Genomic DNA, 49,077 nt, shown 5'->3' on the forward strand with positions numbered 1-49,077 from the left:
ACCGCTGCCAGCCCTTCACATGGACCAAAACCGCCGACGACATCCTCGAACACGCCACCCCCAAACGTCCAAGGACTTCATTCACACGACACTAGGGCGATCCCTGCACATGCTTGCGGCAGCCGTACGGATTCTAGAATTCCGCAAAGATAATGGTGGATACGTAGATCCGTCGCCCGAAAAGCCAGCGCTTATCATCGGAATAGAAGAGGCTCATCGACTTCTTCGCGAGAGCCCCGAAGCCGCGTCGCTGTGCTTGCAAATTTTACGTCACGGCGCGAATGGGGGTGTAAGTCTATACCTCACGCTGCCAGACGTAGATCTAGGGAGCCTTGGAGGGGATGCGGAGTTGCAAGCAGAACTCGTAGCGAACGATGATCACTGCAAATTCTTTATGGGAGAATCGGGCCTACAGATGTACCGCGATGCGGTGAAAATCAGGAAGGGCCAGCCGAAACTCGACCCCTTCGAGCAGTGAAAATGTAGGATCGAATAGGCTTACGTTCTGCGTGCAGTCTTCTCGGTGACTCTGTCGTCGCCCCGGCCGGTCAGCACGGTCATGTAGAATCACACCCCAGTGACTCCCGAACTCAGAGCGCGAATTAACTCCGATCTTTGACCACCAGGAAAATCGCCTAGGTCGAGGGTGCGGGCTTTTTCACCTATCGCTTTCGTCATTCTCATTACGAACAATAGGTTGAATGGTGTAGCGGAAAATGTCTATGTCTGCTTGGCCGAGTCGTAGCAAATCAAGGGAGAAGTCAAACAATTTGACCTTATCCCGATTGAGCCTCGTCGGATAATGTGCAGCCATATAGTCAAATAAGGCAAACCATGCTTCCGCCTGAGTGTCGAATAGCCCGGCGATCGGCGCAGGAACTTCATTAGGAACTCTGAGTCTGCCTGGCGCCGTCACCGCGATGTCGTACTTGATCATAGCTACCCTTTCGTCCGATTGCTGTCGGTCAGCGTAGCGCCGGTTCAGGGTGCCAACGTCCCGGAACAGGGGTTGGGGTCCTGGCAACGCGAGGCACGGTCGCAGAGCACCGAGCTAGCTCGTCGTTCGAGGGCCAGGTCGGACAGGGGTAGCTTCCACTCTCCCGGCATCGAGCCATCGCCACGGACCTGCACACCAGCGGTGCCTCGACCTGACCAACCTTCGCGGCCCTTGGCGACCGGTCCCAACATGAACCCCTGGCGTGACCTTCCGGGGTAGACCCAGAAAGCGATGGCGCGCCGTACGGCTCTCCGACGCCGCACGAGATATGCGCCAGAAGGGTCGGTGCACCGCGGTCAACGGCGGAGACTCCGTCCGCCTCGATGAGGGTCCGAAGAGCGCGTTCCTGCAGCTCAGGCCCGACTCAGATGGTCAAGTACCGTTGATTCCCAAGCTCAGGCCTAGTGCCTAGCTCATAGCAAGGGCGTAAAGCCGGCTGACAGGTCCAGGCGGAACGGTCGGCCTGGGGTGGTGGGGGACCAACCGTCGCGAAGTGCGCGTTCAATGGCTTGAGCCACTTGCTTCGGCAGCACAGGTTGGGACTCCCATCCGAACCAGTTGCTGGGGTGCGGCTGGTTGGTACTGACGACGAGTACCGCCCCAGGGGTGTTCGCGTGCTCAACGGCGAACGTGCAGGGCTTCCAGCCCAGACCCTGTGAGTAAGTGGGCCTGCTCCGTATCCGCCAGCGGTAACGCGTACCGCCCACGGCGATAGAGCGCGATCCCTTGCGAGCCAGTGCCACGGTCCCCTCCCCCGTCATTGAGGATGCTAGCCAGGCAGCCCGAAGCTCACCGCTTCAATTGCCGTCTGGCTCAGTGCTGGGCACCTGTGTGAGGTGATCCCTCACCCTTTGTCGTACACCGGTGCATGCCACCAATGCAGTGTGGTCTTCGGAAAGGAACAGGATAAAGACCCAGGATCCATCGGCGGCCCTCATCTGCCCCATGCCTATCGGTCGATCCTGATGCGCCAAGAGTGTGACGGCGCGCTCCAGTCCTACGGTGTCGATGCCCTTCCGGCGAGTGTGCTGTAGTCGTTGTTCGTAGATGTGGGCGACCGGCTCAGCAGAGGCAGCCCCATCCCAGATGACGTAGGAGGCGCCACTGCGGAGAGCGGCAAGAGCTGCCGCCGATGCCGCGTCACTTCCGGACAGCAGCTTTTCGAGTTGCTCACGCTCCATGCCCCCGCCTCCCGAGGCATCGTGCGGTACAGCAGCGGAGTACCGCAACCTCAGCCGGACCACAAAGTCCCTTTGCCACCCTGCGGCGACCCGTATCACCGCTCGCGCACTGTCTCTCAAGCGCTACGGGTCAGAAGCCGGAGAGCCGTCGGCGTGGGGCTTGTCTTCATTCGAGCCAGACGATGACGGCCTGCCCATCGCGGGCGGCGGCGCCAAAGAAACGTATGAGCCCCGAGTACCAGTCGCGGGCCCAATCCAGGGACTCAGCGCTGTCCCATCCTTGGGGGTACACATCGGCGGTGATGAGCTCCTGGTGGTTGACGTGCGCGATGAGTTGGTCATATGGCATGCGGCCGAGGGCTTCGGCGCCCAGGCGTACGCGCTCCACCGGCAGGTAGCGCGGCGGTCCGTACCCCCAGTCGTCGGCTTGGCCAAGTGGCTCCTCGCCATGGACGACATCGACGGGACAGCCTGAGCGCCGCAGCAGGAAGCCCAGCAGGTCCCACGTCTTGTACGTGCTGAAGTGTCGTGCTTCCGCTGGCGACGGCTCCGACTCCTCCTCTGCGTCCCGCGTCTCATCAATGAAGTCGAGGGCCCAGTCAGGGTCTTCCAGGGCACGTTCCAGGTCAGCCGTCGTCAACCGGAAGTACTCGCCGATCATGCTCATGGCTGGATGCTAGGAGCAGCCACTGACACGGCGACTTCAGCGGCCCCCTGTCGGCGATGCAGAGCCGCGGGTGGCGAAGCGCTGGGCAGGGCGAGCGAGTAGCGTGCAAGCAGGTCAGATCGAGCACCGGAGGCATGCCGTGGAGGCTCTCGTCACGCCACAGCGACTGTGGTCGGCAGGCGAGGTGTTGGTGCGGCCCAGTCCGGTCCCCGCGGCTGCTGGTGTGTACGGGTGGCACTTCAAGGAGGCGCCATTCTTTGAGTTGGCCGCTGAACGCCTGCTCTACGTGGGCATCGCACCGCGCTACATGGCCAATCGGACCAGCACACAGAACCTGCGCAGGCGGATCTGGAATCACTTCCGGGGCAACGCGGCCAACTCGACGCTGCGCCTGACGCTGGGCTGCCTACTCGGATTGGAACTCCACCGGGTCGGCAGCGGCAAACGCATGACCTTCGGCAAGTCCGGGGAAGCCGCACTCAGCGCGTGGATGGCCGATTGCGCACACGTCTGCTGGATCGAGCACCCGCAGCCGTGGGTCCTGGAGTCGCAACTGATCGCTCAGCTCGACCTCCCGCTGAACCTCGACCAGAACGCCCACAACCCCTTCCACTCCCGCCTCAAAGAGATCCGTGCCGCAGCCCGGGACCAGGCCCGGCAACTGCCCGTCAGCACGTAGCGACAACGGAAGGGCCGAGAACAGCACTCAACACCAGGCACGTGCCCGACGCGTGCCCGACCGAGTGGTAGACCCCGGTCACATGCGGTCCAACGGTGAGTCCGGCCAGGCCGTACCAGAAGCACCGTTCCCGCTGGTCAGGGCTGCTTCCTACGCTCCGAGGCGCGGTGATTCCCAAGCTCTGAGTGCGGTCAGTGCTTGCCCGCGTACCCCGAGCTGTCAGAGAAGGTCCCGCCAGAACGAGACCGTTGCTTGCGGGTTCCAGCTCTCATCGACCTCACCCCGCTCATTGTCGAACTCCTGGTGCACATAGTCGACCAGGTCCAGGCCGTAATAGATGATGTCGGTCTGCCACATCGAGAGCACGGGATGCCCGAAGCTCCCCCGGCCAGCGGGCAGGCAGCGATGGGCGTACACAGGAACCAGGACCGGTGCTTGCGCCAGGTAACGCCGCGCAGCATCCAACGCCGTTGTGCCGTCGGGTGGACGCTCACCCCAGCCCTCGTACCAGAACCCGTTGTGCTCAACGTCGAGCAGTACGCCTTCGACCGGCCAGTCGAGTTGTCGACGCAAGCTGTCCATGTCGCCACCGCGCCACTCTGGCCAGGGCCTGGACCAGGTCTGCCCGTCCTCGGGAGGTACGTTGACCGGGAGGCCAGCCGCCAGGAACGCTCGGTGATCGTCCGCGAACTCGAAGCCGTACGTCTGCTCGATGCGTGCGAACTCGGCTTCCGTCAGACCCGGCTCGCACTCGTACAGACCCGTCTCTGCCAGACGACGTGCGGCCTCTGCGCCCAGGCGTACTCCCTCATCGTTGATCACCGCCGCACGCTAGCGGTAATCGAAACCCGGAGTCACCCGAGTTGTCTGTCACCCGCCTCAGTTCCGTCTCATTCAGCGCCATTCGCAGCGGTTCAGAGGGAACGAAGCGCCCGTAGCCGTTCCGAGGACCGGCTGGCCATGAGCGAAAGCGACCCAGCCCTGCACGAGGGCCCACAAGGCACAAGCACAGTTGGAGAGCGTCTTGACTGCGGGGCGCCACGGTCAGGGCGGCATCAGTCGCACGCTCCGTCGACGGCATGCAAAGTCCTTCATAGCTCGGGAAGGCGCCGAGACGAGGCTCAGCTCATCGCATCCGTGCGGAAGAATACGGGCGTGTTCCTTGATGCCATCGACGCCGTCGACTGGTCGGCGATACCCAACCCGACGGGGCATCGACACGACGATCCGGAGCGCGTCGGCCAAGCCCTGCGGTTGTTGGCGGTGTCCACCACAGCCAACGAGACGGGCGACGCGGCAGCCACTCTGGCCGGAAGCGGATTTGTCCGGGGTCACGCCGCAATGGTCTTCCCTGCGGCGTACGCAGCCGCACCGATCCTGCTGGACCTCGTCGAGGACGGCCACCGACTGGGCATCAAAGGCGCTGCCATCGGCTTGCTGTCACAGGCACTGAGTTGCTACCCGGCCGCCGGCCACTGCCGGGTGGACACCCCGTCCGGCGCCTCCGTCCCTATCTGCTGCGCGATTGCGGGGCGCATACGAGCCGGCAGCAGCGCGCTTCTTGCCTTCGGGGTCCACGGCAAACAGCTCCTGGCAGAGGCCGATCTTCACTGGCGGCTGACCATCAACGAGATCGAGCAGCGGCCTGGGAGCAATCTGATCGCCGTCGCAACCCTCGAAGGCGCCCCCGTACAAACACCGGTCGAGGCCGAAGCGCACACCCCACCGTTCGGGCAGCCGGGTCCGAACCTCTGGATCAACACATTGGTGGCCGAAGCGTCGGGCTCCGCGTACATCGAACTCAGGAACCCCAGCCCTCAACTCACGCCCGGCTCCACTCTCTACCCCGCCGACTGCGCCCGGCGCGAGCACTAACCTCGTTGCCGCCGCCCGACGCACCAGATGTGCACCAGTAGGGGCGGTGTACGCCGGTCAACCACGGGCGCTCCACCACCTCCCGAAAGTAGCCGAAAGCACTGTTCTCGCAGCTCAGCGGCCACAGCACAGCTCCGGCACCGTTGATTCCCAAGCTCAGAGCGCGGGTTCGATTCCCGTCATCCGCTCCAAAATTGCGAAGCCCCGGGTGGTCCGCCTGGGGCTTTTTGTTGTCCTCACCGCCGCATTACGCGTCCAATTCCGTGTAGTAGGCCCGGAGTGCTGCTTCGGCGCCCGAGCCGGTTGCGGCCGTGATCCGCTGGTAGCGGGAAGCGCGGAGGTCGCCGGCGGTCAGGATGCGGGGGTGCTGCTGGTCGGGTGGGCAGTAGCCGTCGGGGCCCTGCGCGAGGGCGCCCGGGGGCGGGGTGGGGGCGCTGCCCAGGTTCAGGAAGGCTGCGTCCGTGGTGGCTGCTCCGACGTGTCCTTGCCGGTCGGTCCACTCGGCGGCGAACCGTGGGCCGTCACCGCGGCGGAGGGTTAGGGCGGTCACCGGCAGCAGGGTGACGCGCGGGTCGTTGCGTACTTCGTCGACCTTGTAGTCGTCCTCCGGCGGATAGGCCACCACGACGGTCGCGTCCAGGGCGGGGTGGGCGCGGAGGAAGGTGCCCAGGGGGCGGTCGGCGCCGAGGACCAGGAGCACGCCGCGCGAGGCGTCTGAGATCTTCGCGCCCCACAGGGTGGGCGGCATCGCCTCGGTGGCGACCGTCAGCCAGGGCGCCTCGCCAACCGGCAGCGGGCCGACCCCCGTTGCCACCACCACGTACGGCGCCTCCAGGCGTTGACCGGTGTCCGTCGTGACCGTCACCCGGTCGTCCTGGGCACGGATCTCCGAGGCACAGACGCCGAGTTCAACAGTGCACAGTTCCGTACGCGCAACGTCTCCCGCGATCGCTGCTCCCAACTCCGGCCCGCTGGCGTGGCCGCCGACGACGTTGTTGACCGCCGCAATGTGCCGCAGCTTCCCGCACAGGGCGTCCGCCTCGATGAGGATCGACCCCATGCCGAGGCTCGCGGCCATGACGGCGGCAGCGCATCCGGCCGGCCCGCCGCCGACGATGAGCAGGTCCGTGCTGTACCGGGACGAGGTCTCTGCCATGCCGCCTATTCCAGCACCGGAGCCAGGCATTTGATGAGGAGTTGGGGTCTGCCGATGAGTCATCGCGCGGGAGGCCTATTGGCCCCGATCTCTCGCCCCACGGCAGCTCCCGCCCCAAGGCGCTCTACCGGGGCGCCGGTGGCCGCGTTGTGGTAGCCGACCGTCCAGTTGACGGTGTCGCCGTGCTGGACGGGGAGTTGGCCGGGGTGGGTCACGTTCTGCGCGGTCTTCAGCAGCGTGGAGGCCGCGTCGGCCGAGGGAGTCGCGCCTGCGGCACGCCGTCGGCCAGCGCGGGCTGTACGGACCCGGCGGCTATCGCGAACAGCGCCGCGGACACGGCGACGGTCGTTCTTCCGATGAGCGGCCGCGGTGGTCCGGCGGCGGAGGGGGAGGTGAGAGCGGCGCGGAAGAGGATCGGGGCGCACGACCGGTGCTCGCCGGATTCCGGTGTCCGCTTCCCTCGGGTGGCTGGCGCCGCCGGGCGAGCATATGCGTGCGGTGCGGGTCGATGATGTCGGCGGGGGGCCGGTCCGCGTGTGCAGCGGGCGGAACGCGGTGACCGTTTTACGGTGGTCTGATGCGATCTGTGCCACGGTGGGCCCTCTTGTCGTCCGGGTGCGCTCCTGTCGTGTTGTTCGGCGGGCCGACCATCGCCGCGGTCATCCACGGGCCCGGTTACAGTCCCGTGCGCCAGACCATCAGCGTGCTGGCGTCCGACGGGCCTTCGGGGTACTGGGCGCTGACCACGACGCTCATCGTCCTGGGCTCGTGCCATCTGGTGACGGCGTGGGGGCTGCGCCCCGCGGAGCTGGCGGGGCGGCTGGCGCTGGGCGCCGGTGGGGTCTCCGCGATGGTCCTGGCGCTGTTCCCCGCGCCGAACAGTGGCGGCTCCCTGTCGCACGGCTCGGTGGTCGCGGTCGGATTCTCCCTGCTGGCGGTCTGGCCGGTGCTGGCGGCCAACCGCAGTGGCGGTGCTCCGTGGGGGCTGCGGCCCGTGCCGTCCGTGACGGTGAGCGCGCTGATGCTCGCCGGAGGCGCGTGGTTCCTGTTCGAGCTGCAGACGAAAGGTGCCGCCGGCGTCGCCGAGCGCGTCCTGACGGCCGCGCAGTCCCTCTGGCCCGTCGTGGTGGTCGTGTCCTGCCTCCGCCACTCCTCCCCCGACGGTGACCAGCCGATTTCATGACCGGCCCCCGTGGCAGAGTGAGGGGCATGGCTACGTACGAGACGATGGCGTTTCACCTGGAGACCGAGCGGCTGGTGCTGCGGCCGTGGGCCACGTCGGACGCCGACGACTTCAGCGCCCTGCTCGCCGAGCGGGGGAAGGGGACGCCGACGGTCGAGTACGCGCGGACGGGGATCGAGGAGTTGCTCGCCGCCACGCAGGAGACGGGGATCGCGCTGCTGCCGATTCAGCGGCGTGAGGAGGGCGACTTCATCGGCTACTGCGGGTTGATCATCGGCCGCTCCAGCCTGGAGGAGCCGGAGATCGCGTACGAGCTGTTCCAGCGGGTGCACGGGCAGGGCTACGCCACGGAAGCGGCCGCGGCGGCGGGCGCGACGGGGCGGAGGCGGCTCTGGTCGACCGTGGGTACGTGGAACACACCGTCGCTTCGGGTGCTGGAGAAGCTCGGCTTCGCGCGGGACCACGTCTCCACGGAGGACAACGGCGAAGTGGTGTGGCTGACGCGCCCGTTGCCCTGACGGTGAGGGGACGTCGCGGGGTCACCCGTTCGGCCGCCGCCGGGTCGCCCGCCGCCGTATGCGGGACGAGGCTGGTGCGGAGCGCAGAGGCACTCTGCCGGAGGGAGCGTCACCGGATGCCGAAGTACCTCATCCAGGCCAGTTACACCGCCGAGGGCACCAAGGGACTGCTGCGGGAGGGCGGCACGGGCCGCCGCCGCGCGGTGGACGAGGCCGTCGCCAGCCTCGGGGGCACCGTCGAGGCGATGTACTTCGCCTTCGGCGAGGACGACACCGTGATCATCGTCGACTTCCCCGACGCGATCTCGATGGCCGCGGTCAGCATGATGGTCACCGCGAGCGGCAGCCTGCGCACCAGGGCCACTCCCCTGCTGACCGTCGAGGAGATCGACGAGGCCACCAGCAGGCAGGCCACGTTCCGGCCGCCGTCGGCGTAATCATGCGGGCCCCCTAGGGCGTGTCCTACCGCCCCTCCGTCTCCGGGCCGCCGAGGAGGCGGGGGAGGCCCGCGTGGTCGGTGCCGACTTTGAGGTAGACGTCGGAGAGCAGGCGGGTGACGGCGGTGTCGGAGGTGTTGAGGGCCTCGGACATCTCGGTCACGGAGCGGCCGGCGGCGGCCCATTCGGCGACGGTGCGCTCCTGGACGGTGAGGGAGTCGGCCTCGGCGGTGCGGGGTTGGAGGGGCCAGGGGCCGGTGGCGTCCAGCTCTTCGCGGGCGCGGGCGGCGAGGGTGTCGGCGCCGCACTGCGCGGCGCCTTCGAGGCCGCGGTGGAGCTGTTCGGCGGCGTGCTGCGGCAGGCCGGTGCGGCGCAGGGCGACGCCGTGGTCGACGAGGGCGTGGGCGAGGTCGTAGCCGGAGGGTGAGCGTTCGAGGTGCTCGACGGCCTCGGCGAGGAGGGCGGCGCGCCGGGGCATCGGGGTGACCGCGGCCAGGGCGTGCAGTGCCTGGCCTATCGCGGTCTGCGTACCGAATCTGCGGGCCCTGGCGACGCCTTCCTCGGCGATCTCGGCGGCACGGTCCGGGTCGGTGACCTCCCTGGCCAGGGCGAGTCGCAGCGGCCAGGGGCACCAGGCCGGGTTGCGCATGCCGCGCGCGTCGAGCCGCTCGCCGACGCGGATCAGCTGCTCCTCGGCCTCGCGGTGGCGGCCGAGCGCGAGCAGCAGCTCGCTGTGGACCGTCTGCGCGTCCGGGTAGACCACGGCGCTGGGCGTGATGTCGCCGTAGCCGTAGGTCATCGCGAGTTCCTGCGCCTCGTCGGTACGGCCGCGGGCGAGCAGGATCTCGATGAGGATGCCGAGCGCGAAGTACTGCGCGGGCACCTGGTGCCCGACCCGGTCGGCGATCCGCAGGCCGTCGCGGACCATGGCCTCGGCGGAGGCGAGGCGCCCGCGGCGGAAGCGGATGTAGCCCAGCAGCGTGTAGCCGAAGGAGAGATGGGCGCCGCGCCAGCCCTTGTCCTGGCACTCCGCGATGCCCTGGTGGAAGAGCTGTTCCGCCCGCCCGGGCTGGTCGCAGTACATGAAGGTGAGGGCCACCAGGACCGGCACCTCGAAGCCCCACAGATCGTCGGTCCACGACAGGCCGTCGCCGAGCGCCTGCTCCGCCCAGTGCAGCGCGGTGGCGGCGGGCTCGCCCCGTACCATCGCGTCCCAGGCACGCAGGCCCAGGATGTAGCGCTCGGCGGTGCCGCGGGCGGTGAGGTGGTCCGCGAGCCGGGCGAGCTTGTGGGAGCGGGCGCTGGAGTCCTGCTCGTCGGCCCGGAAGGCGTTCCACATGAACTGCTCGGCCTGCAGGTGCAGCCGGGTCTTGGCGTCGGTGGCCGCGCGGGCCGCCTCCGCGACGGTCTCGGCGGCCTCCGCCATCCGGTCGGAGTGGCCGAGTGCCTGCGCCAGCCGGTAGACGATCGCCTCGCGCAGGTCGGGCGTGAGGACAGGCTCCTCCAGCGCGGCCCGCAGGTGGTTGACGGTGATCGCGGGTTCCGTCAGCAGGGCGGAGCAGCCCAGTTCGAAGAGCACCTGGGCGCGGTCCTCCATGGCCGGAGGTTCGCGCAGCGCGCGTGCCAGACAGCGGCGGGCGGCGTCCGGGGCGCCTGCCCGCAGGTACTCGCGGGCGGCAGCGCACAGTTGCTGCACCACCCACGGGTCGCTCTCGGGGTGCGTCTCCAGCAGGTGGCGGGCGACCGCGGTGGTGCCGAGGCCCGCCTGGGAGACGACCGCGGCGGCCTGGCCGTGCATGGCGACCCGGAAGGCCGCGGGGATCGCCCGGTAGACAGTGGTGGCGACCAGCGGGTGGAAGAACTCCAGCCGTCCGTCGCCCTCTTCGTGCGCGTCGCGGGGCTGGTCGGCGAGGATACGGGCCTCCCGCAGCCGGGCGACGGCGTCCGCCGACTCGGCCTCGCCCAGTCCGCCGACGCTCGCGGCCGTGCCGCGGGTCGCCATCGCGCCCAGCACCGCGGCGCTCCAGGCGAAGCGGACCGCGGAGGTGCCGAGCCGCTCCAGCCGCTCGACCAGGCCGCCGCCCTTCACCGCGGAGGCCAGCTCACGCAGTTCGGGCAGGTGGACGACCTGGGGCTTGAGTCCGCGGTCGGCGACCCTGGCGGCGAGTTCGACGGCCTCGAAGGGGTTGCCCCCGGTGACCGCCCAGGTCTCCCGGCAGAACGCCTCGTCGGCGTCCTCGCCCAGGGTGTCGCGCACGATACGGCTGACGGCGCCCGGGGTGAGCGGCGCGAGATCCAGCGGGCGCGACCCGTGGCCCACCGCCAGCCTGCCGAACGTCATGGCGTCGCGCGGCAGTTCGTCGGGCCGGTACGTGACGACCAGCAGCATCGGCAGCTCGGTGACCCGCGGCGCGAAGCCGGTCAGCCAGGCGAGGGACTCGGCGTCGGCCCAGTGCGCGTCGTCGAGCATCACCACCAGCGGGGCGCGCTGTACGGCGAACCGGGTGACGATCCAGTCCAGGCCGTCCCGTACGCCTTGCGGGTCGGGGGAGCCGTTCGGCGCCGCCACCAGCCCGAGGGCGGGCGCGACGATGTCGTACCAGTTGCCGAGCGTCTCGCGGTGCTCCTGCTCGGTGCCGGTGGCGAGCAGCGGCTGTAAGAGGTGGCGCACCACCTGGAAGGCGACGCCCTGCTCCTGCTCCCCGCCACGCGCGGACAGCACGGTGAAGCCGCGGGCCAGGGTCCTTCTGCGCACCTCCTGGAGGAGGGAGGTCTTGCCGAGCCCCGCGGACCCGGCGAAGACGAGGAGTCCGCCGGTGCCGGTCGCGGTCGGCCCGGGAGAGCCCTGGGCGGCCGGACCCTGCGACGTCGGCCTCTTGGCCCGCCCGCCCAGATCCGCCAACAGGGACTCCAGCGCGGCCATTTCCTTCTCGCGCTCCAGCAACAGCCCGGTGTGCCAAGGCGGTTGGTCTCCGGTGAAAGCCATGTAGTTTCCTCGAAACCGTGGTGTCCGCGCTCGTCTGTAGCCGTAGATAGCGACAGCGTACGCACGCGGGCACGTCACGAGGCCCCCTTCGTGACATCCTCCGTCGGCCCGCGTCGACTTGGTCCGTGACAGGAACGGGACCGGTATGCTCCCCGCCGCCCGGTGCCGGGCGGGGCCGTGGGGGCCGCGGGGGCGCGGAGGCATTCATGGGAGCGCTGGGGCGCGTCGGGAAGGCCCGGGTGGGCACTGGCGGACACCCGGGAATCCGGAGGGGGCACACGCGTGACGGCGCATGCGCCGGTCGCGCTCCCGTCACCACCTGTACGCCGGGGTCACCCTTGCTACACCGCGCCTACGCTCTCTCTCCACGGCACCCGGAACACCTCGGGCCCGAACCGCCTTGGGCGGCAGGGCACTTCGCGGCATCCAGGAGGGCGCATGTCAGACGAGACCGTCTCCGGCCCCGCAATCCCCCTGGACCCCGCCCGGCGTGCCGGGGCGGTCAGGATCCCGTTCCCCGCCCGGCTGAACCGGCACGCCGAGCGCGCCCGGCAGCACACCCTGCAGTGGGCGCAGGGCATGGGCCTGCTCACCGGGGACTCCGCCACGGCCGAGTACGACGCCTTACGGCTGGAACGGCTGATGGCGTACTTCTACCCCGACGCCACCGCCTCCGGGCTGGAGTTGGCCGCCGACTTCAACGCCTGGTTCTTCATCTTCGACGACCAGTTCGACGGCGGGCTCGGCACCCGGCCCGAGGAGATACGGCGCGTCGTGGACACGCTCGTGGACACGATGACGGTGGAGGGGACACCGCTGGTGGAGGGGGCGCCGTCGGCGACCGATGTCCCGGGCTTCGGCGCCGAGGAGTCGGACACCCCGCTCGTCCGCGCCTTCCGCAACATCTGGCTCCGCTCCACCGCGTCCGCCCCGAACAGCTGGCGGCTGCGGTTCCGTGCGCACTGGCGGGCGTATCTGGCCGCGCACGAGGGCGAGGCGCACCAGCGCAACGCCGAACGGCCGCCGTCGTTCCAGCAGTTCCTCGACGTCCGGCGGGAGTCCATCGGCGTACGGCCCTGCCTGGACTTCACCGAGCGCTGCGGCGGCTACGCCCTGCCGGACGAGATGCACCGCTCGCCGGTCCTCGCCGAGATGCGGGAGATCACCGGCGACGTGGTGATCTTCGTCAACGACATCATCTCCCTGGTCAAGGAACTGGCGGCGGGCGACGTCACCAACAGCGTGGTCGTCCACCGCGCCCAACAGGGCTGCACGATCGAGGAGTCGGTCGCCCACATCAGCGCCCTCGCCAACTCCCGCACGGCCCGCTTCACCCGCCTCGCCGCCACCCTCCCCGGCACCCTCGCCCGCAGCGGCGTCCCCCGCGAGACCCGCGAGCACGTCAGCCACTACGTCGACGGCATGCGCCACCTCATGGCGGGCAACCTCGCCTGGTCCCTGGCCACTTCCCGCTACGACGAGGCCGGCATCGCGGCCGTCAGCGGCGGCCGCCCCCGCCCCTGGGGCCACCTCACCCAGGACATCGTCCCGGCCCAGCACTGACGGCCCTGCCGCGCCCGGGACGCCCCTCAGGACCGGGCTCGGTCCAAGGACTTGAGGGCCGTGCGGACGGCTTCGGCGATGAGGGGGTCGTCCGAGGGGGTGTTCGGGCGGGTGCGGTGGGTGAGGACGGTGATGACGAGCGGGGCTCCGTGGGTGGGCCGGACGACGGCGATGTCGTTGCGGGTGCCGTGGGCGCCGCTGCCAGTTTTGTCGGCCACTTTCCAGCCCTTCGGCACCGCCGCGCGGATGTAGGGGCCGCCGGTGGTGTTGTGGGTCATCCAGTCGGTGAGCAGGGCGCGGTGGGCGGTGGGGAGGGCGGTGCCGAGGAGGAGGGCGCGCAGGTCGGTGGCGAGGGCGCGGGCTGTGCTGGTGTCGCGGATGTCGCCGGGGGTGGCGTCGTTGACGGCGGGTTCCGTACGGTCCACGTGGGTGGTGGTGTCGCCCCACTCCCGTACCGCCCTTTGGAGTCCGGGCGGGCCGCCGAGTTCGCGCAGCAGCAGGTTCTCGGCGGTGTTGTCGCTGTACTGCAGCGCCGCCGTCAGTACGGCCGACAGCGCCATGCCGTGGTCCACGTGCCGCGAGGTGACGGGCGCGTAGTCGAGCAGGTCGGACCGGCCGTAGGTGACGGTCCGGCCGAGCGCCGCGTCGTCCGCCTTGCGCAGCACCGCCCCGGCGGCGAGCGCCTTGGCCGTCGAGCACATCGCGAAGCGGTCGTCGGCCTGGTACGCGACGGAGCGGCCCGTACCCGTGTCGAGGACGAACAGCCCCAGGTGCGCGTGGTATCGGTCCTCCAACGCCCGGAAGGACGGGGCCGCGGAAGCGGTCACGGTCACGGACGCGGACGCCGTGGTGCGTGCGGGCGGTGACGCCGGACCCCCTCCCCCGCACCCGCTGAGCAGGCCGAGAGCCGAGGCGACTGCCGCGGCCGGTAAGGCGAAGGCGGTCCTGGGTCGGGGTGCGGTACGGCGTTCGGGGCGGCTCACACCAGGAAGCCTCGCTCGGGGTCCGGAGGCTGTCAAAGATCCCCGGAAGCGGGCGCGTTCTGACGACTTGCGGCTTTCGACCGCAAAGTGGTGAGCTGAGAGGCGTCCGGAGCCTACCCTGCCCAATGGGGGGTACGGCACGCAGCGGCATTCCCATACGTGCGCGCCTGATACGGACATGGTCAATTTACTGTTGGCGGCGCTGGGCGGCGCGTTGAGCACAATCTTCGTGTCCTTCTTCGCCGCGTGCACTCGTCGTGGACAACGCGCCCTGGCCCATGTGCTGTCCTATCCCCAACGGCGGCGGGCGAAAGGAAAGGCCCGCGCCGCCCAGCCAGGAGGCGAGAGCCGCGCCTGGCTCACCTCCCCCGGCGACGGTGACATGGCCGGGGTCGGCGGTGAGGTCACGGTCGAAGGCAGAGTTCTCGACCAGCCCGCGGATCACGACATCTGGATCGTGCACCGCATTCCGCACGCCAATGAGATCTGGCCGAAGGAGAGGCTGGCCCCGGATCCGGCCGGATGGTTCCGGGTGACCACTCTCGAAGGCGGCAGCGCCCGTTCCATGGCGATAGTCCTGTTGCTGACGCCCGCGGAAGTGAGTCGCGCGTTCGACGACTGGATGCGGCGGGGGCGCCGGACGGGCCACTACCCCAGCCTGCCGCTGCCCTCGTCCGCCCAAGTACTGACGAGCGCCGTCGTGCGCGGCGGTACGGCGCGTGAGCACACGCGGCGCGCCGGCGGCTGAGGCGGCGCGGCTCACCGTCCGCGCCCCGTGAGGCGCCTGACCCGTGTCCAGCAAGTGAGACCCCGGTTTCGGGAGGTGGGCGCTGATCTGCGGGTGGGGTGGGGGCGTGAGACGGTCGGGGGGAGGGGGAGGGTGGCCGCGGGCCGGTCCCGTGGGCGTGGGGGTCGTACGTGAGGAGGCCCCGGGATGATGGCGCTGGCGACTATCGGGTTCTCGTTGGGGGTCATGGCCTTCGTGGTCGGGCTGCTCCTGGTCTTCATCGGTGGGCCGAGCTTCCGCAAGTAGCGAGTGGCGAGTAGGCCGTAGGCGGGTAGAGCCGTACGCGGACAGAGCCGTACGCCCCACGGTGGCGGGCACCGTGGGGCGTACGGGTGTGGGCGGGAGCGGGAAGGACGGCCTCAGCCGCCGAAGACGTCCGCCACGACGCGCTTCATCAGCTCCGTGGCCGGGGTGGTGCCGTCCGGGGAGCGGTCGGAGTTGGCCATGACGACGACGGTGGCCTGGGTCTTGGGGTCGTACCCCATGAAGGTGGAGTAGCCGGGGATCTGGCCCTCGTGGCCGATGAGGCCGGTGTAGCCGGGGTAGTCGGCCAGCGCCAGGCCGTACGTGGTGGCGCCCGCGGTGGTGGAGGTGGGCATGAAGAGCTGCTGCTGCTGGCGCATCTCCGGGCTGAGCAGCTTGCCGGTGGCCAGCGCCGGGGCCCAGCGGTTCAGGTCGGCGAGGGTGGAGGTGGCGGCGCCCGAGGCCCAGGTCCAGGAGGCGTTCGCCTGGGTGACGTCGAGCGGCTTGCCCGCCGAGTAGTCGGCCCAGGCGGCGTCCTTGCCGGTGAGGACGGGCGCGGTCAGCGAGGCGGCGTTGCCGACGAACTGGTAGCCGCGGGCGGCCGGGGCGGCGATCGCGGCGCCGTTGTCGATACGGGTGTCCTTCATGCCCAGCGGCGTGAAGATCCGCTGGTTCAGCAGGGTCGGCAGCGACTGGTGGGTGACGCGCTCGGCGATCATGCCGAGCAGCACCGTGTTGGTGGCGGAGTCGTGGAAGCCCTTGCCCGGCGCGAAGTACGGCTTGTGGCTGAACGCGACGGCGAGCAGGTCGCCCGGCGCGAACTGGGCGTCCGGGTGCTTGTCGAGCGCCTGGTTGAGGTTCGGGTCCTCGCTGTAGTCGTACAGCCCGCTGGTCATCTGCAGCAGCTGGCGTACGGTGATGTGCTGCCCGTTCGGGACGCCGGACATGAGCCGCGCGACGGGCTCGTCGAGGCCGAGGCGGTGGGAGCCGGCGAGCTGCAGGATGACGGTGCCGGTGAAGGTCCTGGTGATGTCGCCGACGCGCAGGTGGTCGGCGGCGTCCATCGCCTGGCCGGTGCCGAGGTTGTCGGTGCCGAGGGCGGTGGTGGTGGTCCCCCACTTCGGCATGGTCACCGAGACGAGCGCGCCGGGGATGCGCAGCTTCTGCATGGTCCCGAGCAGGTCCGGGACCAGCTTCTTCTCCACCAGCCCGGTCTTGTTCGGGTCCGGCGCCGGGTTGCCGACGGCCGGGCTGGCGAGCGCGGGCACGGCCGCCGTCAGCGGCAGCAGCGAGGCGATCAGCAGCGCCCGCCAGGCGCGGCCGCGCCCGGTCGTACGGCGCTTGGGGGAGGCGGCGCAGGTCGCCTGGGGCGAGGCCGGCGCTGGGGTGGGGGACGTACGAGCCGTGCGTGCGGTGTACGTACGCGGGTTCATAGGGGCATCCAGTTCGCTGCGGGACAGGGTCAGGTCGTAGTGTCACTCACCATGTCCGATAAACACCTTTTACCCCATTCGAGGGCGTGTCCGGGCAGCAGACCCATTCGAGGGCGCACGCCTCTTGAGCACCCCCACCCCCGACGGCATGCTGGGAACCCTCACGCACCAACTCGCCCTGCCCCGACCGGTTTTCGAAAGGACAACGATGACCTCGTCCTCCTCGTCCCGCTTCAACCGCCGTACGCTGCTGCGCGGGACACTGGCCGCAGGGGCGGGTGCCGCGCTCGGATCGCTGGTGCTGTCCGGCCCCGCGTACGCGTACTCGTGGTCCCGGACGCTCTCGCAGGGGATGAGCGGGGCCGACGTCAGCGAGCTGCAGATCAGGGTGGGCGGCTGGGCGACGGGCAGCCCCGGGCACACGCGGGTGGCCGTCGACGGCGACTTCGGGCCGGGCACCGCCACCGCGGTGCGGCTCTTCCAGGCGGCCTACGGGCTGTCGGCCGACGCGGTCGTCGGCCCCGCGACGCAGGCGCAGCTCAACGCGCTGCAGAGTGCGGACGGCTCCACCGCGCACTTCGACTTCAGCGAGTTCACCGACCGCGTCAGCGGGACCTTCGAGGGCGGAAAGGTCAGCGCCGCCACCGCGAAGGAGAACGCGCGGCGCGCGATGTACAAGCTCGAGGCGCTGCGCAAGAAGCTGGGCAACGTACCGATCACGGTCAACTCCGGCTTCCGCAGCATCGCGCACAACGCCGCGGTCGGCGGGGCGAGCGACAGCATGCACCTCTACGGCACGGCCGCCGACCTCGACGTCCCCGGGGTGGCCAACAGGACCGTCTATCAGAAGGCGGAGACCTGTGGCTTCTCCGGCCTGGAGACGTACACCGAGGACCACCAGCACGTCGACAGCAGGGCGGATCTGGGCCGCGCCTGGTGGTGGCAGGACGGCACGATCTGACAGCGCGCGCACAGGATACGCGGCGACTCACCCCTTATCTCCCGTTCCTCCCGCTTGCCCCCCTACCGACGTGCATTTCCCCACCGGGGTGGCTGAATGACGCCGGGTGCAACCGAAGTACAGTGCCGTGGCGTTCTTATGGGGGAGACATCGGGAGGGGAGAGTTCATTGCGTTCGGTACAGAGGGTGGATGCCGCGATGGCGGGGGCGCGGGCGGGTGGCCGCCGCGGGGCGCGCGGTATGCGCGGAGGTCTGGTGGCGCTGGCCGCCGGGCTGACGCTGATCGCCGTGACGGGCTGTGGGGGCAGTGCGCACGGCGAGGACCACCAGGACGGCAAGGCGGGCAGCGGGGGTACGGGCGGCAGCGGGGGCAACGCGACGGCGCAGAAGGCGTCGGCGGCCCAGGTGTCGATCCTGCCGAAGAGCGGTGCCACCGGGGTGGACACCTCGGGTGCGCTGAAGATCTCGGCCGCCCAGGGCAAGCTGACGAAGGTCGTCGTGACGCCGTCCTCGGGCGCGCCGGTGGACGGCGCGATATCCGCCGACGGCACCAGCTGGACGCCGTCGGGCGTCCTGCACACCGGCACGAAGTACACGGTGACCGCCACGGGCGTCGACGCCGCGGGTCTGGTCTCCGTGCAGCACTCCACGTTCACCACGCTGACGCCGAAGGCCGTGAACTTCGGCAGCTTCAACGTCAACCCCGGTGACACGTACGGCGTGGGCATGGAGGTGTCGATCCACTTCAACAAGCCGGTCGGCGACCAGGCCGCCACCCACAAGGGGATCACCGTCACCGCGAGCCCCGCGGTGGACGTCAAGGGGCACTGGTTCGGCAACCAGCGGCTCGACTTCCGGCCCGAGAACTACTGGGCGCCGGGTACGAAGGTCACCCTGCACCTGCGGCTGAACGGCGTGCAGATGTCGCCGGGCGTGTACGGCCAGCAGTCCAAGGACGTCTCCTTCGTCATCGGCCGCTCGCAGACCTCCGTGGCCGACAACAAGAACAAGCAGCTGAAGATCTACCGCAACGGGTCGCTGTACAAGCAGTTCCCGACCAGCCTCGGCGACGCGCAGCACACCACGTACAACGGCAAGATGGTGATCGAGGAGAAGGATCCCGTCGTCGACATGGACTCCCACACCGTCGGTCTGGGCGCCGCGTACCACATCAAGGACGTGCCGCACGGTATGCGGCTGTCGGACTCGGGCACCTTCGCGCACGGCAACTACTGGCGGCCGCTGTCGGTCTTCGGCCACGAGAACACCAGCCACGGCTGCGTGGGTCTGCACGACGTCAAGGGCGGCGGCGACCCCAACACGCCCGCGGCGTGGTTCTACAACCACTCGCTGATCGGTGACGTCATCCAGGTCGTCAACTCCCCCGACAAGATCATCGACCCGAGCAACGGACTGAACGGCTGGAACATGTCGTGGTCCCAGTGGGTCGCCAACTGACCCCACGCCCGGCACCGTTGAGCGCCTGACATCGAGGGCCGCCTCCCGCGCAAGGGGAGGCGGCCCTTCGGCATGAAGTTCCGGGGGTCTGTGAAGCACCGGTTCACCGGGGGTCCGCCGGGAGTTCACCGATGGCCGGGATCTTCTGGGACATGACTCACAGACCCTTCTCGCGCAAGCGTGTACGGATCGCCGTGGCGATCGGTGCCACCGTGGCCGTGGTGGGGGCGGGCACAGCCGCCGCGCAGGCCGGTGGCTGGCTGTCGGCCCCGTCCCACGACTTCGGCGCGGTGTCCGACTCCTTTTCCGGCCACGGCACGGTGAGCGGTGACGTGCTGCGCAACGACGCGGGCGCGACCGCGGTCGTACGGCACACCAAGCCGTCCCACGGGACGGTGGCGGTCAACGCCGACGGCACCTTCACCTACCAGCCGGAGTCCGGGTTCCAGGGCACGGACACCTTCACGTACACGGTGACCGACGCGGTGCGGCTCTTCCAGGACACCGCGGCGGACGGCGGCCCGGTGCCGCCGCTCGCGCGGGTCGCGGGGCCCGGCGGCACCACCACCGAGATCTCCGGGGAGGGGTACGGCTCGTCGCTGGCCCCGGTGCCGGGCAGGCACGGGCACTTCTACGGGCTGACCGACCGCGGCCCCAACGCCGACGCCCCCGACGGCAACAAGTCCGAGATGGTGCTGGACTTCACGCCGCAGATCGGTGAGTTCACGCTCGTCGACGGCAAGGCGAAGTTGCTGCGGAAGGTCACCCTGAAGGGCCCGAAGAGCCTGGGCGGTGTGCCGTACAGCGGCCGCCCGCCGCACGACACCAGCGAGGTCATCGACGACGTCGCCGCCACCAACGCCAACGGCGGTACGCCGAAGCCGGTCGACAGGGATCCGTACGGCTACGACTCCGAGGGCCTGGTGGCGCTGCCCGACGGCACCTTCTGGGTCTCCGACGAGTACGGCCCGTACCTGACGCACTTCGACGCGAACGGCTACGAGCTGGGTCGGCTGACCCCGTACAAGGACAGCCCGGACAACGCCTTCCACAAGATCATCGGCTATCTGCCGCCCGAACTCGCCTACCGCGCCAAGAACAAGGGCATGGAGGGCCTCACCCTCACGCCCGACGGCTCGACCCTGGTGGGCGTGATGCAGTCCGCGCTGCAGCAGCCGGACCTGGGCAGCACCAAGGCGAGCAACGTGGCGCCGATCCGCATCGTCACCATCGACCTGCGGTCGTACCGGACCAAGCAGTACCTCTACCTGCTGGACGACCCCAGCACCACCGGCGACGCCGCCAGCGAGATCACGGCGCTGTCCGGCACGAAGTTCCTCATCGACGAACGCGACGGAAACGTCGAGCCGTTCGCCGCGAAGACGCTCTACGCGGCCGACATCAACGGCGCCACCGACGTCAGCGGCCTCACCCTCGACGGCAAGTCGCCCGAGGCCCTCGTCGGCAAGTCCGGCACCAACGCCGCCCTCACCGCGCTCACCACCGCCGGTGTCAACGTGGCCCAGAAGCAGCCGTACCTCAACGTCGGCACCCTGGTCAGCCAACTCGACCCCAGCGGCGCCTTCTTCGGCCACGACAAGGTCGAGGGCGTCGCCACCACCGACTCCGGCCGCACCCTCTACCTCTCCAACGACGACGACTTCGGCATCGACACCATCGCCGTCGACCCCGACGGCACCTGGACCGTCCACCAAAAGGTCCTCCCGCCCACGTCCCGGCCCGACAACGGCGAGATCCTCCAGGTCGACACCACCAAACTCCCCGCGGTCCTCAAAACGGTGACGGTCACGATCCACGTCCACTGACGCCCGACCGGCCTACGGTCACCGGGTCACCCGGTCACCCGTTCCACCCCCCGTCACGGCTCCTGGGCGAAGGCCGTGAGCAGGAGGGCCACGTCGTCGGCGCGGTGGGTGGAGCGGGTGGCTTCGCTCAGGAGGCGGTCGGCCAGTTGTTCGAGGGTGAGGGTGGCGTCGGCGTGGGCGAGGGCGACGCGGAGGCGGTCGATGCCCTGGTCGATGGGGACGCCGGGGGTTTCGACGAGGCCGTCGGTGTAGAGGGCGAGGATGGAGCCGGGGGCGGGGTGGAACTCGCTGACCGGGTATTCGGTGCGGGGGTCGACGCCGAGGAGGGCGCCGCCGGGGACTTCCAGGACGTCGGTGCGGCCGTCGGCGTAGCGGATCAGCGGTGGGAGGTGGCCGGCCCGGGCGATACGGGCCCGGCCCGCGGTGCGGTCGAGCTGGATGAGGCAGCTGCTGGCGAGCAGGTCGGGGTCGAGGTCGGCCAGCAGGCGGTTGGTACGGGCCAGCACCTCGTTCGGTTCGCTGTCGCTGGTGGCGAAGGCCCTTACCGCGCTGCGGAGTTGGCCCATGGTGGCGGCGGCGGCCACGCTGTGGCCCTCGACGTCGCCGATGACCAGGCAGAGCCCGCGAGTGGTGACGATCGCGTCGTACCAGTCACCGCCGATCTCCATGCTCTGCGTGCCCGGCAGATAGCGGGCCGCGATGGTGACGCCCGGCACCTCCGGCAGCCGGTGCGGCAGCAGCGCGTTCTGCAGGCCGCGGGCGAGGGCGAACTCCGTGTCGTAGAGCCGGGCCCGCTCCAGGGCCTGGCCGATCAGGCCGCCGAGCGCGGTCAGCACCCCGCGCTCCTCGGCGGTGAAGGGGTGGGGCTCGTCGAAGCCCAGGATGCAGCTGCCGACCGGGTGCCCCGAGGCGATCAGCGGCAGGAACGCCCACGCGCACATCTCGTCCATCGGGATGCCCGGGTACGCGTCGGCCAGCTCGTCGACGGAGGCGAAGAAGATCGGCGCGCCGGTGTTGAGGGTCTCCACACCGGGCAGCCTGGCCCGCATCGGTGTGCCCTCGAAGCGGTCGAGGAAGCTGTCGGGGTAGCCGGTCTGGTGGGCGAGGTTCAGCCGGTTGCCCGAGACGATGTAGATGGCCAGCTCCTGGCCGCCGAACGCGGGCACGATCTGCTCGGCGACGGCCGTGCACACCTCGCGTACGGTCACCGCCTGGGTCAGGGTGCTGGCCAGTTCCAGCAGGCGGTACATGGCGCCGACCCCGGCCCGCCGCACCGGGGCCGAGGGCCCGAGCGGTACGGCGTCGGCCGCCATCTCGGCGGGGGCCGGTTCCTGGCCGCCGTCCCCGGCGGGGACCGTGGCCGGTACGACCGTCCCGGTGACGCCGTTCGCGTCGGGGTAGAACGTGAAGGCCAGCCAGCGGTCGGGCGGGCGGCAGGCCAGGAAGGCGGTCGGCTGCCGGGAGATCATCGCCGCGCGGTGCCGGTCCTCGTAGACGGGGTCGGCGAGCCAGCCCAGCGAGCCCCACAAGGGACGGGCGAGCATCTCCTCGCGGTGGGCGCCGAGCAGAAGCTCGGCGCCCAGGTTCGCGTAGGTGACGAGCCCCTCGGCGTCCAGCGAGAAGACCCCCTGGCGCAGCCGCTCGACGGCCTCGGAGGCCGCCGCGCTCGTACCGGTGTCGAGGACGGTACCGACCAGTCGGTCGAGCTGCTGTCCGCCGGCCGCGGCGTCGTGGGCCCGGCCGCGCAGCTCGATGGTGCGGGAGCGGCCCGCGCCCGCCATCAGCCGCAGATGGGCGGCGAAAACCCTGCCCTCGCGCAGCGCGCGGCGGGCGGCGGGCCGGAAGGCGCGCAGGTCGTCGGGGTGCAGCCGGGCGGCCAGCGTCTCGGCGCGGCCGTCGAACTGCCCGGGTTCGAGCCCGAAGATCGCGCACATCTCGTCGTCGGCGGTGAGGGCCCCGGTGGCCAGGTTCCAGTCGAACAGCCCGACCCGGAATCCCGGCGCCGACGTGGCGGACAGCTCGACGATCGCCGCGGTGTCACCGCGGCTCTCCACCGCGTCGCCCCGGGTGGCCAGCTCCGCCAGCGCGCTGCCGAGCCGGTTGGCCGCGGCCCGCAGATGCCGCCGCGCCCCCGGCGGCAGCCCGGCCGCGGACGGCTTCCAGAGCGCGCAGAGGAACCCGTAGGTCTCCGACCCGGCGATGATCGGCGCGTACGCGGACGCGAAGGAGTACGGCAGGCCCACCAGCAGCTGGGGGAAGCGCCGCATGGTCTCCTCGGACCCGGACAGGGACACGCTCCGGCCGGTGCGGTACGCCATCGCGCCGGGTAGCGGGCTGTGCACGGAGACGCGCCGAAACGAGCCCAGCGCCGACACCGGCAGCCCCGCGACGGTGCTCAGCACCAGCGAGCGGCGGTCGTGGGAGCGCAGGTAGACCATGCCGCTGTAGGCGTCGGTGTCCTTGAGCACCTTGAGCACGGCGGCGGCGAAGAGGTCGTCCCGTACCTGGTCGGAGGGGTGCGGGAGCGGGGCAGCCGCCTCCGGGGACGGGGCCGCCGGGTCGTCGTCGACAGCGTCGTCCGTCGTGCTCCGCGAAGGGTCCGGGCCGTGCCGGGGACGGCGGACACCGACGGGGTCACCCGCGCGCGTCGCCGTGTTACCGCCGGTCACATGCGGCCCTCGCGGATCCGCCGGCACACCCTGGCGCATGGTTCCTCTGTACGCCGGCCCTCCGGGGGTGTCAAGGCGGGACCGGCCCGGCGCACCCCGCCCACCAGCGGCTCAGCGGTGCGGCGGGCGGTCGCGGGGCGCCGCCGTTCAGGTGGTCACGGGGTCCTGCGGTGCCGGCGGCCGAGGGCGGAGGCCGCGATCGAGTTGTGGACGGTGAAGGCGACGGTGCCGGGCAGATAGCGGTCCTCCGACCACTCGACGGGGACGCCGAGGGGGTCGGTCGAGCGGCGGCGCTCACGCAGCAGCGGGTCACCGGGACGGCACTCCAGCAGCCGGGCGTCCTCGTCGTCGGCCAGCACGAGGTCGATGGTGTGGTCGGCGTCGGCGAAGACCACACCGTGCTCCTGGAGCGGCTCGGTGTGCGAGACGGCGTCCGGCGGCAGCGCGGCGGCCAACTCGCCCACCCACACGGGGTACAGGCTGCGTTCGACCATCACCGGGCGGCCGGAGAGCGTCCGTACCCGCAGCACGAGCACGACCTCCCCGCCCGGATCCAGCCGGAGTTGCTCGCGCTCCAGGTCGTCGGCGGGGCGGCGCTCGATCCGGTGCACCCGGCCGCCCGGCTCCTCGCCGACGGAGCGCGCCCAGTGGGTGAAGCTCACCAGCTCCGAGAAGCTCTGGACGCGGGCGGTGCCGAGGACGACCCGCCGGGTGCCGCGGCGGGAGGTGACCAGGCCGTCGGCGCGCAGGGCCGCCAGCGCCTGGCGGATGGTGCCGCGCGAGACGCCGTACCGCTCGGCCAGGGCGCTCTCGGCGGGCAGCTTGCCGCCCGACCCGTAGTCGCCCGCCGCTATGGCCTCCCGCAGGTCGGCCGCGACCTTGCGGTAGAGGGTGCCCCTCTCCGCGCCGCCCTTCGCGGACGCGCCTTCGCCCCGGCCGCCCGCTTCCGGGCCGCCCGCTTCCGGGCCGCCCTCGCCTCGGCCGCCCTCGTCCGGGCCGCCCGCATCCCGGGCGCCCTTCTCAGCCCCCGCGCCGTCACCCCGCAACGTCCCTCCTCCGTCGACCGCACCGCGGTCGCGTCTTCCGCACCGCTGGACCCTATCCGCTCTCCCTCACCAGGCGTCGCCTTCCGCCGCCGGTCAGCGGCACGAGGACGCCGACATTCCGCCGCCATCCCCCTGGTGTCGCCTCGCCGTTCACCTCCTGGACACCAGCATCGGGCGTACTGGGGAAAGTTGTACAGCCAACCCGGCCGACTTCCCGCCGGCGGCCGTACGACGCCCCCACCGCCGTACGCGGTGACACGTCCCCCGCGCGTCCCCCAGGCACGTCGCGTCTCTCCAGGAGGAACCCCGTGATAGTCCCTCGCGCCCGCGTCGCCGCCATGGCCGCCGGGCTCACCGCCGCGGCGCTCGCCCTGACCGGCTGCGGCTCGTCCTCCAGCAGCTCGGCGTCCACCTCCTCGGGCGGCAAGAACGCGGCGACGGCCGCCTCCGCGGCGGACTTCGGCGGGATGACCGCACTGGTCGCCGCCGCCAAGAAGGAGGGCAAGCTCAACGCCATCGCGCTGCCCCCGGACTGGGCCAACTACGGCGCCATCATCAGCGCGTTCGAGAAGAAGTACGGCATCAAGATCGCGGTCGAGAACCCCGACGGCGCCAGCCAGGACGAGATCACCGCGATCACCTCCCGCAAGGGCCAGACCCGCGCCCCCGACGTCGTCGACCTCGGCAACTCCTTCGCGCTGAAGGCCGCCGCGCAGGGCATCCTCGCCCCGTACAAGGTCGCCACCTGGGACTCCATCCCGGCGGGCCAGAAGGACGCGGCCGGCCTGCGCTACGACGACTACGGCGGCTACGTCTCCATCGGCTGCGACGCGAAGGCCGTCAAGGTGTGCCCGGCCACCTTCGCCGACCTGCTCAAGCCGCAGTACAAGGGCCAGGTCGCGCTCAACGGCGACCCGACCAAGTCGGGTTCGGCGTTCGGCGGCGTCTACGCGGCCTCGCTCGCCAACGGCGGTTCGCTGGACAACATCCAGCCCGGCCTGGACTTCTTCCACAAGCTCAAGGCGAACGGCAACTTCAACCCGGTCGAGTCCACCCCGGCGACCGTCGAGAAGGGCGAGACGCCGATCAGCATCGACTGGGACTACCTCAACGCGGGCTACGCCAAGGAGTTCGCGAGCAAGGGCCTGGACTGGAAGGTGGCCGTGCCCACCGACGGCCAGTACGCGCAGTACTACAGCCAGGCGATCAACAAGTACGCCCCGCACCCGGCCGCCGCCCGGCTGTGGGAGGAGTTCCTGTACAGCCCCGAGGGCCAGAACCTGTGGCTGCAGGGCTTCTCGCGCCCCGCGGAGATGACGGCCATGGCGTCCGCCGGCACCATCGACAAGGCCGCCGCCGCCAAGCTCCCCGCGGTCACCGGCAACCCCACCTTCCCGACCTCCGCCCAGGTCGACACGGCCCAGAAGGCCGTGCTCGCCGGCTGGTCCAAGGCCGTGAGCTGACCGCGCAGATGACCACGGCCCGCGCCGCGGCGCCGTCCCCCGCCGCCGGATCCTCCCCTGAGGACTCCGGCGGCGGGGCCGCCGCCCCCCTCACCGGTAAGAAGGCGCCCCGCGCCGGCCGCGCCAGCGGCTCGCTCGCAGCCCGCCTCCGACCGCGCTCCGCCGGATGGCTCGCCGTCCTGCCGCTGATCGTCTTCGTGCTCGTGGTCTTCGGGCTGCCCGCCTTCGCGATCCTCACCAACGCCTTCAAGACCTCGCCGGGCGCGCCCGGCGGCAGGCACTGGACCACCGACAACCTCAGCCAGTCGGTGCACGGCGCCTACCTCACCGCGCTGTGGGGCAGCGTCAAGCTGTCGGCCCTCACCGCGGCGATTGGCGTCGTGCTCGGGCTGCCGCTCGCCCACGCCGTGGTGACCTCCCGCTTCCGCGCGCTGCGCGAGGGCGTACTCGCCGCCTCCGGTGTGCTGGCGAACTTCGGCGGTGTGCCGCTGGCCTTCGCCTTCGTCGCCACCCTCGGCAACTCCGGTGAGCTGACCCGCGCGTTGGACCTGGGCAAGCACGGCTGGAGCCTGTACTCCTTCACCGGGCTGACCGTGGTCTACCTGTACTTCCTGGTGCCGCTGATGGTGCTCAGCATCACGCCCGCGCTGGACGGCCTGCGCACGCAGTGGCGCGAGGCGGCGCAGAACAGCGGCGCGACGGCCCGCCAGTACTGGCTGCACGTGGCGCTGCCGATCCTGGCGCCGAGTCTGCTCGGCGGTTTCGTGCTGCTCTTCGGCAGCGCCTTCGCCGCGTACGCCACCGCCGCCGCGATCGTCGGCAGCTCCGTGCCGCTGATCACGCTGCAGATAGCCAACGCGCTGTCCGGCAACGTGCTGGCGGGGCAGGGCAATGTGGCGCTGGCGCTGAGCCTGGACATGATCGTGATCGCCGGTGCGGTGATGGCCCTCTACATCCCCCTTCAGCGCAGGAGCGCACGATGGCTGCACTGACCCCGACCGCCGGTACGGCCGTGCCGCAGACGCCGCAGGCCCGCGGGCGGCGCCGTCCGCGGGTGTGGCGCGCGGTCGTCGGCCTGGTCGCCGCGCTGTACTTCCTCGGCCCGATGGCCCTTTCGGTGCTGTTCACCGTGGACGTGCCGGGCCAGGGCCTCACCTTCAGCTCGTACAGCGGGATCCTCAGCGCCCCCGGGTTCTGGAGCAGCCTGCGGCTGACGCTGGAACTCGCCGCCGCGACCACGGCACTGACGCTGCTGCTGCTGGTGCCCGCGCTGGTCGCGGTACGGCTGACCGCGCCCCGGCTGCGGGTCCTGGTCGAGGTGCTCTGCTCGCTGCCGCTGGTGGTGCCCGCGGTGGCGCTGACGGCCGGGATCAGCTCGGTGCTCCAGTGGGGTCCCGACGACTTCGCCGACACCCCGCTCTTCCAGACCTTCAACACCATCCAGAACCCGGGCTTCCCGGTGGTCCTGCTGCTGGCGTACGTGCTGATGGCGCTGCCGCTGGCGTACCGGACGCTGGACGCGGGGCTCAGCGGCCTCGACCTCACCACCCTGGTGGAGGCGGCCCGCAACTGCGGGGCGAGCTGGCCGCGCGCGGTCGTCCAGGTGGTGCTGCCCAATCTGCGCGGCGCGCTGCTCAACACCGCCTTCCTCACCCTGGCGCTGGTGCTGGGCGAGTACACCGTCGCCTCGATCCTGGGCTACCAGCCGTTCGCGGTGTGGATCGTCTCCCTCGGCGGCAGCGACGCGCAGATGTCCGTCTCGGTGTCGGTGCTGAGCCTGGTCCTCACCTGGGTCCTGCTGCTCCTGCTCGCCGCGGCGGGACGCGGCCGCTCCGCCCGCTCGGCCCGCGGCCGGGACCGCTCCCGCGGATCCCGCGGCCCCCGTAACGACCCCGCCGCCACGGCCGCGGCACCCACCGCCCAGGAGAAGACGTCATGACCGCGACCACCGTAGAAGCAGCCTTCGCGTCCGCCCGCGAGAACGGCGGTGCCACCGTCGAGTTCGCCGGGCTGCGCAGGCGGTTCGGCGCCACGGTCGCGCTGGACGGTCTCGACCTGACCGCCCACCCGGGCGAACTGCTGGCGCTGCTCGGCCCGTCCGGCTGCGGCAAGACCACGGCGCTGCGGATGCTCGCCGGGTTCGAGCGCCCGGACGCCGGGCAGGTGCTGGTCGACGGCAAGGACGTCACCGGCGTGCCCGCCCACCGGCGCGGCGCGGGCATGGTCTTCCAGTCGTACAGCCTCTTCCCGCATCTGACCGCCGTGGGGAACGTCGCCTTCGGACTGCGGATGCGCGGCACGGGGAAGGCCGAACGGCACCGCAGGGCCGGGGAGTTGCTGGACCTGGTGGGTCTGGGCGGGCTGGCCGAGCGCTTCCCGCACCAGATGTCGGGCGGCCAGCAGCAGCGGGTCGCGCTGGCCCGCGCGCTGGCGCTGGAGCCGCGCGTGCTGCTGCTGGACGAGCCACTGTCGGCGCTCGACGCCAAGGTGCGGCTGTCGCTGCGCGAGGAGATCCGGCGGCTCCAGCAGGATCTGGGGATCACCACCCTGTTCGTCACCCACGACCAGGAGGAGGCGCTGTCGATGGCCGACCGCGTCGCCGTCCTGCGCGCCGGGCGGCTCGAACAGGTCGCGGCGCCCGCCGAGTTGTACGGGCGCCCCGCCACCGCGTTCGTCGCCGAGTTCGTCGGCACCATGAGCCGTATCCCCGCGGTCAGGGCCGCGGGCGACGGCGGGCGGGTCGAGGTGCTGGGCGTGACGCTGCCCGTCGAGGGCGAGCTGCCGGCCGACGGTGAACTCGACGTGCTGGTACGGCCCGAGGCCGTACGGGTCAGCGGCGACCCGCGCGGCGGCGGCACCGTGGTGGCCGCCTCCTTCCTCGGCGCGATCACCCGGATCACGGTCCGCCTCGCGGACGGTACCGAGGTCAAGGCCGATGTGCCCACCGAGGACGCGGCCGCCCTGCCCGTGGGCTGCGCGGCCACGCCGACGCTGCCCGAGCGCCCGGTGCTGGTCGACCGCCGCCGTCCGGCCTGACCGCCGTACGTCCCGACCACCGCGCGACCCGACCGCCGGACGGCTCAACCGCCATGCGGCCCGACCCGCCGTACCGGCCGATCCGCCGCGCCGCAGGACCGGCCGCGCTAACTGACCGCCGTACCGGCCGATCCAGCATGCCCGGATCGGCCGCGTCCACCGATTCATCCTCCAGGAAGGGCCTTCGTGCGCTCCCGTCTCACCCCCGCCCACCCCGCCGCCGTCCTGTTCGACATGGACGGCACACTCGTCGACACCGAACATCTGTGGTGGCTGGCGGTCGCCGAGATCGCGGAGGGAATGGGGTACGGGCTGACCGACGACGACCTGCCGAACGTGCTGGGCCGCCCGGTCGCGCACACCGCCGGGTACCTGTACGGGATGGCCGGTCCCGACGCGTCCGAGGCGCGGATCGCCCACGACCTCGACGCCGCCTTCGCGGCGCGGGTGGCCGAGGACGTGACCCCGCGGCCCGGCGCCCTGCGGCTGCTGGCCGAACTGCGGGACGCGAGGGTCCCCGCGGCGCTGGTCACCGCCTCACCGCGGCGGATCGTCGACCTCGTGCTGCGCACCCTGGGCGAGGAGTGGTTCACCCTGACGGTGGCGGCCGAGGACACCGTCCGCAGCAAGCCCGACCCGGCGCCGTACCTCGCCGCGACCGCCCGGCTCGGCGTCGCGCCGCGTACGTGCGTCGCGGTGGAGGACAGCCCGCTCGGCCTGTCCTCCGCACTGGCCGCGGGATGCCATGCTGTGGCCGTCCCGTCCACCGTCCCGATCACCTCGGAGCCCGGTGTCCTGGTGGTCGGCAGCCTGGAGGAGGTCGATCTGGTGCTGCTCTCCACCCTCGCCGCCGCCCGGGTCTAGGGGCCCCGGCCCGCACCTCCTCGGAGTCACCGTGCCCTACTTCCTGCTCGCCCTCGCCATCGTCTCCGAGGTCTGCGCCACCTGCTGCCTGAAGCTCACCGACGGCTACACCCGAGTGCTCCCCACCGTCCTGGTCGTCATCGGCTACGTGGCCTCCTTCGTCCTGCTGGGCATCGCGCTCAAGGACATCCCGGTCTCGGTCGCCTACGCCGTCTGGTCGGGTGTCGGCACCGCCTCGGTCGCCGCCATCGGCGCCGTGGCCTTCGGCGAACCCCTGGGCTGGCCGCAGTGGGCGGGCATCGCCCTGATCATCGCGGGCGTGGTGGCACTGAACTTCCACGGCGCCCACTGACGGGCGGGCGCCCGGGACCGTCCTGGGCGCCCGCCCGTGGTGTCAGTCGCGGACGGCCTCGTAGGTGACGAGGACCAGGCTGTCACCGACGGGACGGGTCCCGGTCAGGCGGAGCCGGTGCTCGGCCGGGGTCTCCGGGAAGAGCCGGGTGCCCGCGCCGAGCAGGGTCGGGAAGACGACCAGCCGGATCTCGTCGACCAGGCCGTGCGCCAGCAGGGTGTGGGCGAGCCGGGCGCTGCCGTAGAGCAGGATGTCGCCGGGGACGGTCTCCCGGATCCTGGCGACCTCGGTGGCGGGGTCGCCGCTCAGGACGGTGCCGTTGCGCCACGCGGTCTTCTCCAGCGTGGACGAGACGACGTACTTGGGCAGGCTGTTGAGCCTGTCCGCCCACACCCCCTCGCGGGAGTCCCAGCGGCCGGCGAACCAGGCGTCGCTGTGCCGGCCGAGGAGCAGGGCGCCCGCGGTCATCGCCTCGTCGAAGAAGACCTTGGCCCAGGCTTCCTTGTCCTTGTCCCCCAGCCCGTTGAACCAGCCGCCGCGGCTGAAGCCGTCCTCGCCGTCCGGGTCCTGCACGACGCCGTCGAGTGTGCTGTTGGTGCTGATGACGATCTTGCCCATGGTGTGTCCCTGATGTCGGTCGGCGCGGCCCGCGCCGACTCCGCTGTCGCCTTTCACCGGTATGTATCGGCGCGGCCGCCGCGACTCATCGGTGGCGCACCGATGAGTTCGGGGCCGCCCGCCGGTATGTACGGAGAGGGGTTCGCACCACGGCTGAGGAGGACAGGGTGACGACGACGACCACGGCCCAGGGGGACTTCGCCGCCGGGACGGAACCGTACCGGCGGGAGCTGCTGGCGCACTGCTACCGGATGACGGGCTCGCTGCACGACGCCGAGGACCTGCTGCAGGAGACGCTGCTGCGGGCCTGGCGCGCGTACGGCAGCTACGATCCGCGCCGCGCGGGGCTGCGCACCTGGCTCTACCGGATCGCGACCAACGCGTGCCTGGCCGCGCTGGAGCAGCGCAGCCGCCGCCCGCTGCCGTCCGGGCTCGGCACCCCGCCCGGCGACGACCCGGAGGCGCCGCTGGTCAGGGGCGAGGAGGTGCCGTGGCTGCAGCCGGCGCCGGACGCGATGTTCGGCGACCCGGCGGGCGTGCTCTTCTCGCGGGGCTCGCTGCGGCTCGCGTTCATCGCGGCGATGCAGTTCCTGCCCGCCAGGCAGCGGGCCGTGCTCATCCTGCGGGAGGTCCTGGAGTGGCCCGCCGCCGAGGTGGCCGCCGCGCTGGGCATGACGACGGCGGCGGTCAACAGCGCGCTGCAGCGGGCCAGGGCGACGCTCGGCGACGCCGGGCTCGGCGAGGACCAGATCGACGAGCCCGCGGACCCCGGCCACCGGGCCCGCGTCGAGCGCTATGTGGCCGCCTTCGAGAGCGCGGACCTGGGGGCGCTGGAGAAGCTGCTCGCCGATGACGTCGTGCTGGAGATGCCCCCCTTCGTCAACTGGTTCGTGGGCCCCGAGCGGTATGTGCGCTTCCTGGCGCGCGCCTTCACCCTCCGGGGCACGGACTGGCGCATGGAACCGGCGCGCGCCAACGGGCAGCCCGCGCTCGCCGCCTACACCCGCGCCGGGGACGGCGGGTACGACCTGCACAGCCTCCAGGTCCTCACCGTCACCGACGCGGGCATCACCCGCAGCACCTCCTTCCAGGACCCGCGGGTGTTCGCCGCGTTCGGTCTGCCCGCCCGGCTCACCGGACGCTGATCACCGTGCGCTGATCACCGGTGGCACGGCGGCGAAGAGCGGTGTGCCGACCAGCCCGGCGGCGAGCGTCGTGCCGTCGGCCGGGTCGATGACGAGGAAAGAGCCGGTACGGCGGTTGGCCCGGTAGGCGTCGACCGGGAGCGGCTGCGCGACGCGCAGCAGGACCTGGCCGATCTCGTTGAGGCGTAGTTCCCCGGGTGCGGCGGTGGTGGTCAGGGTCTGCTCGCTGAACCGCGAGGTCACCTCCGTCACCTGGCCGTTGACGGTCCTGGTGCCGTGTTTGACCAGCACCCGCATGCCGGGACGCAGCGGGGTCTCCGCCAGCCAGCACAGCGCCGCGTCCAACTCGTCGGTGAGGACGGGCGGTTCGTCCGCGGCCACGATCATGTCGCCGCGCGAGACGTCGATCGCGTCGCTGAGCAGCAGCGTCAGCGAGCGGCCCGCCGTCGCCGCTGCCAGCGGGCCGTCCGCGGTGTCGACGCCCTCGACGGTGGTCCGCAGCCCGGCCGGGAGCACCAGCACCTTGTCGCCGACGGCGACGCTGCCCGAGGCGACCTGGCCCGCGTAACCGCGGTAGTCGGGGTACTCGGGGGTGCGCGGCCGGATCACATGCTGCACCGGGAAGCGGAACGGCGCGTCGTACGCCTCGGGGACGACCGGCGCCGTCTCCAACTCCTCCAGCAGCGTGGGTCCTTCGTACCAGGGAGTGCGCGCGGACCGCTCCACCACGTTGTCGCCGCACAGCGCCGAGACGGGGACGGACGTCACGTCGCCGCCGTCGTAGCCGAGCGCCTTCGCGTACGCGCCGAACTCCTCGGCGATCAGGGTGAAGGCCGGCTCCGCGTAGTCCACGAGGTCGATCTTGTTGACCGCCAGGACCAGCCGGGGCACACCGAGGAGGGCCAGGACGGCGGCGTGCCTGCGGGTCTGCTCGACGACGCCGGAGCGCGCGTCGACCAGCACCACGGCCAGCTGGGCGGTGGAGGCACCGGTCACGGTGTTGCGGGTGTACTGGACGTGGCCGGGGGTGTCGGCCAGCACGAAGGACCGCTTCGGTGTGGCGAAGTAGCGGTGCGCCACGTCGATGGTGATGCCCTGCTCGCGCTCCGAGCGCAACCCGTCCACCAGCAACGACAGGTCGGGCGTGGCGAGTCCGCGGTCCACGCTGGCCCGGCGCACGGCGTCGAGCTGGTCGGCGAGCACCGACTTGGTCTCGTACAGCAGCCGCCCGACGAGCGTGGACTTGCCGTCGTCGACGCTGCCCGCGGTGGCCAGCCGCAGCAGCGCCGCGGGCCGGTCGTCCGTGCCGAAGTCGTCCGTGCCTCGCGCCATCAGAAGTACCCCTCTCGTTTACGGTCTTCCATCGCCGCCTCGGACAGCCGGTCGTCGGCCCGGGTCGCGCCGCGTTCGGTGAGACGGCTCGCCGCGACCTCGGCGATCACCTCGTCGACGGTCGCGGCGTCCGAGTCGACCGCGCCCGTACAGGAGCCGTCGCCGACGGTGCGGTAGCGCACGGTGCGCTCGCACACCTCCTCGCCGTCCCGCGCGCCGCCCCAGGGGCCGGCGGTCATCCACATGTCGCCGCGCCGGAACACCTCGCGCCGGTGGGCGTAGTAGAGGGACGGCAGCTCCACGCGCTCCCGGGCGATGTAGTGCCACACGTCCAGCTCGGTCCAGTTGGACAGCGGGAAGACGCGGACGTGCTCGCCGGGGCGGTGGCGGCCGTTGTACAGGTTCCACAGCTCGGGGCGCTGCCGGCGCGGTTCCCACTGGCCGAAGGAGTTGCGCAGGCTGAAGACGCGTTCCTTCGCCCGGGCCCGCTCCTCGTCCCGGCGGGCGCCGCCGAGCACCGCGTCGAACCGGTGCGAGGTGATGGTGTCCAGCAGCGGCACGGTCTGCAGCGGGTTGCGGGTGCCGTCGGTGCGCTCCGCCAGCCGCCCGTCGTCGATCCAGTCCTGCACCCGGGCGACCAGCAGCCGCACCTGGTGGCGGGCGGCCGTACGGTCCCGGAAGGCGGTCACCTCGGCGAAGTTGTGGCCGGTGTCGACGTGCAGCAGCGGGAAGGCGACGGGCGCGGGCCAGAACGCCTTCACCGCCAGGTGCAGCAGGACGGCGGAGTCCTTGCCGCCGGAGAAGAGGATCACCGGCGCGTCGAACTCGTTGGCGACCTCGCGCAGGATGTGGATCGCCTCGGACTCCAGCGCGTCGAGGGTGTCGGGGTCGCCGTCGTAGGGGTGGGGGTGGCCGGGCCGGTGGTGGGGGTGAGGGTCTGTGGGGTGGACCGTCGTCATGTCGGGGGCTCCTCAGCCGTGAAGTCCGCACTCGGTCTTGCCGAGTCCGGCCCACCGGCCGCCGCGCGGCCCGTCGTCGGGGCCGGGCTTGGTGGTGCAGGGCGCGCAGCCGATGGAGGTGTAGCCCTCGGCGACCAGCGGGTTGCGCAGCACGCCGCGCTCGGCGAGGTAGCGTTCGGCCCGCTCGTCCGACCAGGCCGCGATCGGGTTGACCTTCACCAGGCCGTGGCGCTCGTCCCAGCTGACCAGCGGCGCGTCCGCGCGGGTCGGCGCGTCGGCCCTGCGGATGCCGGTCACCCAGGCGTCGTAGCCGGCCAGCGCCCGCCGCAGCGGCCGTACTTTGCGCAGTTGGCAGCAGCGGCCGGGGTCCGTGCGGTGCAGCGTGCCGTACGCCGCCTCCTGCTCGGCGACGGACTGCTCGGGCTCGGCATCGATCACCCGTAACCGCGGATAGTCCACCGTCACGGCGTCGCGGGTGCCGAGGGTCTCGGGGAAGTGGTAGCCGGTCTGCAGGAACAGCACGTCGACGGCCGGGTTCACGCGGACGGCGAGGTCGATCAGCAGGGCGTCCTGCATGCTCGACGCGACGATCCAGCGGTCGCCGAACGTCCGCGCCGTCCAGGCCAGGGTCTCCAGCGCGTCGGCGTCGGCCAGTTCGACGCACGCGGAGTCCGCGACGGCCTTCCAGTACGCCGGATCCTTCCGGTGTCCAGTGGTGCTCATCACGAGTCATGCCTCCCAGCGAGAGTGGTGGGTGGAGCGAGAAGCGCGAGCAGGGCGGCGAGCGGGGCAGCGAGCAGCGCGAGCGGGGTGAGGCACACGGTCCGCGGCAGCCGGCCAGGCGGACGCCGGGGCGGGTACGGCACGACGGATCCCGTCGGCCGACCCCGCCCCGGTTATTAGTCAGCTTTCCTAACAATCCCGGGAATGTTGATACGCGTGCCCTCAGGGCGTGTCAAGGGATCGCACAGCGGCGGCGGCGAGCCCGTACCGCGACACACCCGGCACGGCGGCACCGCCAAGAACACCCGTCACGCCGGATGCGTTGACGGCTCCACGGCACGGGAGTATCTTCCCCGGACAAGTAAGTAAGGTTTCCTAACAAATCCCGCTCATCTCGTTCCCCCCATCACATCGACGAGGAGTGGAAACCCATGCATGTGTTAGTTCTCGGCGGAGACGGGTTCTGCGGCTGGCCGACGGCCCTGCACCTGTCCGACCGCGGTCACGACGTCACCGTCGTCGACAATCTGAGCCGCCGCGCGATCGACCTCGAGCTGGAGGTCGAGTCCCTCACCCCCATCCGTCCGATCGGCGAGCGCGTCCGCGTCTGGGGCGAGGTCTCCGGCCGCGACATCGCGTTCGTCCGGCTCGACCTGGCCCGCGAGTACGACCGGTTCGTGACGCTGCTGAAGGACCGGCGCCCGGACGCGATCGTGCACTTCGCCGAGCAGCGGGCGGCGCCGTACTCGATGCGGTCGCCGCAGGCCAAGCGCTACACGGTCGACAACAACGTCCGCGCCACCCACAACCTGCTGGAGGCGCTCGTCACCACCGGCATCGGGGCGAACCTGGTGCACCTGGGGACCATGGGCGTCTACGGCTACGGCTGGTCGGGCTCGGCCCCGATCCCCGAGGGCTATCTGACGGTCAAGGTGCCCACGCCCGACGGCGACATCGAGCGGGAGATCCTGCACCCCGCCAACCCGGGCTCGGTCTACCACCTCACCAAGGTCCTGGACCAGTTGATGTTCGCCTTCTACGCGGGCAACGACCAGCTCCGCATCACCGATCTGCACCAGGGCATCGTCTGGGGGACCCAGACCCCGCAGACCGTCCGCGACGAGCGGCTGGTCAACCGGTTCGACTACGACGGCGACTACGGCACCGTGCTCAACCGGTTCCTGATGCAGGCCGCCGTCGGCCACCCGCTGACCGTGCACGGCAGCGGCGGCCAGACCCGTGCCTTCATCCACATCCGCGACACCGTGCGATGTATCGAGATCGCGCTGGAGAACCCGCCGGAGACCAGCAGGCCCCGGGTGTTCAACCAGATCACCGAGACGCACCGGGTGTCCGACCTGGCCCAGATGGTCAGCAAGATGACCGGCGTCGAGGTCGCGAACCTGCCGAACCCGCGCAGGGAGCAGGACGCCAACGAACTGAACGTCCGCAACGACCAGTTCCTCGCGCTGGGGCTGGAGCCGACCACGCTGTCGGACGGCCTGTTCGAGGAGTGCACCGAGATCGCGGGCCGCTACCGGCACCGCGTGGACCCGTCCAAGATCGTGGCGCGTTCGGTCTGGCGGGCGGGCATGCCCACCGCCGAGGACCTCGTCGTCCGGCTGCCCGTCGGGTAGCGGGTCCGAGCGCACGGCAGCACACGCCGCACGACCGGGACGGACCGCAACTGCGAAGGAGTGAGCGGGTGGTGGGAACGCACGGCAAGATCCGGGCCGCCGGTCTGGGGATCACGGCCTCGATCCTGGTCGCGGCGGCGAGTTGCGGCGTGGCGGGCCTGGTGGACAACGGTCCGCCGGGCCCGTCCGCGCGCGGCGTCGTCACCGACCCGTGGGCGTCGCGCGCGGCGGGCAGCTCGCTCGTCACCGACCCCACGGCGTATCTGAACAACGGCCAGCTCACCTTCCTGCGGCAGGCCGCGGCCCGCACCTGGAGCCTGCTGTCCGGCCCCGGCCTCAACCCCGCCACGCACTTACCGCGCGACAGCGTCCTGCTGGACGGGCCGCCGGGCAGCCATGTCACCCTCCAGCCGCCGTCGGACGCCCAGGAGTACACCAACCCCGCCCTGATCGGCAGCTATCTGTCGTCGATCGTGGCGGCCAGGGACCTCGGCCTGGTGACGGCGGACCAGGCGCAGACGGCCGCCGCCGCGACGCTGGGCGAGATCGAGGGCATGGCCAAATACCGCGGCTTCCTCTTCCGCTGGTACAGCACGAAGACCGGCGCCCCCATCGACGGCCCCCGGGGCGACACCGCGCAGACCGGATACGTCTCCAGCGTCGACAACGGCTGGCTCGGACAGGGCCTGCTGGTGGCCAGGAGCGCCTTCCCCGCCCTCGCCGCCCGGTTCGGGACCCTGCTGGACGCCATGGACTGGCAGTTCCTCTACGACCAGGCCGACAACGTCCTCTACAACGGCTACCAGGTCGGCGGCGACTACTCCCGGGCCACGTACCAGAACGCCTACTCGGGGCCGCGGATCGCCGAGTACATGGCCATCGGCAGCGGCAAGGTCCCCGGCGCGCTGTGGTGGGGCCTGAACCGCACGCCGCCCGCCGACCACCGCCAGCGGCAGGTGCCGCGCGGCACGACGGTCGGCTACGTGGACCCGCAGAACCACCGCACGTACCAGATCTTCGAGGGCCACTACGCCTACGACGGCATCCAGTTCGTGCCGACCTTCAGCGGCAGCATGTTCCAAGCGCTGGCGCCGGACCTGGTCTTCCCCGAGCAGACGATGGCGCCCGACAGCCTCGGGCTCAACGACCGCAACACCGCGCTGGCGCACGGCGCCTACGCGGCGGACGGCGCCAAGACGCCCGTCTGGGGCTGGGCGCCCGCCATCGCGCCCGGCGACCACCCCCGGTACACCAACTACGGCGCCGCCCCGCTCGCCATCGACCAGGGCGCCATCGCCCACGACGTGGTCACCCCCAGCGCCGCGTTCCTGGCACTGCCGGTCATCCCCGACGAGGCGTTCGCGAACATCGCGGCGCTGCGCAAGCGGTTCCCCACCCTCTACACGCAGTACGGCTTCCTGGACTCGGCGAGCGTCCGCACGAGCGAGGTGGCCACGCGTTTCATGGCGCAGAACCAGATGACGGTCCTGATGGCGATCGACAACGCCGTGGACCACGACCAGTTGCAGACGTACACGGCCCACACGCCGTACACGGACCTGCTGGCGCCGTACATGAGCATGGAGCACTACTCGATCCAGGGGGTCGGGCCTTCCGCGACCGGTCCGTCCGCGACCAGCCCGGCCGCGGACGGGCCCGCGGTCACCTCACCCCGGCCAACTCATCGTCCCCGGCGGCGGGTTCGGGGAGGTAGCGCGGGCGGAGCACGGGCCAGGTGATGCCGGCGGAGTCCGGCCGGGTCCGCCGGGCCCGGTGCCACCACACCGGGCTGACCGGCCGGGTCCGCAGCAGCAGCAGCGCCTCCACGTTGGCCAGCCGCTTGATCATCATGAAGCCGAGGAAGAGCGGCCACCACAGGAACGCCCGCCACAGCCCGCGGTAGAACATGCTGCACATCACGACCACCAGCATGGGCAGCTTGGCGAGGATGAAGAACGCCAGCAGGTGGGGCAGGTTCTGCCGTACGCCGGGGTCGAACAGCGCCACCTGGAGGGCGAAGAGATACGCGGCGAACTGCATCGGCTGCACCAGCCGCCGCGCGCCCTTGAAGAACTCGGCGAACCAGAACCGCGGTCCCGCCGTGCCGCAGGCGAAGGGCACGAACCGCGCGAAGTTGTAGATCGAGCCCTGGCTCCAGCGCCGCCGCTGCATCCGCAACTGGGCGGCGTCCTCCGGCACGTCCTCGTACGCCCAGACCCGGCGGTCGTACACCGCCCGGTAGCCGATCCGGGCCAGTGAGCAGGTGAAGTCGATGTCCTCGCCGAGCATGCCCTCCGGCCAGCCGCCGATCTCCAGCGCGGCCTCGCGGCGTACGGCCGTGTAGTTGCCCGGCACGCACGGCTGCATGTCGACGACGGCGTAGGCGAGGCGCGGCAGACCGAACCCGGCGGCCAGCTCCAGCGAGCGCATCCGGTCGATCCAGGTGCTCAGCGGCCGCTTCACGAACATGAAGGCGCCCACGAGACCGATCCTCGGGTCGGACTCGAACCACGGGACGGTGTAGAGGAAGGACTGCGGGTGCACCTCGCAGTCGGTGTCGTGGCGGATGACGTAGTCCGCGGTGCAGTGGGTGAGCGCGAGGTTGAGCGCCGTCGCCTTGCCCGCGTGCGCGCCCGCGATGACCTCGCCGCGGACCGCGACCGCACGGGCCATCGCCTCCTCCGCCAGCGCCCGGGTGCCGTCCACCGAGCCGTCGTCGCACAGGATCAGGCGTACGGGCCCGCCGTAGACGACCGCCGCCGCGTCGATGCTCTCGACCCAGCGGACGATGTTCGTCTCCTCGTTGTACGCCGGGCCGATGACGTCGATCGGCGGCCGGTCCTCGACCGGCGGCGGCTCCGGCAGCCGCCGGCCGCCGAAGAAGCGCAGCACCGTCAGCACGATGTAGATGCCGAACTTCAGGTAGACGGGCACCGCGATCAGCACGAACGTGTAGAAGACCGGGTCGCCGCCGGTGCGGCGGATGACGTAGTCGGCGCCCGTCGCCACGAGCACGAAGACGACGAGCAGCACGGTGAGCAGGATCAGGGTGTCGAGCAGGTCGCCCTTGCGGGTGATCGGCACCTGCGTGGGCCGCGGCAGTTGGTAGGTCGTCAGGGCCAGCCGCATCGCGAGCACGTACGCCACCAGGTAGTGCATCAGGATGCTCACCAGCGGGAACGGCCCGAGCGGCAGACCGCTCTCGATCCCGCCGACCGCCAGCAGCGTGTCGGCGAGCACGGACGTGAAGACCGCCAGCGGCGCGTGCAGCAGGATCACCAGCCGCCGCCCGGGGGTGGCGTGGATCGACACGGCCAGCGCGACGGAGAAGGCGAGGAAGCTGAGCGGGATGACGGGCCGCAGGTGCGACACATAGCTGTTCACGACGGCGGGCTCGGGGTAGATCCGCACCGCCATGTGCGCGATGACCGCCCGGTACGTCCTCGACAGGTCGGGCGAGCGCAGGCCGATCAGACCGACGCTGCCCAGCACGCACACCGCGACGAAGACGGCGACGCGCGCCAGCGACGGCGGGTGCGGTTTGCGCAGCACCACGACGTTTCCCACCCCGCGGTCGGAGTCGTCGAACCGCCGCCGCAGCGCGTGCAGCACGATCGCCGCCACCAGCGCGGCGTCGAGGGCGAGCATCAGCAGACCGGAATGCCTGAGCACCGCGGCACCTCCACCGGAGAAGTAGGTCGTCGTGGGCTCACGTCAGGGGAAGGTGACGCTGAGGCTCATCCCCGGCTCGGTGCCGGGCGGCCACTCCGCCACGGTGACCCGCACCTCGTACTCGACCTTTCCGCCCTGGCTGACCGGGACCCGTACGACATGGGCGACCGCTCCGCGTACCGAGCGGTGCAGGGCGTTCACCGTCACGCGCGCCGCGTGGCCGGGCCGCAGCCGGGGTATCCGGTCCTCGCTGACCTGGGCGACCGCGTCGTTCTCGGCGCTCACGAGCGTGATCAGCGGCTGCTGGTCGGCGCGGGTGCCGTTCTGCTCGGACGCGGCGGCGGAGCCGTCGGGGAACAGGTCGAAGGCGGGCCCCGAGCCGGACTGCAGCGCCTGCGGCCCGGCGAACAGCCGCACACCGTCCGAGCTGTCCAGCTCACCGGCGATGCCGCCGACGTCCGCGATCACCCCGTCGATCGGCGACAGCAGCGTCAACTGGCCCAGCGCCTGCTTGTCCTGGTCCACCACCCGCTGCGCGGCGGCCACTTCCGCCTGCGCCGCCGACACGTCGGCCGCCGACGCCGGAGCCCCGGCCGCGGTGCGCTGCTTCTGTGCCAGCGCGAGCGCCGAGCGCGCACTCGTCAGCGATCCGGCGGCGGCGTCGCGCAGTTGGGCGGCGGTGGCCTTCGCCTGGGTCAGATTCGCCAGCGCGGCGGTGACGGCGGCCGAGTCCTTGCCGACCTGCGCGGTGAGTTCGGCGCAACTGCGGCCGGTGGCAGTGGTGGCGGTGGGCCGGGGGGAGGCGGTCCCGGTGGCCGGGGCGCCGGTGTCCGCCGCCGAGCCGTCCGCGGACGCGTCACCGGCGTCGGGGCAGTCGGCCTTCGCGAGCAGCGCGGCATCCGCCCTACGGGTCGCCACCGCGTCCTGCCAGGTCTGCTGCGCCTGCCCGACCCCGCTCCCGCCCCGCGCGACCGCGTCCGCCGACGCCTGCTGCGCCGCGCTCACCTGCCCGCTGACGTCCCGCACCTGCTGGTCGAGCGCCGCCCTGTCGGCGGGAGACAGCGTCGGCGACCGCAGCGCCTTCAAGGTGACCTGGTCCGCCGCCAGCGCCGCCTGCGCGTCCGCCAGCACGGCCTTCGCCAGCCCCTGGTCCTGCGTGGCCAGCGGCTGCCCCTTGCGCACCCGGTCCCCCGGCTTGACGAGCACCTGCGCCACCCGGCCGGTCTGCGCGAAGTCCAGGTTCACCGACTGCCGCGGCCGCGCGATCCCCACGAAACTCGCGGGCCCCGCCATCACCTCCACCAGCGTGTACCGCGCGATCGCGACCGCGGCGCACAACAGCGCCACCGCCACCACCAGTTGACGCATCGACGCGTGCGGAAACCGCTGCGGCCGCTCGCTCTCCCCCGCTAAGGGGGCGCCGCGGCCGGCCGCGGCGTTCATTCCGCGTACGCGGACAGGGACTCTTGCCATCGGATGACTCCATGCGCGGGGGGAGGCCAGACCCTGAGCCGGACCCCGGCTCACGGCAGGTGCGTGGTGTGCGATGGCGTGCGGAGGTACCGCACAGCCGTAACTGTTAGGAAACCTTCCTTACTTGCCTCGGGATGCTAGGCCCGCCCACACACACCGTCAAGAAGGCGAACACCATCACCCCCAGAAGACCCACCCCCACCACTCCCGGCCCACCCGGCTGACGCAAGTCACCTTGCGTCAGCCGGGTGGGGCGGATCCGGGCGCACCCGGACTCATGCGTTCACAGCAAGGTGCTGTAGGTGTCGAAGCCCGAGGCGATCTTCTTCCGGGGTGCGAACGGCGCGGTGGCGATCCCCGTGCCCGCGTAGAACCAGAGCGCACCGCTCGCATCGCGGGCGAACAGATCGACTCGGCTGCCGTCTACGTCGCCAGCCCTGACCAGCAGGTTGTAGGCATTCCAGCCGCCACCGATCCGTGTCCGTGCCGCGAACGGAGCGCCCGCACTCCCCGTACCGCGATACAGCCACAGCACACCGGTGGAGTCACGAGCCACCAGATCGGCCCGACCGTCGTCAGTGAGATCACCCGTCCCCACGATCTGGTTGTACGCGTTCCACCCCGCGCCGATCCGTGCCCGTCCCGCGAACGGAGCGCCCGCACTCCCCGTACCGCGATACAGCCACAGCACACCGGTGGAGTCACGAGCCACCAGATCGGCCCGACCGTCGCCGGTGAGATCGCCCGTCCCCACAAGCTGGTTGTAGCCGTTCCAGCCCCCGCCGATCCTCGTCCGTGCCGCCAAGGGGGCCATCCGGTTCCCCGTGCCGCGATACAGCCACAGCACGCCGGTGGAGTCACGGGCGACGAGATCACCTGTGCCGTCGGACCGTTGGCCGGACATCGACGTCAGCTTGTTGTAGATCTGGTAGCCGTAGCCGACACGTCGGCTCTGCCTGAACGGCGACGGCGCGCTCTCGCCTCCGCCGTCGAACTGCCACAGGTTGCCGAGGGAGTCCTCACCGAGCAGGGAGGGTGTGGTCCCGGCGATCGGGCCGGTCACCCGCACCACTCCTGACTGGCTCAGGGCAGGACCCTGCCCGTCGGCGGGCTGGGCGACAAGCTTCCAGGTGTACGAGTCCGGCGCCACGCTCACCCGCGTGGCGTAGTCCGTGCCGTTCCACGAGCCGGCGATGGCCGGGCCGTGGGTCGGTCCGCCGCTCTCGCTGGCGACCGTGCGTCCGAGCGTGTCCGTGATGGTGAGCTTCCACGAGGCCGCAGGCTTCGACAACCACCACGTGGGCTCCCATGTGTCGGTGCCGGTACCGCGGTCCAGGCTGGGCGGGACCAAGGCGTCAGGTGCCGTGAGCGGAGAAGTGGGTACGTCGAGGTGCCGCATACGCACGGTGTCGTCGGCGGCGCGGTACACCAGACCCCCGCCGTACTGGTCCACCGTCCACGGGCTGCGCTGTCCACCGCCCACCGAGTCCTGTCGCGGCTGAACGCCCAGGTCCGTGGTGATCGCGGTGCCTGTGTGGAAGTCGGTGAGGTACAGATTCCGGCTGGAGTCCTGGTTGACGAAGTACCCGTCGCCCAGCATCTCCTGCGGTCCGGCCGACTTGGCGGGCAGCGGGATCAGCTGGTCGGTGTCCAGCTTCCACACACCGAACGGCGTGGCCGCCGAGCCGCTGTTGCAGGTCCGCCACAGCCAGTTGCCCACGACCTGGAGGAAGGCCAGCGTGCAGTCGCTGCCGACATTCACGGTACGGACGGTCTGCTGGGTCCGCAGGTCCGTCACCGTGATCTCGCCGGGGGTCGCGTCCGCCGCGTACAGCAGGTGGCCCCACAGGGCGGCCGGCGCCGCAGGCCGGGTGAGCAGTGTCTTCGGCCCCTCGGCCATGTCGTCGACTTCCAGTTGCGGACTCTGTCCATAAGTCGAGGTGCGCAGCACGTACCTGCCGAACGCACCCGCTACATCGCCGACCTGAGCGGTGGACGGGAGCTGCAGGGTGGCGAGGCCGCGGCGGATCGCGACGGTGTTGGTGCCGTACCTGAAGTCCAGCTGGCCGGCACCGCTTTCCCACACCTGCTGGTTGCGGCAGCCGTACAGGGAACCGCAGGGGAACGCGCCGAGGCCGTTGCTGATGAGTTCGGGCGAAGCGGAGGTCCCCGACCAAGCGAAGAAGTCCCCATGTGTCGCGCTGGTGCCGTCGTACGCGGCGACGACGACACCTCCTGCCGCGCTGAGGGACTCCAGTGCCGCCGTGGTGGCCGGTACCTGGGCGGCATGGGTGACCGACAAGCCCCCCTTGCCGTCCGGGGAGACACGCTGCACCCACCATGCGGTGGACGCGAGGCCGCCCACCGCGAGCGCCCCGCCATCAGGTCCCGTCGTCAGCGTCTCCGCCGCGTGCTGCAGCAGCTGTTGCGGCACGCCACCGTCCAGGGGGTACGCAACCAGAGGAGTTCCCAGTGGGTCGCGCGGACTGTCGTACTGCTGGTCCCTGACGGCGAGAACGAAGTTCCCCGCGAGCGTGACGGCGTACTCGTCGAAGGACACCGCGTCCAGGGGGACGACGATCTCCGGCGCCTGCAGATCGACTGTCGCCAGCACATGCACGGTGGTCCTGTCGGTCACCCACATCACGTGCGACGAGTCCATCTGCACCTGCCCGCCGAGCTGGACGGCCGCACTCGTGGCGTGCAGGACGCCGGTGGCCAGATCGACGACGCCAAGCCTGGCCGTGCCATCGGGCATCTGGAAGAACAACGCGCCCTGCGTACCGTTCGACGCTTCGATCGCGCTGGCGAATGACGTCGGAAGCGTTGCTCCCTCGGGCAAGCCGGTCACCCGTACGTCGGCCGCGGCGCCCGTCGCGCCCGGCTTCAGAAGGTGCAGCTCCGCGTAGCTGTTGCCGTCGTCCGAGACAACACCTGCGACTACCTTCGACCCGGCGAGGCCCAGGTCCCGGTAACCGGTCGGCATCGTGTACGACACGGAGGTGCCGGAGCTCATCTCCGTGGTCCGGTACGAGCCGTCGCTCAGCACCTGCTGGACGTAGACCGCGTCACCGGTGGTGCTGGTCCCGCACACGGACGCGGACTCCGGGGAACTAACGATCGTCGAGGCCCCGGAGTCGTAGCGCGTCCACCGAAGGACATCGGTGCTGTCGCAGCCGTATCGCTGCCACGACGGTTGCGCGCTCAGGAACCCGGTCGTTCCGGCGGCGACGGGAACCTCACCCGTCGGCGCGTACTCCGGCACAGATTGCAGGATCCTGTCCTGCGGAGCCGAATCGGCAGCGGCGGACCCGACATCGAGTGCGACAGCTGACGCCGCCACTGTCGAGATCGCTACCCAACCGCACAAACAACGGATCAGACGACCTTGGCGTCGCACGCCGCCCCCACCCCCATGACGCATCCATACGAAGAAAGCGGCAACGTACCACCTACCGTCCGACCCGGATCGCCGGAGCTCAGGCAAGGGGCGCCATGGGCAATTGGCCCATCGCTGTGGTGGTGGATTGGACCAGCTCGGTGGTCCGGTTCGCTCGTAGGGTCGAGGGAGAACGACACGGAACGGAAGGACTGCCATGCGGGTTTTCCTCGCCGGGGCGACCGGTGTGATCGGGCGGCGGCTGGTGCCGTTGCTGGTGGCGCAGGGGCATCGGGTGACCGGGCTGGCGCGGACGGCGGAGGGGCGGGCGGCGCTGCACGCGCGGGGGGCGGAGGCGGTGGTGGCCGATGTGTTCGACCCGGACGCGCTGGCGCGGGGGATGCGGGAGGCCGCGCCCGAGGTGGTGATGCACCAGCTGACGGCGCTGAGCGGGGGCAGCAGCGAGGCCAACGCCCGGATCCGCCGCGTCGGCAGCCGCAATCTGGTGGACGCGGCGCTGGCGGCGGGCGCGCGGCGGATCGTGGCGCAGAGCATCGCGTGGACGTACCAGCCGGGCGCGGAGCCGGCGACGGAGGACGTGCCGCTGGACCTCGGCGCGGACGAGCCCCGGCGGACCACCGTCGCCGCGGTGGACGCGCTGGAGCGGACCGTGCGGGAGCTGCCCGAGTCGGTCGTGCTGCGCTACGGAATGCTGTACGGGCCCGGCACCTGGTACGCGCCCGGTGCGCTGATGGCGGACAGGGCGAGGGCGGGGGCGCTGGCCGCCGACGCGGACGTGACCAGTTTCCTGCACGTGGACGACGCGGCCGCCGCCGCGACCCAGGCGCTGGCGTGGCCCTCGGGGGCGTACAACGTCTGCGACGACACCCCGGCCGCCGCACGCGAGTGGGTGCCCGCGTTCTGCCGCGCGGTGGGCGCCCCGCCGCCCGAGGAGAACGCCGGGACCGCCCGCACACCCTGGGCGCGCGGCGCGGACAACGCCCACGCCCGTACGGAGTTGGGCTGGACGCCGCAGTTCCCGTCCTGGCGCGACGGCTTCACCGACCCGGTCACCTGGCGAAACGCGGGCGACGCGTGGGGCGGCGGCCGGTAGCATCCGGGGAATCGAACGCGCGACCGGAGGATTCCCCGTATGAGCAGCAGGCCCGACCTGGTCGGAGTCGTCGGGTCGGCGCGGGCACTGGGCTCGATCGCGCTGCTGACCGGGGCCACCGGGGCGCTGCCCGTCCTGCTGGGCCGCACCGGGGCGCTGGGCGGCGCGGCCGACGCCCTGCTGGGGCTGGTCCTCTTCGGCCTGCCGCTGGCCTGGTACGGCGGTCCGCGGCGGCGGGCCTGGTACCGGGACCGGCTGGAGGTGGCGGTGCCCGTCCCGGCCGGGTCCACGGTGACACCGCCGGAGGAGACCTTCCCGCGCGTCACCCGGCCGCTGTCCAAGGTGGTCGCGGTGGTCCTGGTCCTCGAACTCCTCGTCGCCTTCGACACCGGCGTCCCCGTCGGAGCCGCCTTCGCCGGGGTCGGCGTCGGCATGCTGAGCCAGGCCCAGTGGCTGGCCCGCCAGGAACGCGCCCGCGGCATACGGCTGTTCTGCCCGGCGGCCCCGGCCCGCGTGGCGGCGGACGACCCGAACCTGGAGGTCTACCGGGCGGTGCCGTTCTACACCCTGGACGCGGACGCCGCCGACGCCGCCGACCCGTCCTCCGCGGCTTAAGCACGCGTTAAGCCAGCCGTAAATCCCGCTGCGGAATGGTGAGTTCCGCTTCTCTGGCGGCGGCCACCCTGCCAGGATCGCGACGGCGGCCGCACCTCGGCCGCGACGAACACCCTGGTCAGCGAGGCGCCGCGCGCATTCGGTGGGGCAGCGGGTGGTGCGAGGAGGCGGCTACGGGGCGCCGCGACGGCGGTTCGGCCGCGCTTGACGCTCCCGATGCGAGGGCGCCAGGATCCTGGCATTCCCGTTAGGAAGGTTTCCTAACGACACCCTCAACCGGCCCGGTCCGGCACGGACTTGACCACCTGGAGACCCTCACCCATGGCCCCTCGTGCACACGGCCGTCGGCGGCGCCGCGCCAAGCACCCCGCGGTGATCGCCGGAGTCTCACTCCTGGGCGCCGGCGCCCTCGCCTTCACCGGCATCCAGGCGATGGCGTCGCCCTCGTCCCCGCAGAGCCCCGCCGCCCCGCGGTCCGGGCAGACAGCCACCGTCGGCGTCACGACCGCCGCCCAGCTCAACGCGGCGCTGGCCGCCGCGAAGCCGGGCACCACCATCAAGCTGGCCGACGGCACGTACTCCGGCCAGTTCACGGCCACCAGGCCCGGCACCGCCGCCGCCCCGATCACCCTGACCGGCGGCCCCGGCGCGGTCCTCACCTCCAGCGGCGGCAACGGCTACGGCCTGTGGCTCAAGGGCGCGCCGTACTGGAACCTCACCGGCTTCACCGTCGACCACGCCAAGAAGGGCGTCGTGCTGGACGCCTCGGCGCATGTCACCCTCGCCTCGCTGACGGTCCATCACATCGAGTACGAGGGCGTGCACTTCCGCTCCGGGAGCGCGTACGGCGTGATCCGGGACTCCTACGTCCACGACACCGGCACGACCCACCCGCAGTACGGCGAGGGCGTCTACATCGGCTCCGCCAACGGCAACTGGGACCAGTTCGCCGGGCCGAGCGGGGTGGACGCCTCCGACCACGTCCAGGTGCTGAACAACCGGATCGGCCCCCGTGTCGCCGCCGAGGGCGTCGACATCAAGGAAGGCACGAAGGCCGGAACGGTCAGCGGCAACACCCTCGACGGCACAGGCGAGAAGAACCAGAACTCCGGCGACTCCACCATCGACGTCAAGGGCGACGGCTACACCCTGGCGGGCAACACCGTCACGCACCCGTACACCGACGGCTTCCAGGTGCACAACGCCTACGGCGCGTACGGCTGCGGCAACACCTTCACCGGCAACACGTTCACCCTCGGCTCCGCCAAGGGCTACGGCGTCAACGTCACCGACAACGGCCGCTGCGCGGTGAAGAACACGGTGGTGACGACCAACAGGTCCAGCGGCGGCAAGGGCCTGACCAACATCGCCACGGTCACGTCCCCGGTGTCCACGCCCACCCCCACCCCGACGCCGAAGCCGACCACCTCGCCCACCGCGACCCCGAAGCCGACCGGCACGCCGACCACTCCCCCGGCAGGCTCCGGTGCGGGCCTGGCCGATCCGCACAAGAAGGACATCGCGATGCAGTTGGTGTCCAGCGCCGAGAACTCCTCGCTGGACTGGAAGTCGCAGTACGCGTACATCGAGGACATCGGTGACGGCCGCGGCTACACCGCGGGCATCATCGGCTTCTGCTCGGGCACCGGCGACATGCTGGACCTGGTCCAGGCGTACACCGCCAGTGAGCCCGGCAACCCGCTCGCGAAGTTCCTGCCCGCGCTGGAGAAGGTCAACGGCTCCGAGTCCCACAGCGGTCTGGGCGACGCCTTCGTGAGCGCGTGGAGGACCGCCGCCAAGGACACCGTCTTCCAGCAGGCGCAGAACGACGAGCGCGACCGTATGTACTTCGACCCGGCCGTGAACCAGGCGAAGTCCGACGGCCTGGGCACGCTCGGCCAGTTCATCTACTACGACGCCATCGTCATGCACGGCCCCGGCGACGACCCGGTCAGCTTCGGCGGCATCCGCAAGACCGCCATGAAGAAGGCCAAGACCCCGGCCCAGGGCGGCAACGAGACCACCTACCTCAACGCCTTCCTCGACG

Annotated in this window: 40 protein-coding genes and 1 pseudogene; 24 read left to right on the forward strand and 17 right to left on the reverse strand. The window is 71.2% G+C overall.

Features of this window, described 5'->3' with window-relative positions; all coding sequences use genetic code 11:
* The coding region (locus AB0M29_RS37730) for a hypothetical protein (RefSeq protein WP_365391314.1) at window positions 1-478 on the forward strand (478 nt) is incomplete at its 5' end.
* 180 nt (window positions 479-658) lie between these two features.
* Here the strand turns inward: AB0M29_RS37730 and AB0M29_RS37735 are convergent.
* The 3 genes from AB0M29_RS37735 to AB0M29_RS37745 all read right to left on the reverse strand — a co-directional run bounded on the left by AB0M29_RS37735 (window position 659) and on the right by AB0M29_RS37745 (window position 2,845).
* Window positions 659-937, reverse strand: a complete 279-nt coding sequence (locus tag AB0M29_RS37735; RefSeq protein WP_365391316.1) for a hypothetical protein — start codon at window positions 935-937, stop codon at window positions 659-661.
* An 857-nt stretch (window positions 938-1,794) separates the two neighbouring features.
* A complete protein-coding gene (locus AB0M29_RS37740) occupies window positions 1,795-2,178 on the reverse strand; it encodes a hypothetical protein (RefSeq protein ID WP_365391318.1) in 384 nt (127 codons plus the stop codon).
* A gap of 166 nt (window positions 2,179-2,344) precedes the next feature.
* Window positions 2,345-2,845 carry a YfbM family protein gene (locus AB0M29_RS37745; RefSeq protein ID WP_365391320.1) on the reverse strand — a complete coding sequence of 167 codons (501 nt, stop codon included), beginning with the start codon at window positions 2,843-2,845 and terminating at the stop codon, window positions 2,345-2,347.
* 139 nt (window positions 2,846-2,984) lie between these two features.
* Between AB0M29_RS37745 and AB0M29_RS37750 the strand changes: the two genes are divergently transcribed.
* Window positions 2,985-3,524: a GIY-YIG nuclease family protein gene (locus AB0M29_RS37750; protein ID WP_365391322.1), complete on the forward strand. Its 540-nt coding sequence runs from the start codon at window positions 2,985-2,987 to the stop codon at window positions 3,522-3,524.
* Window positions 3,525-3,743: 219 nt separating this feature from the next.
* On the opposite strand, the gene AB0M29_RS37755 is transcribed toward AB0M29_RS37750, so the two are convergent.
* Window positions 3,744-4,346 carry a hypothetical protein gene (locus tag AB0M29_RS37755; RefSeq protein WP_365391324.1) on the reverse strand — a complete coding sequence of 201 codons (603 nt, stop codon included), beginning with the start codon at window positions 4,344-4,346 and terminating at the stop codon, window positions 3,744-3,746.
* A 333-nt stretch (window positions 4,347-4,679) separates the two neighbouring features.
* On the opposite strand from AB0M29_RS37755, the gene AB0M29_RS37760 reads away from it, so the two are divergent.
* Window positions 4,680-5,399 carry a hypothetical protein gene (locus tag AB0M29_RS37760; protein WP_365391326.1) on the forward strand — a complete coding sequence of 240 codons (720 nt, stop codon included), beginning with the start codon at window positions 4,680-4,682 and terminating at the stop codon, window positions 5,397-5,399.
* Between the two features lie 247 nt (window positions 5,400-5,646).
* On the opposite strand, the gene AB0M29_RS37765 is transcribed toward AB0M29_RS37760, so the two are convergent.
* Entirely contained in the window at window positions 5,647-6,555 is a 909-nt protein-coding gene (locus AB0M29_RS37765; RefSeq protein ID WP_365391328.1) for an FAD-dependent oxidoreductase, read from the reverse strand.
* A gap of 577 nt (window positions 6,556-7,132) precedes the next feature.
* Between AB0M29_RS37765 and AB0M29_RS37770 the strand changes: the two genes are divergently transcribed.
* From AB0M29_RS37770 to AB0M29_RS37780, 3 genes are all read left to right on the forward strand, one after another.
* Window positions 7,133-7,738, forward strand: a complete 606-nt coding sequence (locus AB0M29_RS37770; RefSeq protein WP_365391330.1) for a DUF998 domain-containing protein — start codon at window positions 7,133-7,135, stop codon at window positions 7,736-7,738.
* A 26-nt stretch (window positions 7,739-7,764) separates the two neighbouring features.
* A complete protein-coding gene (locus AB0M29_RS37775) occupies window positions 7,765-8,256 on the forward strand; it encodes a GNAT family N-acetyltransferase (RefSeq protein WP_365391332.1) in 492 nt (163 codons plus the stop codon).
* A gap of 116 nt (window positions 8,257-8,372) precedes the next feature.
* Complete coding sequence (locus AB0M29_RS37780) at window positions 8,373-8,693, forward strand: GYD domain-containing protein (RefSeq protein ID WP_365391333.1); 321 nt, start codon at window positions 8,373-8,375, stop codon at window positions 8,691-8,693.
* A 25-nt stretch (window positions 8,694-8,718) separates the two neighbouring features.
* Here the strand turns inward: AB0M29_RS37780 and AB0M29_RS37785 are convergent, their stop codons facing one another.
* Window positions 8,719-11,679: an AAA family ATPase gene (locus tag AB0M29_RS37785; protein ID WP_365391334.1), complete on the reverse strand. Its 2,961-nt coding sequence runs from the start codon at window positions 11,677-11,679 to the stop codon at window positions 8,719-8,721.
* Between the two features lie 438 nt (window positions 11,680-12,117).
* Here AB0M29_RS37785 and AB0M29_RS37790 point away from each other — a divergent pair, with 438 nt between their 5' ends.
* Entirely contained in the window at window positions 12,118-13,242 is a 1,125-nt protein-coding gene (locus AB0M29_RS37790) for an isoafricanol synthase (RefSeq protein ID WP_365391335.1), read from the forward strand.
* Between the two features lie 26 nt (window positions 13,243-13,268).
* Here AB0M29_RS37790 and bla read toward each other — a convergent pair whose 3' ends face one another.
* A complete protein-coding gene (bla, locus tag AB0M29_RS37795) occupies window positions 13,269-14,075 on the reverse strand; it encodes a class A beta-lactamase (protein ID WP_365391336.1) in 807 nt (268 codons plus the stop codon).
* A 343-nt stretch (window positions 14,076-14,418) separates the two neighbouring features.
* Here bla and AB0M29_RS37800 point away from each other — a divergent pair, with 343 nt between their 5' ends.
* Window positions 14,419-14,973 carry a hypothetical protein gene (locus AB0M29_RS37800; RefSeq protein WP_365391337.1) on the forward strand — a complete coding sequence of 185 codons (555 nt, stop codon included), beginning with the start codon at window positions 14,419-14,421 and terminating at the stop codon, window positions 14,971-14,973.
* Window positions 14,974-15,371: 398 nt separating this feature from the next.
* Here the strand turns inward: AB0M29_RS37800 and AB0M29_RS37805 are convergent, their stop codons facing one another.
* Entirely contained in the window at window positions 15,372-16,688 is a 1,317-nt protein-coding gene (locus AB0M29_RS37805) for a serine hydrolase domain-containing protein (protein WP_365391338.1), read from the reverse strand.
* 208 nt (window positions 16,689-16,896) lie between these two features.
* Here AB0M29_RS37805 and AB0M29_RS37810 point away from each other — a divergent pair, with 208 nt between their 5' ends.
* The 3 genes from AB0M29_RS37810 (at window position 16,897) to AB0M29_RS37820 (ending at window position 20,933) form a co-directional block, all read left to right on the forward strand.
* Window positions 16,897-17,649: a D-Ala-D-Ala carboxypeptidase family metallohydrolase gene (locus AB0M29_RS37810; RefSeq protein WP_365391339.1), complete on the forward strand. Its 753-nt coding sequence runs from the start codon at window positions 16,897-16,899 to the stop codon at window positions 17,647-17,649.
* A 240-nt stretch (window positions 17,650-17,889) separates the two neighbouring features.
* Window positions 17,890-19,107: an Ig-like domain-containing protein gene (locus AB0M29_RS37815; RefSeq protein ID WP_365391340.1), complete on the forward strand. Its 1,218-nt coding sequence runs from the start codon at window positions 17,890-17,892 to the stop codon at window positions 19,105-19,107.
* A gap of 152 nt (window positions 19,108-19,259) precedes the next feature.
* Entirely contained in the window at window positions 19,260-20,933 is a 1,674-nt protein-coding gene (locus AB0M29_RS37820; RefSeq protein WP_365391341.1) for an esterase-like activity of phytase family protein, read from the forward strand.
* 53 nt (window positions 20,934-20,986) lie between these two features.
* On the opposite strand, the gene AB0M29_RS37825 is transcribed toward AB0M29_RS37820, so the two are convergent.
* A complete protein-coding gene (locus AB0M29_RS37825; protein WP_365391342.1) occupies window positions 20,987-23,641 on the reverse strand; it encodes a SpoIIE family protein phosphatase in 2,655 nt (884 codons plus the stop codon).
* A gap of 116 nt (window positions 23,642-23,757) precedes the next feature.
* Window positions 23,758-24,648 (reverse strand): GntR family transcriptional regulator, encoded by an 891-nt coding sequence (locus AB0M29_RS37830; protein WP_365391343.1) that lies wholly within the window; start codon window positions 24,646-24,648, stop codon window positions 23,758-23,760.
* Window positions 24,649-24,986: 338 nt separating this feature from the next.
* Here AB0M29_RS37830 and AB0M29_RS37835 point away from each other — a divergent pair, with 338 nt between their 5' ends.
* The 6 genes from AB0M29_RS37835 to AB0M29_RS37860 all read left to right on the forward strand — a co-directional run bounded on the left by AB0M29_RS37835 (window position 24,987) and on the right by AB0M29_RS37860 (window position 30,363).
* On the forward strand, window positions 24,987-26,111 hold the full coding sequence (locus tag AB0M29_RS37835; protein WP_365391359.1) for an extracellular solute-binding protein: 1,125 nt from the start codon (window positions 24,987-24,989) through the stop codon (window positions 26,109-26,111).
* 8 nt (window positions 26,112-26,119) lie between these two features.
* On the forward strand, window positions 26,120-27,103 hold the full coding sequence (locus tag AB0M29_RS37840; protein WP_365391344.1) for an ABC transporter permease: 984 nt from the start codon (window positions 26,120-26,122) through the stop codon (window positions 27,101-27,103).
* A 113-nt stretch (window positions 27,104-27,216) separates the two neighbouring features.
* Complete coding sequence (locus tag AB0M29_RS37845) at window positions 27,217-28,050, forward strand: ABC transporter permease subunit (RefSeq protein ID WP_365391360.1); 834 nt, start codon at window positions 27,217-27,219, stop codon at window positions 28,048-28,050.
* Window positions 28,047-29,147, forward strand: a complete 1,101-nt coding sequence (locus AB0M29_RS37850; protein WP_365391345.1) for an ABC transporter ATP-binding protein — start codon at window positions 28,047-28,049, stop codon at window positions 29,145-29,147. The genes AB0M29_RS37845 and AB0M29_RS37850 overlap by 4 nt, the downstream gene beginning before the upstream one ends.
* 186 nt (window positions 29,148-29,333) lie before the next feature.
* Window positions 29,334-30,011, forward strand: a complete 678-nt coding sequence (locus tag AB0M29_RS37855) for an HAD family phosphatase (protein ID WP_365391346.1) — start codon at window positions 29,334-29,336, stop codon at window positions 30,009-30,011.
* Between the two features lie 31 nt (window positions 30,012-30,042).
* On the forward strand, window positions 30,043-30,363 hold the full coding sequence (locus tag AB0M29_RS37860; protein WP_365391347.1) for a multidrug efflux SMR transporter: 321 nt from the start codon (window positions 30,043-30,045) through the stop codon (window positions 30,361-30,363).
* Window positions 30,364-30,405: 42 nt separating this feature from the next.
* Here AB0M29_RS37860 and AB0M29_RS37865 read toward each other — a convergent pair whose 3' ends face one another.
* Window positions 30,406-30,981 (reverse strand): dihydrofolate reductase family protein, encoded by a 576-nt coding sequence (locus AB0M29_RS37865; RefSeq protein ID WP_365391348.1) that lies wholly within the window; start codon window positions 30,979-30,981, stop codon window positions 30,406-30,408.
* 65 nt (window positions 30,982-31,046) lie between these two features.
* Between AB0M29_RS37865 and AB0M29_RS37870 the strand changes: the two genes are divergently transcribed.
* Window positions 31,047-32,126: a sigma-70 family RNA polymerase sigma factor gene (locus AB0M29_RS37870; RefSeq protein ID WP_365391361.1), complete on the forward strand. Its 1,080-nt coding sequence runs from the start codon at window positions 31,047-31,049 to the stop codon at window positions 32,124-32,126.
* Here the strand turns inward: AB0M29_RS37870 and AB0M29_RS37875 are convergent, their stop codons facing one another.
* Genes AB0M29_RS37875 through AB0M29_RS37885 form a run of 3 tightly spaced genes read right to left on the reverse strand, consistent with a single transcriptional unit; the run spans window position 32,127 to window position 35,140 of the window.
* Window positions 32,127-33,458 carry a GTP-binding protein gene (locus AB0M29_RS37875; RefSeq protein WP_365391349.1) on the reverse strand — a complete coding sequence of 444 codons (1,332 nt, stop codon included), beginning with the start codon at window positions 33,456-33,458 and terminating at the stop codon, window positions 32,127-32,129.
* The gene (cysD, locus tag AB0M29_RS37880; RefSeq protein ID WP_365391350.1) at window positions 33,458-34,417 is read right to left on the reverse strand and encodes a sulfate adenylyltransferase subunit CysD; all 960 of its coding nucleotides are present in this window, start codon (window positions 34,415-34,417) and stop codon (window positions 33,458-33,460) included. The genes AB0M29_RS37875 and cysD overlap by 1 nt, the downstream gene beginning before the upstream one ends.
* Window positions 34,418-34,429: 12 nt before the next feature.
* The gene (locus AB0M29_RS37885; protein WP_365391351.1) at window positions 34,430-35,140 is read right to left on the reverse strand and encodes a phosphoadenylyl-sulfate reductase; all 711 of its coding nucleotides are present in this window, start codon (window positions 35,138-35,140) and stop codon (window positions 34,430-34,432) included.
* 431 nt (window positions 35,141-35,571) lie between these two features.
* Here AB0M29_RS37885 and AB0M29_RS37890 point away from each other — a divergent pair, with 431 nt between their 5' ends.
* Window positions 35,572-36,777 (forward strand): NAD-dependent epimerase/dehydratase family protein, encoded by a 1,206-nt coding sequence (locus AB0M29_RS37890; protein ID WP_365391352.1) that lies wholly within the window; start codon window positions 35,572-35,574, stop codon window positions 36,775-36,777.
* A gap of 68 nt (window positions 36,778-36,845) precedes the next feature.
* On the forward strand, window positions 36,846-38,516 hold the full coding sequence (locus tag AB0M29_RS37895) for a glucoamylase family protein (protein ID WP_365391353.1): 1,671 nt from the start codon (window positions 36,846-36,848) through the stop codon (window positions 38,514-38,516).
* Here AB0M29_RS37895 and AB0M29_RS37900 read toward each other — a convergent pair.
* From AB0M29_RS37900 to AB0M29_RS37910, 3 genes are all read right to left on the reverse strand, one after another.
* Window positions 38,440-40,449 (reverse strand): glycosyltransferase family 2 protein, encoded by a 2,010-nt coding sequence (locus AB0M29_RS37900; protein WP_365391354.1) that lies wholly within the window; start codon window positions 40,447-40,449, stop codon window positions 38,440-38,442. The genes AB0M29_RS37895 and AB0M29_RS37900 overlap by 77 nt on opposite strands.
* Before the next feature lie 42 nt (window positions 40,450-40,491).
* Complete coding sequence (locus tag AB0M29_RS37905) at window positions 40,492-41,922, reverse strand: biotin/lipoyl-binding protein (RefSeq protein ID WP_365391355.1); 1,431 nt, start codon at window positions 41,920-41,922, stop codon at window positions 40,492-40,494.
* A 283-nt stretch (window positions 41,923-42,205) separates the two neighbouring features.
* A complete protein-coding gene (locus AB0M29_RS37910) occupies window positions 42,206-45,187 on the reverse strand; it encodes an FG-GAP-like repeat-containing protein (protein WP_365391356.1) in 2,982 nt (993 codons plus the stop codon).
* Between the two features lie 331 nt (window positions 45,188-45,518).
* On the opposite strand from AB0M29_RS37910, the gene AB0M29_RS37915 reads away from it, so the two are divergent.
* The 4 genes and pseudogenes from AB0M29_RS37915 to AB0M29_RS37930 all read left to right on the forward strand — a co-directional run.
* Window positions 45,519-46,415, forward strand: a complete 897-nt coding sequence (locus AB0M29_RS37915; protein WP_365391357.1) for an NAD(P)-dependent oxidoreductase — start codon at window positions 45,519-45,521, stop codon at window positions 46,413-46,415.
* A 39-nt stretch (window positions 46,416-46,454) separates the two neighbouring features.
* Complete coding sequence (locus AB0M29_RS37920; RefSeq protein ID WP_365391358.1) at window positions 46,455-47,030, forward strand: hypothetical protein; 576 nt, start codon at window positions 46,455-46,457, stop codon at window positions 47,028-47,030.
* Between the two features lie 432 nt (window positions 47,031-47,462).
* A pseudogene (locus AB0M29_RS37925) lies at window positions 47,463-48,059 on the forward strand (right-handed parallel beta-helix repeat-containing protein); the annotation flags it as partial.
* A 336-nt stretch (window positions 48,060-48,395) separates the two neighbouring features.
* Window positions 48,396-49,077: chitosanase (locus AB0M29_RS37930; RefSeq protein ID WP_365391362.1), on the forward strand; the 682-nt coding region annotated here is incomplete at its 3' end.

It is taken from the genome of Streptomyces sp. NPDC051976 (assembly GCF_040680795.1).
Taxonomy (GTDB): Bacteria; Actinomycetota; Actinomycetes; order Streptomycetales; family Streptomycetaceae; genus Actinacidiphila.

Excerpts from the sequence above, each read along its gene's own strand:
- AB0M29_RS37735 (WP_365391316.1), bottom strand. The coding sequence starts at position 937 with ATGATCAAGTACGACATCGCGGTGACGGCGCCAGGCAGACTCAGAGTT.
- AB0M29_RS37740 (WP_365391318.1), bottom strand. The coding sequence starts at position 2,178 with ATGGAGCGTGAGCAACTCGAAAAGCTGCTGTCCGGAAGTGACGCGGCA.
- AB0M29_RS37745 (WP_365391320.1), bottom strand. The coding sequence starts at position 2,845 with ATGAGCATGATCGGCGAGTACTTCCGGTTGACGACGGCTGACCTGGAA.
- AB0M29_RS37765 (WP_365391328.1), bottom strand. The coding sequence starts at position 6,555 with ATGGCAGAGACCTCGTCCCGGTACAGCACGGACCTGCTCATCGTCGGC.
- AB0M29_RS37770 (WP_365391330.1), top strand. The coding sequence starts at position 7,133 with ATGCGATCTGTGCCACGGTGGGCCCTCTTGTCGTCCGGGTGCGCTCCT.
- AB0M29_RS37775 (WP_365391332.1), top strand. The coding sequence starts at position 7,765 with ATGGCTACGTACGAGACGATGGCGTTTCACCTGGAGACCGAGCGGCTG.
- AB0M29_RS37780 (WP_365391333.1), top strand. The coding sequence starts at position 8,373 with ATGCCGAAGTACCTCATCCAGGCCAGTTACACCGCCGAGGGCACCAAG.
- AB0M29_RS37785 (WP_365391334.1), bottom strand. The coding sequence starts at position 11,679 with ATGGCTTTCACCGGAGACCAACCGCCTTGGCACACCGGGCTGTTGCTG.
- AB0M29_RS37790 (WP_365391335.1), top strand. The coding sequence starts at position 12,118 with ATGTCAGACGAGACCGTCTCCGGCCCCGCAATCCCCCTGGACCCCGCC.
- AB0M29_RS37805 (WP_365391338.1), bottom strand. The coding sequence starts at position 16,688 with ATGAACCCGCGTACGTACACCGCACGCACGGCTCGTACGTCCCCCACC.
- AB0M29_RS37810 (WP_365391339.1), top strand. The coding sequence starts at position 16,897 with ATGACCTCGTCCTCCTCGTCCCGCTTCAACCGCCGTACGCTGCTGCGC.
- AB0M29_RS37815 (WP_365391340.1), top strand. The coding sequence starts at position 17,890 with ATGCGCGGAGGTCTGGTGGCGCTGGCCGCCGGGCTGACGCTGATCGCC.
- AB0M29_RS37820 (WP_365391341.1), top strand. The coding sequence starts at position 19,260 with ATGACTCACAGACCCTTCTCGCGCAAGCGTGTACGGATCGCCGTGGCG.
- AB0M29_RS37825 (WP_365391342.1), bottom strand. The coding sequence starts at position 23,641 with ATGCGCCAGGGTGTGCCGGCGGATCCGCGAGGGCCGCATGTGACCGGC.
- AB0M29_RS37835 (WP_365391359.1), top strand. The coding sequence starts at position 24,987 with ATGGCCGCCGGGCTCACCGCCGCGGCGCTCGCCCTGACCGGCTGCGGC.
- AB0M29_RS37840 (WP_365391344.1), top strand. The coding sequence starts at position 26,120 with ATGACCACGGCCCGCGCCGCGGCGCCGTCCCCCGCCGCCGGATCCTCC.
- AB0M29_RS37845 (WP_365391360.1), top strand. The coding sequence starts at position 27,217 with ATGGCCCTTTCGGTGCTGTTCACCGTGGACGTGCCGGGCCAGGGCCTC.
- AB0M29_RS37850 (WP_365391345.1), top strand. The coding sequence starts at position 28,047 with ATGACCGCGACCACCGTAGAAGCAGCCTTCGCGTCCGCCCGCGAGAAC.
- AB0M29_RS37865 (WP_365391348.1), bottom strand. The coding sequence starts at position 30,981 with ATGGGCAAGATCGTCATCAGCACCAACAGCACACTCGACGGCGTCGTG.
- AB0M29_RS37875 (WP_365391349.1), bottom strand. The coding sequence starts at position 33,458 with ATGGCGCGAGGCACGGACGACTTCGGCACGGACGACCGGCCCGCGGCG.
- cysD (WP_365391350.1), bottom strand. The coding sequence starts at position 34,417 with ATGACGACGGTCCACCCCACAGACCCTCACCCCCACCACCGGCCCGGC.
- AB0M29_RS37885 (WP_365391351.1), bottom strand. The coding sequence starts at position 35,140 with ATGAGCACCACTGGACACCGGAAGGATCCGGCGTACTGGAAGGCCGTC.
- AB0M29_RS37890 (WP_365391352.1), top strand. The coding sequence starts at position 35,572 with ATGCATGTGTTAGTTCTCGGCGGAGACGGGTTCTGCGGCTGGCCGACG.
- AB0M29_RS37905 (WP_365391355.1), bottom strand. The coding sequence starts at position 41,922 with ATGGCAAGAGTCCCTGTCCGCGTACGCGGAATGAACGCCGCGGCCGGC.
- AB0M29_RS37915 (WP_365391357.1), top strand. The coding sequence starts at position 45,519 with ATGCGGGTTTTCCTCGCCGGGGCGACCGGTGTGATCGGGCGGCGGCTG.
- AB0M29_RS37920 (WP_365391358.1), top strand. The coding sequence starts at position 46,455 with ATGAGCAGCAGGCCCGACCTGGTCGGAGTCGTCGGGTCGGCGCGGGCA.